A 55,678-nucleotide genomic window follows, 5' to 3' on the forward strand; every position below is an offset into this window, starting at 1 on the left:
GTGGTTGAAGTCGCACGCCTGGAAAGCGTGTTCAGGGTAATACCCTGACGGGGGTTCGAATCCCCCTCTCTCCGCCAGATTTCCATCGTGCCGCTGTCGCGGTCCGATATTGCAGTACACCTCACGGAGAGGTGGATGAGTGGTTGAAGTCGCACGCCTGGAAAGCGTGTTCAGGGTAATACCCTGACGGGGGTTCGAATCCCCCTCTCTCCGCCAGTATTGAAAAAGCCAGCTGCCTGCAGCTGGCTTTTTTGCGTTTGCGCTACTGCCCCGGCAGCTGCCAGTCGCCCTTGCTGCGGAACGGCATGTCCCCTAGCCCGCCGACGCCGAACACGGTGCCGTCAATCTCGTAGCGCAGCGCCGTATGGTTGCCCGCCAGTTTGCCCAGCTGCTTCAGCCAGCCGGAGAGCGAGGTGTGCAGCAGCACCTTGACGGTATCGTTGCCCAGCGGCGGGATGCTGAACGGCTGGCTGCTGGCGCCGCGGGCAAAATTGTCGCCGTCGAGGCTGACATTGAAACGCAACCCCTGCGCGCTGAGCGGCTGCTGGTTCGGGTTGCTGATGCGCAGCGTGACCTCGAACTCCTGCTCGAACAGCGTGGCCTTGCCGGTGGGCTGGATGTCGGCCAGTTGCACTTCCGGCTGTGGTCGCGACAGGCTGGCGCAGCCGCTGAGCAGTGCCGCCAGCAGTAGCGGGGTCAGATATTTCAGCATCGGTGCCTCCATTAATGGCGTGGTGGACAATACTCAGTGTATCTGCCCGCTTGTGACCGTGCGTTGCTGTTTTATCGATATCTGTTGCGTCAAGGTTGCAAGCGCTGACGCTTTGTTTCATATTGATGTGCTATTCGTTCAGGATAAATGACGGTTCATATTATGCCAGTGTGGCTGGCGCGGACGGTCATGGTGGTGGCGAGGAGCAAGATGAACGCAGCAAAGAAAATCCGTTTGTACCTGCAGTCCGGGCAGGATGCAGCCCAGGTCGAAATCCTGCTGCAGCTGGCATTCAGCCTGCAGACCGGCAAGCCGTTCCAGTTGCAGCCGCTGCATGACCTGGACGAGCCGTATTTCGATACCGCGCTGCAGCTGATCCGCGAGTGGCATCTGGATCACCACATCGCCTCGCGCAGCAAGTTGCTGGAAATGATCTACGCCCGCGGCCAACGTGTGGCCGCGCGCAATGCGCCGCTGCCGGTTGTCACGGAACATTAACCTTGCGGGACTAAGCTTGCCTTGTTGCATCCTGTTTCGCTGATAGTCCCTGCAATCCTGTCGCAATTTGGCCCGCCACTGCGGGCCGTTTTCTTTTCAGTCCGCGCCCGGCCACTGCAGCTGGCCGTGGCAGGCCTCGTTGAGGCTGGCGATCAGTGCTGCGCCCTGTGACTCGGCAATACTGAAGCTGAGCAACACTGCCGCGCCATGCTCCACCGCCAGCAGTTGCACGTCAGCCGCCTGCAGCAGGCGGCGCAGCCTGCCTTCCAGCGGGTAGGGCGCGAGGCACTGCAGCTGCTGCTGGCGGATCAGTGGCAGCCGCACCGCCTGTTCCAGCGCGCTGGCAACGCTGTCGGTGTAGGCGCGCACCAGGCCGCCGGCGCCGAGTTTCACGCCGCCGTAGTAGCGCACCACGCTGGCCAGCACGCCCTCCAGCTGCTGGTGGCGCAGCACCTCCAGCATCGGGCGACCGGCGGTGCCGGACGGTTCGCCGTCGTCGTTGGCCGCAGAGTGGCCGCCGGCCATCAGCGCCCAGCAGACATGCGCCGCCGCCGGGTGTGCCGCTTTCAGCGCCGCGATGCGTGCCAGTGCGGCTTCTCGATCCGCCATCGGTTCGACACAGCCGAGGAAGCGGCTTTTTTTGATCTCGATCTCGCTATGGACCGCGTGTTGCAGGGTGAAGGGCATGCTGGTTCGGCAGGTAAGGATCGGATGGTTGCGGCCAACCTTGATGCGCTGGCGGCAAGGTTGGCCGCAAGTGGAGAGCTTGCTTTAGTTGCAGAACATGAAATCGTTCGGCTGGTCATGCAGTAGCCGGCCCGGGCAGGGCGCCACTTGCATGGCTACTCCATATATAGGGTGGCAAACGCTGTGAGCAGTGACAGCGAGGTCGCCTGCGGGATGGCTGCAGTTGCGCCACGCGCATCACGCCAAGGCCGATGCGCTTGACGGACGGGCACGGCCACGATTGTCGCAGTTTTGCCGGCTGTGGACGAGGGCGGCTAGCGGTTCAGCGCCAGACGCAGGCCGAAGCCGACGAAGGCGAGGCCGAGCACGCGGTCGAGCAGGCGCTGCAGTCGCGGCGAGCGTAGCCAGGCACCGGCACGCGCCGCCACCAGCGCCAGCATGCCGAACCACAGTATCCCCATCAATGCGTGGATCAGTGCCATCAGTACGCTGAGGGTAAACACGTCCTCGCCGGGGGCGATGAACTGCGGCAGAAAGGTAACGTAGAACAGCCCGACCTTGGGGTTGAGCTGGTTGGTCAGCACGCCGCGCCACAGCCATTGCCAGCCGCTGGCCGCCGTGCGCTGCGCGTCCGGCTCGCCCAGTGAGGAGGTGCGGCCGCGCAGCAGTTGCCAGCCCAGCCACAGTAGCCACAGCGCGCCGCCAATGCGTAGCGCGGTATAGGCGGTTTCCGATGCTGCCAGCAGTGCACCGAGGCCAATGGCCACCAGCAGCCCCCACAACAGCACGCCGCCGCAGATGCCGATGCCGGCCAGCCAGGCGGTGCGACGCCCTTCGTTGATCGCGGTGCGCAACACCAGTGCGGTATCGAGGCCGGGGGTGATGGTGAGGACGGCGGCGGCGAGGCTGAATAGCAGCAGGGCATTGCTCATGGCGGGGTTTTCCGGGCGGGTGCGGGATGATGATCTTGCCATGAATGGGTAAGGGCAGGGAGGGGCAGTGTTGCGTTGCTGTTGCGGTCGCCGAAGGGTGGGCTATATTTTTGTTGCGTTTCGATCGCAGGCGAAAACGTTCTTGCGTTATATTTTATATTGTCCAACAAGTTGATTTTAGATTGTATACAATAGGCAAGTTGGCAAATAAAATTGATAGAGGTGAGTTCTCATGCAGTTTCAGGCATTCGCGCGCAAACAAACCGCACTCCGTGACGCCATTACGGCAGCCTATCGCCGTGACGAGCAGGCTTGCGTCAAGACACTGACCGCCGAGGCGCAGATGTCGTCCGAGCAGGTGACCTCGGTCAAGGCCCTGGCCGCCAAACTGGTTTCGAAAGTGCGCAGCGAGCGCACCAAATCCAGCGGTGTTGACGCGCTGATGCATGAGTTCTCTCTCTCCAGCCAGGAAGGCGTGGCGCTGATGTGCCTGGCCGAAGCGCTGCTGCGCATCCCGGACCGCGTTACCGCCGATCGCCTGATCCGCGACAAGATTTCCGGCGGCGACTGGAAGTCCCATCTGGGCAACAGTTCTTCGCTGTTCGTCAACGCCGCTGCCTGGGGCCTGCTGGTCACCGGCAAGCTGGTGTCGTCGCACAGTGCGCACGGCCTGTCTTCGGCCCTGACCCGCCTGATCGCCAAGGGTGGCGAGCCGCTGATCCGCAAGGGTGTCGATCTGGCGATGCGCATGCTGGGCAAGCAGTTCGTGACCGGCGAAACCATCGACGAGGCACTGGTCAACGGCCGCGAGCGCGAAGCCAAAGGCTACCGCTTCAGCTACGACATGCTGGGCGAAGCGGCGATGACCGAGGCCGACGCACAGCGTTACCTGCGTGACTACGAAATCGCCATCCACGCCATCGGCAAGGAATCCAACGGTCGCGGCATTTACCAGGGGCCCGGCATCTCGGTGAAGCTGTCGGCGATCCACCCGCGTTACGCGCGCATGAAGCACGAGCGGATGATGGCAGAACTGCTGCCACGTCTGAAACAGCTGTTCCTGCTGGCCAAGCAGTACGACATCGGCCTTAACATCGACGCCGAAGAGGCCGATCGTCTGGAGATCTCGCTCGACCTGATCGAAGCGCTGGCCAATGATCCGGATCTGGATGGTTTCGAAGGTATCGGCATCGTGGTGCAGGCCTACCAGAAGCGCTGCCCGTACGTGATCGACTACCTGATCGACCTCGCCCGCCGCAGCAAGCACCGCTTCATGGTGCGGCTGGTGAAGGGCGCCTACTGGGATGCCGAGATCAAGCGCGCCCAGGTCGACGGCCTCGACGGCTACCCGGTGTACACCCGCAAGGTCTACACCGACGTGTCCTACCTCGCCTGCGCCAAGCGCCTGCTGGCGGCACAGGACGCGATCTATCCGCAGTTCGCCTCGCACAACGCCTACACCCTGTCCGCGGTGTACCACCTTGCCGCCGGCAAGGACTACGAATTCCAGTGCCTGCACGGCATGGGCGAGAGCCTGTACGACCAGGTGGTCGGTGCCGACAACCTCGACAAGCCGTGCCGCATCTACGCGCCGGTCGGTTCGCACGAAACCCTGCTCGCTTACTTGGTGCGCCGCCTGCTGGAGAACGGGGCCAACTCCTCGTTCGTGAACCGCATCGTTGACGAGAGCGTGTCCATCGACGAGCTGGTAGAAGACCCGGTCGCCGAAGCACTGCGTCAGGGCGGCGAGCCGCATCGCAAGATCACCCTGCCACGTACCCTGTACGGTACCGAGCGTCTCAACTCGCTGGGCATGGACCTGTCCAACGAGCATGTGCTGCAGCAGTTGAACGACGCGCTGAATGCCGGTGCCGCGCAGAGCCTGCACCTGAAGCCGATGTTGGCCGCAGGCCCGCTGAGCGAAGGCGTGGCGCAGAACGTGCTGAACCCGGCCAACCTGCAGGACGTGGTCGGCACCATTCAGGAAGCCAGCGCCGCCGATGTCGAGCTGGCCTTGCAGCAGGCTGTACTCGCCGCACCGCAATGGGCCGCCACCGCGCCGGCCGAGCGTGCCGCCTGCCTGGAGCGCATGGCTGACCTGATGGAACAGCACATGGCCACCCTGATGGGGCTGGCCGTGCGCGAAGCGGGTAAGACCTTTGCCAACGCCATCGCCGAAGTGCGCGAGGCGGTCGACTTCTGCCGTTACTACGCGGCACAGGTGCGTCGTGAGTTCGACAACCAGACTCACCCGGCACTGGGCCCGGTGGTGTGCATCAGCCCGTGGAACTTCCCGCTGGCGATCTTCATCGGCGAAGTGGTGGCCTCGCTGGCCGCCGGCAACGTGGTACTGGCCAAACCGGCCGAGCAGACCGCGCTGATCGCCGGTTTTGCCGTGCAGCTGCTGCATCAGGCTGGCGTGCCGGCCGGTGCGCTGCAGTTCCTGCCGGGCCGTGGCGAAGTGGTCGGCGCCGCGCTGACCCGCGACGAGCGCGTCAAGGGCGTGATCTTTACCGGCTCCACCGAGGTGGCGCAGCTGATCAACCGTACCCTGGCCAAGCGCAGCGGCGAAGTGCCGCTGGTAGCCGAAACCGGCGGCCAGAATGCGATGATCGTCGACAGCTCGGCGCTGCCGGAACAGGTGGTGGCCGACGTGATGTCGTCCGCCTTCGACTCCGCCGGCCAGCGCTGCTCGGCACTGCGCGTGCTGTACCTTCAACAGGACATCGCCGACAAGGTCATCACCATGATCAAGGGCGCGATGGACGAGCTGCGTGTCGGCAACCCGGCGCTGCTGGAAACCGATATCGGCCCGGTGATCGACGCCGAAGCGCAGCAGGGCCTGCTGCGTCACATCGACAGCATGAAAACCAAGGCGCGCGACTGCTACCAGGCGAGGCTGACGCCGGAGTGTGCCGACGGCACCTTCGTGGCGCCGACCCTGTTCGAGATCGACAGCGTCAGCCTGCTGCAGCGCGAGGTGTTCGGCCCGGTGCTGCACGTGATCCGCTTCTCGGCGCAGGATATCGACCGCGTGGTGGATGAAATCAATGCCACCGGCTACGGCCTGACCCACGGCATCCACAGCCGCATCGACGAGTCCATCGACAACATCGTCGCCCGCATCAAGGTCGGCAACGTCTACGTCAACCGCAACATCGTTGGCGCCGTGGTCGGTGTGCAGCCGTTCGGTGGCGAAGGCAAGTCCGGTACCGGTCCGAAGGCCGGCGGCCCGTTCTATGTCTACCGCCTCAGCGGCGCCAGCTGGAATCCGGAACTGGCGGCCAACCCGGTGGTGCCGGCGCTGTCCGAACTGGATCGCCTGCAGGGCGTGCTGGCGCAGGTGCTGCCTGACGCAACCGCCCAGACCCGTTTGCGCGAAGCCATCGCCTATGCCCGTCGCCACACGCCGCTGGCGAACATGGTGGCGCTGCCAGGTCCGACCGGCGAGCGCAACAGCCTGCACTTCGCTGCCCGCGGTCGCGTCGGTTGCCTGGCGTTGACGCTGGAAGGCCTGCTGCAGCAACTGGTGGCGGTGTTTGCCACCGGCAACAGCGCGGTGCTGCTGGACGGCGCGCTGACCGCCGCCTTGCCGGCGACGCTGGCCGGCTTCTTCGTGGCCAAGGGCGGCGATGTCGCCAGCGCCGACGTGACGGCCGTGCTGTACGAGGGCGATGCCGCCGACCGCCTGCGCCAGACCCTGGCGCAGCGTGACGGTGCGCTGATTCCGCTGCTGACCGCGGATGAGGACGGCTACAACCTGCATCGCCTGGTTGTGGAGCGCGCAGTGAGCGTAAACACCACAGCTGCAGGCGGTAATGCCAGCCTGATGAGCATTGGTGACTAATCAGACTTGCCTGAGGTTGGCCGCATTGGAATAATGCGGCCAACCTTGGCATTTTGCCTTGGAGCGGCACAATCGTTCCGATGTCTTTCCCTGACATAACTAGAGAAGAGAAACATGCAACTGACCAAAATGACCCGCCTTTCCCTCGCTGTTGCTGCTGCGCTGACTTTGGCTGCGTGCGGCAATAAAGAAGAAGCCCCGGCCGACGCATCTGCCGCTCAATCCGGCGCCGCTGCTGGTGAAGTCGTGAAGCTCGGCTTTGCCGCGCCACTGACCGGCCCACAGTCGCACTACGGTGAAGAGTACAAAAACGGCGTGACCCTGGCGATCGAAGATGCCAACGCCGAGAAGCCAACCATCGGCGGCAAGCCGGTGACCTTCGAACTGGTGGCAGAAGACGACCAGGCCGACCCGAAAACTGCGACCCAGCTGGCGCAGAAATTCGTCGACAACCAGGTAAGCGGCATTGTTGGTCACTTCAACTCCGGCACCTCGATCCCGGCTTCGAAGATCTACTCCGACGCAGGCCTGCCACAAGTGGCCATGGCGACTGCCCCGGCTTTCACCCAGCAAGGTTACAAGACCACTTTCCGCTCCATGACCTCCGATACCCAGCAAGGTTCGGTAATGGGCAAGTTCGTGGTTGAGAAGCTGGCCGCCAAGAAGATCGTCATCGTTGACGACCGTACCGCTTACGGCCAGGGTCTGGCTGACGAATTCGAGAAGGCAGTCAAGGCCGCTGGTGGCGAAGTCGTGAAGCGCGAGTTCACCAACGACAAGGCAACCGACTTTGCCGCCATCATCACCTCGATCAAGGGCACTGCACCTGACGTGGTGTTCTTCGGTGGCGCCGATGCGCAGTCCGCCCCGATGGCCAAGCAGATGAAGCGTCTGGGCCTGAAGGCACCGCTGGTATCCGGCGAAATGACCAAGACCCCGACCTTCCTGAAGCTGGCTGGCAAGGAAGCCGAAGGCACCATCGCCTCGCTGGCTGGCCTGCCGCTGGAAAAAATGCCTAAAGGTGGTGACTACGCCACCCGTTACAAGGCTCGCTTCAACGCTGACGTGGCAACCTACTCGCCATACGGCTACGACGCGACTCGCGTGATCATCGCGGCGATGAAAGAAGCGGATTCGGTCAAGCCGGCTGACTACCTGCCGAAACTGGCCGCGATCAACTACTCCGGCGTGACTTCCGCAGCCTGGTCCTACGACCAGAACGGCGACCTGAAAGACGGCGGTATCACCGTGTACAAGGTTGAAGGCGGTGAGTGGAAGGTTATGGAAACTATTGGTGGTGCCGGCGCTGCCGCAGCCCCTGCTGCTTCCGCTGCCCAGTAAGTTTCAGGTGGCAGGACAAAAAACCGGCACAGGTTTCTGTGCCGGTTTTTTTTATGGCTGTTATTCAGCTGCTAGCGGCAGCTGCCGCCGCTGTTGTGTCGTTGCAAGGTGGGGGTGACTGAATGGCGTTGGCGGCAGGCACGGAGGCGAGAGCGGGTGCGGGCTGCGGCTGGTCCGCTGCCCGCCGGTGATGCTCCGCAGGCGTGTTGCTGTGGGTATTGCGAGGGCTGGCTGGATACGACAAGAGGCATCACTACCGGGGTAGTTGATGCCTCCTGTTTTTCGCGCGTGTCCTTGAAAAGCGTAATGCTCTGCAAGGCGGGGCGATGACGCTGCGCTGCTGCGACGCTCATCGCGCCATTGACTGCGATTTCATTGCCGGCGAGCAGTGCTGTAGCGCGCCGCCTGCCGGCGTCTGCTTATGCGTCCGGTACGTTCAGCGAGTTGATGCTGAAACCGCCATCGACATAGGTGATTTCACCGGTGATGCCCGACGCCAGGTCGGACAGCATGAAGGCGGCGGTGTTGCCGACTTCTTCGGTGGTCACGTTGCGGCGCAGGCAGGACTGGTTGGCCGCCATCGACAGCAGCTTGCCGAAGCCGGAGATGCCGGCTGCGGCCAGGGTCTTGATCGGACCGGCGGAAATGGCGTTCACGCGGATGCCGTCCTTGCCCAGGCTGGCTGCCATGAAGCGAACCGAAGCTTCCAGGCTGGCCTTGGCCAGACCCATCACGTTGTAGTTCGGGATCGCGCGCACCGCGCCGAGGTAGGACAAGGTCAGCAGCGCGCCGTTGCGGCCCTGCATCATCGGACGGGCGGCCTTGGCCAGCGCCGGGAAGCTGTAGGCCGACACGTCGTGTGCGGTCTGGAATGCTTCGCGGGTCAGTGCGTCGAGGAAATCGCCTTCCAGCGACTCGCGCGGGGCGAATGCAATGGCGTGTACCAGGCCGTCTAGGCCGTCCCATTCCTTGCCAAGGTCAGCAAACAGCTGCTCGATTTCCTGATCGTTCTGTACGTCGCAGCGGAATACCTGTGTGCTGCCGAAGTCGGCGGCCATTTCGCGGACGCGGTCTTCCAGTTTGTCTACGACATAAGTGAACGCCAGTTCCGCGCCCTCGCGGTGACAGGCCTGCGCGATACCGTAGGCAATCGACCGGTTAGAAATCATGCCGGTAATCAGGATCTTTTTACCCTGCAAGAAACCCATGTTGAATCCTTCGTTATTTTCAAGCAAGCGCGCATTATAACCGCCTATTGTCCGACAGTGTTTGTTCTCTCTGCGCTTGTCGTGCGCGGTGTGTTGAAACAGCCCCTGTCAAGGCTTGCTGCCCGTGCCGGGTATTGCTACCATCGCCCATCAAACCTGAAATTGACAGACTTCGAGAGGAAGACGATGAGCGACCTGATCCTGCATGTGACTGATGATTCTTTCGAACAAGAAGTACTTAAGTCCGAGCAGCCGGTGCTGGTGGATTACTGGGCCGAGTGGTGCGGTCCCTGCAAGATGATTGCACCGATCCTGGATGATGTTGCCAAGGAATATCAGGGCCGTCTGACCGTTGCCAAGCTGAATATCGACCAGAACGAAGCCACTCCGCCGAAGTTCGGCATCCGTGGCATCCCGACGCTGATGCTGTTCAAGGGCGGCGAAGTGGCCGCAACCAAGGTTGGCGCTTTGTCCAAAACGCAACTGGTTGAATTCCTGAACAATAACCTGGCCTGATTGAATTGACACGCCTGTACTGATCGGCTATCTTCAAGCCAGATCTTCAAAAGTCGAGCGACCTGACACGGTCGCTCGATTCTCATCTGATTTCCCCCGTACTCATTAGCAGCGCATCCCGTTTTTTGTCCCGTTACCGGTCGACGCCACACATACCATGCATTTATCCGATCTCAAGCATCAGCACGTCAGCGAACTCGTAGAAATGGCCATCGCCAACGAGATCGACGGTGCCAACCGCCTGCGCAAGCAGGATCTCATCTTTGCCATCCTGAAGCATCAGGCCAAAAAAGGCGAAAGCATCTTCGGTGAGGGCACCCTGGAAGTGCTGCCTGACGGTTTCGGCTTTCTGCGCAGCCCGGAAGCATCCTATCTGGCCGGTCCTGACGACATCTATGTCAGCCCGTCGCAGATCCGTCGCTTCAACCTGCATACCGGCGACACCATCGACGGCGAAATCCGCACGCCGAAAGAGGGCGAGCGTTACTTTGCCCTGGTCAAGGTGGACAAGGTCAATGGTGGCCCGCCGGAAGCGGCCAAGCACAAGATCCTGTTCGAAAACCTGACGCCGCTGTTTCCGACCGAACGTCTGGTGCTGGAACGCGACATCAAGGCCGAAGAAAACATCACCAGCCGCATCATCGACCTGATCGCGCCGATCGGTAAAGGCCAGCGTGCCTTGCTGGTGGCACCGCCAAAGTCGGGCAAGACGGTGATGCTGACCCACATCGCGCACGCGATCACCACCAACCATCCGGAAGTGGAAATGATCGTGCTGCTGATCGACGAGCGTCCGGAAGAAGTGACCGAGATGCAGCGTTCGGTGAAGGGCGAAGTGGTGTCCTCGACCTTCGACGAACCGGCCACCCGTCACGTGCAGGTTGCCGAGATGGTGATCGAGAAGGCGAAACGTCTGGTCGAACACAAGAAGGACGTCGTGATCCTGCTGGACTCCATTACCCGTCTGGCCCGCGCCTACAACACCGTGATCCCGTCCTCCGGCAAGGTGCTGACCGGTGGTGTCGACGCCAATGCGCTGCAGCGTCCGAAGCGTTTCTTCGGTGCGGCGCGTAATATCGAAGAAGGCGGCTCGCTGACCATCATCGCCACCGCGCTGGTCGATACCGGTTCGCGCATGGACGACGTGATCTTCGAGGAGTTCAAGGGTACCGGCAATATGGAACTGCACCTCGACCGCCGCATGGCGGAGAAGCGCACCTTCCCGGCGATCAACATCAACCGCTCCGGCACCCGCCGCGAAGAGCTGCTGATCCAGCAGGACCAGTTGCAGCGCATCTGGGTATTGCGCAAGTTGCTGTACCCGATGGACGATCTGGAGGCGATGGAGTTCTTGCTGGGCAAGATCAAGGCCACCAAGACCAACCTGGCTTTCTTTGATTCGATGCGTCGCTAAGACGCCAGGCATGACTGTTCAAACGCCAGGTTTCCCTGGCGTTTTTCTTTGCAGAAGCGAAATAATGAACTGGATGGACTTACTGCTGGATCTGGACGGCTATTCGATTATCGGCACGGTGGCGTTTGCGGTTTCCGGCTACCTGCTTGGGGTGCGCAAGCATCTCGACCTGCTGGGGGTGGTGATTGTCACGCTGCTGACCGCGATCGGCGGTGGCATCATCCGCGACATGCTGGTTGGCCGCATGCCGATGGTGTTCCTCGATAACACCAACCTGGTGGTGATCGCGCTGACGGTGCTGCTGGCGTGGCTGGTGCGGCTGCACAAGCGCGAGAACGAGGTGCTGACCACGCTGTTCATCATCGCCGACTCCATCGGCCTGGTGGCGTTCAGTCTGGCCGGGGCCAAGCTGGGAGTGGAGTTCCATCTCAATGCTTTCGGCGTGATCCTGCTTGGGTTTGTGACCGCGGTCGGCGGCGGCATCGTGCGCGACATGATGGTCAACGACGTGCCGTTTATCCTGCACAAGGATTTTTACGGTACGGTGTCGATCGTGGTGGCGGCACTGCTGTTCGTGCTTAGTCGCTTCGGCTGGGATCATCTGCTGGCGGTGCAACTGGTATTCGTCGCCGGCGTGGCGCTGCGCCTGCTGGCGCACTGGGGCGAGCTGTCGCTGCCCAAGCTGGCGGCGCAACGGAAAGGACGGGATAACTGATGTGGCCTGCCGAGTTCGAGCGTGCCCACGCCTGGTTTGCCGCGGCACTGGCGCAGATGCCGGCGGCGGCGGACGATGAGGGTCTGTTGCCGCGACCGCAGGCGCGCAGCCAGGCGGCGGTATTGCTGGCCATCGTCTGGCAGCAGGGTGAGCCCAGCGTGTTGCTGACGCGGCGTACCGCGCACCTGCGCAGTCATGGCGGTCAGATCAGCCTGCCCGGCGGCAAACTGGAGCCGCAGGACGCGGATGCGGCCAGTGCTGCCTTGCGCGAGGCGGAAGAGGAGGTCGGTCTGCCGCCGGCGCTGGTGCAGCTGGCCGGGGTGATGCCGCCCTACGTCACCATTACCGGCTACGAGGTGACGCCGGTGCTGGGCCTGCTGTCGCAACCGTTTCAGCCGGTGCCGGCACCGGACGAGGTCGACGAGGTGTTCTTCGTGCCGCTGGCGCACCTGATGGATGTCGCCGCCTACCAGCGCCACGCGGTGCAACGCGATGGCTTCAGCGGCCACTACTATGCGATCAGCTACGGTGACTACTTCATCTGGGGTGCCACGGCGGCGATGTTGCGGCGGCTGGCGCTGCACCTGGCGGCGTGGTCGCGCTGAGGCTGTCGGCAGTCGCGAAACGAAAAAAACCACCGCATTGCGGTGGTTTTTTGTTTGCGGCCAACCTTGGCGCTTAGCGCTTTGGCGGGCTGAACAGCGCCGAGGTCTGGCGCGGCTTGCCGCTGCCACCCTGGCGTGGCTTGCCGCCACCACCGGCCGGTTTGCCGCTGCCGCCGTTGCGCGGCTGGCCTGCCGGCTTGCGCAGCGGGGCATCCTCGGTCGGCGAAATGCCCAGTGCGTGCAGCGTCAGCGTTGGCTGGCGCGGGCCGTCGTCGTGGAAGTAGTTGCCGTTCGGCTCCTGCTGCGGATTGCGCTTGGGCGCGTTGTTGCGCGACTCGTTGCGACGCGGTTCGGCGGCGGCCTGTGGCTGGCGCGGCTTGCCGGCTGCCGGCTTGGCGCTGCCGTTGGCCGCTTTGGCGGCGGCGGGCTTGCCGTTGCTGCGTGCGGCGGCCGGACGGGCGGCGTCATCACGCGGCTCGTTGCGACGGCCGTTGCTGTCACCCTGGCGCGGTTTGGCTTGTGCTGCCGGCTGGCGGCGCTGGTTGCTGCCAGCACTGCCTTCGCGACGCTTGCTGCTGCCTTTTGGCGGCGTGGCGGTCGGGGTCAGCGCGCCGTGGATGTAGCGGCCAAGGCCGATCTCGATGGCCTGCGGTTCTTCGTTGGGGTTGGCCTCGAAGCCGGGCACGGTGAAGCGGTCCACGGTCTGCTTGGTCAGTTTTTCGATGTCACGCAGGAAGCCCAGCTCGTCCACGCAAACCAGCGAGATCGCCTCGCCGACGCAGCCGGCACGGCCGGTACGGCCGATGCGGTGCACGTAGTCTTCCGGTACGTTCGGCAGCTCGTAGTTGACCACGTGCGGCAGTTCTTCGATGTCCAGACCGCGGGCGGCGATGTCGGTGGCAACCAGTACCGGCAGGCTGCCGTCCTTGAAGCCGGCCAGCGCCTTGGTGCGCGCGCCCTGGCTCTTGTTGCCGTGGATCGCCATCGAGGCGATGCCGGCTTTTTCCAGTTTTTCCGCCAGACGATTGGCGCCGTGCTTGGTGCGGGTGAACACCAGTACCTGGTGCCAGTCACCGCCCTTGATCATCTCGATCAGCAGCTCTGTCTTGCGGTCGCGGTCGACCAGATGCACTTTCTGGGTGATCTGGGCGTTGGTCTGGTTCGGGCGCGCCACTTCCACCAGCTTAGGCTGGTTCAGCAGCTTGTCGGCCAGGGTCTTGATCTCGCTGGAGAAGGTGGCCGAGAACAGCAGCGTCTGGCGTTCCTTCGGCAGCATCGCCAGCACTTTCTTGATGTCGTGGATGAAGCCCATGTCCAGCATGCGGTCGGCTTCGTCCAGCACCAGGATCTCGACGCCGGACAGGTCGACGGTCTTCTGGCCGGCGTGGTCCAGCAGGCGGCCCGGTGTCGCCACCAGGATATCGACCGGCTTCTTCAGCTGGGCGATCTGCGGGTTGATGCCGACACCGCCGAACATCACCATCGATTTCAGTGGCAGGTATTTGCCGTACTCGCGCACGGATTCTTCCACCTGGGCGGCCAGTTCGCGGGTCGGGGTCAGCACCAGTGCGCGCGGACGGCCCTTCTGCTTGGACGGCTGGTCCATCAGGCGGTGCAGCAGCGGCAGGGTGAAACCGGCGGTTTTACCGGTACCGGTTTGCGCTGCGGCCAGCAGGTCGCCGCCTTGCAAGACTTGAGGAATGGCCTGCGCCTGGATAGGGGTAGGCTGGGTGTAGCCGGTATCGGCTACGGCACGCAACAGTGGCTCGGCAAGGCCCAGGGCGGCAAAAGTCAGTTCGGACATTTATTGTGCAATCAGGATGTCTGCCCATTGCAAAGACAATACCAATCCGGGCGGACAAAAATAGTGTTTTCAATGGACGACCCGGCGGGAGAGTGCGGGTCTGAAGAAAAGGTCGCGGTGATTGGTGGCACGCGATTCGCTAGTGTACTCCGATTGCCGCCGTTGTGCAGCGAATCATTGACAATAAATTGCGGGCATGCGCTTTGGGTGGATGGGGTGCTGCATTGCAACACCCCGTCCGGCGCCCTAGTGGCGGAAGTGGTTCACGATGCTGGAGAAATCCAGCTTGCCGTTGCCCTCGGCGACATGGCTTTCGTACAGGTTGCGCGCCAGCGCGCCCAGCGGGTTGGCGGCGTGGCTTTGCAGCGCGGTTTCCTCGGCGAGGCCGAGATCCTTCAGCATCAGCTCCGACATGAAGCCGCCGCTGTAGCCGCGACTGGCCGGGCTGTTCTCCATCACGCCCGGCCACGGGTTGTACAGCTCCAGCGCCCAGTTGCGGCCGGAGCTTTTGCTCATGATCTCGGACAGCACCGCCGGATCGAGTCCGTTTTTCACGCCCAGCGCCAGCGCCTCGGCGGTGCCGGCCATCAGGATGCCGAGCAGCATGTTGTTGCACACCTTGGCGGTCTGACCGGCGCCGATGTCGCCGGCGTGGAAGATGTTCTTGCCCATCGCCGCCAGCAGCGGCTGCGCCGCCTCAACGTTGGCCGCATCGCCGCCGACCATGAAGGTCAGCGTGCCGGCGGCGGCGCCGGCGGTGCCGCCGGACACCGGCGCGTCGAGGAAGCGGAGTCCGGCGTCGCTGGCGGCGCGGCCGACGCCGCGTGCGGTGTGCGCGGCGATGGTGCTGCAGTCGATCGCCAGCGTGCCGGCGGGCAGGCGGGCGATCAGGCCGTCGTCACCGAGGTAGAGCCCTTCGACATGACGCCCGGCCGGCAGCATCGAGATCACCGCATCGGCGCCCTGGATCGCCTCGGCGACGCTGGCGGCTGCCTTGCCGCCGTTTTCGCTGAAGTGTTGCAGCGCCTCGGCGGAGAGGTCGACCCCGCTGACGCTGAAACCGGCGCGCACCAGATTGATGGCCATCGGGCCGCCCATGTTTCCCAGGCCGATAAAGGCTATGTGTTGCATGTGTTGCTCCTCTTGCGTGTGTTCAGTGCAGGGCGGCCAGCGGGTGATCCTGCTCGCGCCACGGCGAGCGGAAGTGCTGCGCCACCCAGTGGTGGTCAACCGTAGTCAGGGTCGGGCGCGACCACTGCGGATTGCGGTCCTTGTCGACCAGCAGTGCGCGTACCCCCTCGCGGAAGTCCGGCGCGGCGCAGAAATTCAGCGACAGCACCAGCTCCATGCGCAAGGCCTCGGCCAGCGACAGGTGTTTGGCGCGGCGGAAAATCTCCCAGGTGACGGCGGCGCTGCTCGGGCTGCCGGCGGCGTAGCTTCTGGCGGCGGCGGCGAGCCAAGCGTCCTCGAAGGCGGTGTGACGCAGTGCCTGGTCCACCGCCGCCAGCGAGCCCTTGTTCATCAGCTGATGGATCAGCGGCAGGCAGCGCAAGACATGGCTGTCGGCCAGCGCATCGCCGTTGCCGGCCTCCAGCTCGCCCAGCAGCGCGGTGAGCTGGCCATGGTTGGCCGCACTGTCGGCGTGCCAGCCGCTGGCGGCGAGTCTCGCCAGCAGCGGAGGCCAGCCGTCCTGCGGCAGGATGTGGTCGGCGAGATTGCACAGCAGCGCGTCGCGCGCGTTCAGCGGCGCACCGGTGAGGCCGAGGAACAGGCCGGCCTTGGCCGGCATCCGTTGCAGGAACCAGCTGCCGGCGACGTCGGGATACAGGCCGATGCTGATCTCCGGCATCGCGATGCGGGTGCTGGCGGTGGCGACGCGGTGGCTGGCGCCGGCCATCAGGCCGAGGCCGCCGCCCATCACGATGCCGCTGCCCCACAGCAGGATAGGCTTGGAATAGGTGTGGATGCGGTAATCCAGCGTGTATTCGGCGGTGAAGAACGCCTCGGCCTGCGGGTTGGGCCACTGCTGCTCGGGGTCGCCCACCAGTGCCTCGCGCAGCGCGCGCACGTCGCCGCCGGCGCAGAACGCCTTGTCGCCGGCGCCACGCAACAGCACGGCAGCGATGCCGTCATCCTGATCCCAGATCGACAGCCGCGCGTCCAGCAGGCGGATCATGTCGCCGTTGAGTGCGTTGAGCGCCTTTTCCGCGTTCAGTGTCGCCACGCCGAGGCGGTGGCCGCTGGCGGTGGGGATTTCGTCAAACAGTACGACGTCGTTCATGGTTTTCCTTCTTTGTTGTCGCCACGCAATCCACGGAAAAACACAGGCCGGCTTGTCAAGAAAGCGTGCTGGTCCGGCTGGCTATCCGCTTTATTTCCGTGGCTAACAGTGCTTAGCGGTTTTGCCACTGCGGCGTGCGCTTCTGCAGGAAGGCCTGCACTCCCTCGCGCTGGTCTTCCGTATCGAACAGTTTGATGAACAGTTCGCGCTCGTGGATCAGGTTGGCCGCAGGCGGAGCGTGACGCGCGGCCTGTACCAGCGTCTTGCAGGCGGTGACCGCCACCGGGGACTGGCGGCCAACCTTTTCCGCCAGCGCCAGTGCGCTATCGCGCGCGCTGCCTTTGGCCACCACTTCTTCCACCAGCCCGATGCGCAGCGCGGTGGCGGCATCGACGCGTTCGCCGCACAGGATCATGCGCTTGGCCCAGCCTTCGCCGACCAGGTGCGGCAGGTTCTGCGTGCCGCCGGCGCAGGGCAGCAGGCCGACGGCGGCCTCCGGCAGCGCCATCACCACCTGTTCCTCGGCGATGCGGATGTCGCAGGCCAGCGCGCACTCCAGCCCGCCGCCCATCGCGTAGCCGTTGATGGCGGCGATGCTGACGCCGCGGAACGCCGACAGCGCCTCGAACGCCTCGCCGAACAGGATGGTCATGCTGGCGGCGACGCCCTTGTCGCCGTCGGCGAACAGCTTGAGGTCGGCGCCGGCGGAGAAGAATTTGTCGCCGTCGCCGGTGATCACCAGTGCGTAGATGTCGCGGTCGGCGTTGAGGTCGGCCACCAGCCGCTTCAGCGCCTGCAGGCTGTCGTAGGTCCAGGTGTTGGCCGGCGGGTTGGCGATGGTGATCAGGGCGGTGTGGCCGCGTTTTTCAACGATCAGGTTGGCGTAGTCTTGCATGTTCGGTTCCTGTGTTTGCCACCTCAGTCCAGGCGTGGCTGGCAACGGCGGCCTGGCGCGGTGGTGGCGGGTGGGGCTGGCAAAGTCTCTATTTCAATCGTGGTCAGCGCAGGTTTTCCAGCGCGCCTTCCTGCAGCAGCTTGCGCGCGATGATCACGCGCATGATCTCGTTGGTGCCTTCCAGGATCTGGTGCACGCGGTTGTCGCGCACGTAGCGCTCCAGCGGGTATTCCTTGATATAACCGTAGCCGCCAAACAGCTGCAGCGCCTCGTTGGCGACCTTGAAGCCGGTGTCACTGGCGAAGCGTTTCGCCATCGCGCAGTAGGCGCTGGCATCGGCGCTGCCCTTGTCCAGCTGCCATGCGGCCAACCTGACCATCTGCCGTGCGGCGACCAGCTCGGTGACCATGTCGGCGAGGCGGAACTGCACGCTCTGGAACTCGGCCAGGGGCTGGCCGAACTGCTGCCGCTCCTGTACGTAGCGGGTGGCGGCGTCCAACGCCGCCTGCGCGGTGCCGACCGAGCAGGTGGCGATATTGATGCGCCCGCCGTCCAGCCCTTTCATCGCGAAGCTGAAGCCCTGGCCTTCCTCGCCCAGCAGGTTGGCCGCCGGCACCACCACGTTATCAAAGGTGATGGCGCGCGTGGGCTGGCTGTTCCAGCCCATCTTCTTTTCCTTCTTGCCGTAGACGATGCCGGGCAGGTCGGCCGGTACCAGCAGTGCGGAGATGCCGCGTGCGCCGGCGCCGCCGGTGCGCGCCATCACCACCAGCACATCGCTGCTGCCGGCGCCGGAGATGAAGGCCTTGCTGCCGTTGAGGATGTAGTGCTCGCCGTCACGCTCGGCGCGGGTGCGCAGGTTGGCCGCATCGGAACCGGCGCCCGGCTCGGTCAGGCAGTAGCTGCCGAGCAGCTCGCCGCTGGCCAGTTGCGGCACCCACTGCGCCGCCACCTCCGGGCGGGCAAAGCTGCCGATCATCCAGCTGACCATGTTGTGGATGGTGAGGTAGGCGGTGGTGGAGGTGCAGCCGCCGGCCAGTGCCTCGAACACGATGGCGGCATCCTGGCGCGTCAGGCCCAGCCCGCCGTACTGCTCCGGCGTGTACAGGCCGCAGAAGCCCATCTCGCCGGCGCGGCGGATCACGTCAACCGGGAAGATTTCCGCCTCGTCCCAGTGCGCGGCATGCGGCGCCAGTTCGTTGTCGGCGAAAGCGCGCGCGCTGTCACGAAAGGCGATTTGTTCGTCGCTGAGTGCGAAGTCCATGTTTGATTCCTTTTCTGCTTCGCCGGCCGCCGCGCTTGTGGCGCGGGCTGGCCGGGATGGCCGCCGGCCACGCCGTGCAGCGGGCACGGGGTGGGGGAGGCCAACGTTACCCTTAGAGCCTGTCACGATCTGCTGCGCTTTGTGAAACGTTACACGGTGAGTACGCCTTCGGAATGCTCATTGACCCCATGTCAACTCCGCTTCCTCAGCCGTTTTCGCCTTGTCTCGCTCTGGCTCGCAAGATCGTGAACATGCCCTTACTTCAGCGCGATGGTGGTGTGCACCTTGCCGCTGCTGGCGTCGTCGTCGAACCAGCGGCTGGTGACGGTCTTGGTCTGGGTATAGAACAGCACCACCTGCTTGCCGTAGGGGCCGAGGTCGCCGAGCTTGGATGCGCGCGAGCCGGTGAACGAGAACAGCGGCACCGGCACCGGGATTGGCACGTTGATGCCGACCTGGCCGACGTCGATCTCCTCCTGGAAGTGGCGCGCCGCGGCGCCGCTCTGGGTGAAGATGGCGGTGCCGTTACCGTTGGGGTTGGCGTTGATGATGTCGATGGCCTCGTCGAGGCTGTCGGCGGCCATCAGGCACAGCACCGGGCCGAAGATTTCCTGGTCGTAGATCGCCATCCCCGGCTTGACGCCGCTGAAGATGGTGGGGCCGACGAAGTTGCCGTGCTCGAAGCCGGCCACGCTGACGCTGCGTCCATCCAGCTCCAGCGTGGCGCCTTGCTCGACGCCCTTGGCGATCAGCGTGGCGACGCGGTCCTTGGCGGCGCAGGAAATCAGCGGGCCGATGTCGGGGTTGGTATTGCCGGGGCCGACCTGCAGCGTCCTGGCCTTGGCCACCAGATCGGGGATCCACGCTTGCGCGTCGCCGACCAGTACCGCCACCGTCAGCGCCATGCAGCGCTGGCCGGCGGCACCAAAGGCGGCGCCGGTGAGCTGGTTCAGCGCCTGTTCCTTGTTGGCGTCCGGCAGCACGATGGCGTGGTTCTTGGCGCCCATCATGCACTGCACGCGCTTGCCGTTCAGGCTGGCGCGATTGTAGACGTGGGTGCCGACCTTGCTGGAGCCGACGAAGGAAATCGCCTTGATGTCGGGGTGGTCGCAGATGGCGTTCACCACTTCCGCGCCGCCGTGCACCACGTTTAGCACACCCGGCGGTACGCCGGCTTCCAGTGCCAGCTCGACCAGGCGCATGGTCACCATTGGGTCCTGCTCCGACGGCTTCAGCACGAAGGTGTTGCCGGTGGCGATGGCCATCGGGAACATCCACAGCGGGATCATCGCCGGGAAATTGAACGGGGTGATGCCGGCGCAGACGCCCAGCGGCTGCATCACGCTGTAGGTATCGACGCCGCCGGCGACGTTCTCGGCGTAGTCGCCCAGCTGCAGGCTGCCGATGTTGGCCGCATGCTCGACCACCTCCAGGCCGCGGAACACGTCGCCTTCGGCATCGGCCAGCGTCTTGCCCTGCTCGGCGGTGAGGATGGCGGCCAGCTCCTTCATGTGTTCGCGGATCAGCTGCTGCAGCTTGAGGAAGATGCGGGCGCGGGTGCCGATCGGGGTTTTCTTCCAGCTCTTGAACGCGGCCTTGCCGGCGGCGACGGCGGCGGCCACCTCGGCGGCGGTGGCCATCGGCACGCGCGCCAGCACTTGCTGGGTGGCCGGGTTGATCACGTCACGCCATTCGCTGGTGGTCGATTCGACGAATTCGCCGTTGATCAGCAGCTTGACGGTGGGCAGGTGCGACATGGTGTTTCTCCTTTGCGGGCGGCGTGGCGTGTGCGGCTGGTAGCCGTGGTGTTAGATAATTAGTGAACGTTGACGTAAACGTCAATTTAATCTCAATTTAGAGCAAGCGCTTGGTTTTTTGAAGGGCGCACTACAAGCAGCGCAAACCGTGCTGCCAGGCTGTTGCGTGGCGGGTACAGGCGGCGGTTGGTATTGCCTGTCGTCTGTCTCAATAGACCGCTGCCGGCGGCGAAAGTGCGGCCGCCGGCCCGGGCTGGTACGGCATTCAGGCCAGGCTGCGCTCGTCGGCGATGACCTTGCCGTCGGCGGGCAGGCTGCCGGGCGCGCACAGCACCACCTCGCCGCGCAGCTTGCACACCTCGCGCAGGGTGGCGGCAAGGTTGGCCGCAAGGTCGCTGTCGTGCTGATCGCCGACTTCGGCGTGCAGCGTCATCACATCAAGGTGCTGCTCCTGCGTGACCACCAGCCGTGCGCGCTGCACCGCCGGGTGGCGCTGCGTCACCGTGTGCACCTGCTCCGGGTGCACGAACATGCCCTTGACCTTGGTGCTCTGGTCGGCGCGGCCGAGCCAGCCCCGGATGCGCTGGTTGCTGCGGCCGCACGGCGACGGGGTGTCGATCAGCGCCGACAGGTCGCCGGTGGCAAAGCGCAGCAGCGGGTAGTCGCTGTTGAAGCTGGTGACCACCACCTCGCCGATCTCGCCGGCCGGCAGCGGCTCGCCGCTGCCGGGGCGTACGATTTCCAGCAGCACGCCCTCGTCGATGACCATGCCCTGGTCCGGCGCGGTTTCGTAGGCGATCAGGCCGAGGTCGGCGGTGGCGTAGCACTGCAGCACGGCGATGCCGCGCGCGGCGAACCAGGCGCGCAGGCTGGCCGGCAACGCCTCTCCGCTGACCAGCGCCTTGTTCAGGCACGGCAGTGCGATGCCGAGCTGGTCGGCCTTTTCCAGGATCAGCTTCAGGAACGAGGGCGTGCCGGTGTAGGCGCTGGCGCCGAGGTCGCGCAGCGCCGCCACCTGCAGCTCGGTCTGGCCGGGGCCGGCGGGAAACACCGCGCAGCCGAGCGCGCGGGCGCCGGCATCGAGCATGAAGCCGCCGGGGGTGAAGTGGTAGGAAAAGGCGTTGTGCACCAAGTCACCGGCGCGCACCCCGGCGGCGTACAGCGCGCGGCTGAGGCGCCAGAAGTCGTCGCCGTGGCCTTGCGGCTCATAGATCGGGCCGGGCGAGGCAAACAGCCGTGCCGCCTGTCCCGGTGCCAGCGCGGCGAAGCCGCCGAACGGTGGCGCCGCCTGTTGCGCGGCGATCAGCGCCGACTTGCGTGTCAGCGGCAGGGCGGCCAGCGCGGCCAGGCTGGTGATGCCGGCCGGCTCGATGTCGGCGAGCAGCGCGGCGTAGGCGGGGCTGTGCGCCTTGGCGTGGGCGATCTGCGCCGGCAGCGCGGCCAGCTGTGCGGCTAACCTTGCGGCAGGGGCGCGGGTTTCCAGTGTGTCGAGATAGGGCATGAGCGGTATTCCTGTGATGAGCCAGGTGTCTGTTTTCGCTACAAAAGGCAAAGAATTTTTTGCCACGGAAAACACGGAAGAAAACAAAAACGGTGAATCAAGTCGCAAGCATCGCGAGTGTTTGTCGCGTTCTGCAGGTATCGGGCCTAGTGTTTTTGTCTGTGTTCTTCAGTGGATTCCGTGGCAAAAAGGGTTTTAGCGTCTTGTCTTGGCAAAAACCTCACGCCAGCCAGCGTTTGCGGCGGCGGTAGTGTTTCACCTCGCGGAAGCTCTTGCGGCCTTCGCCGCCGAGGCCGAGGTAGAACTCCTTGACGTCCTCGTTGCTGCGCAGCTCGTCGGCACTGCCGTCCATCACCACGCGGCCGTTTTCCAGGATGTAGCCGTAGTGGGCGTAGCGCAGCGCGACGTTGGTGTTCTGTTCCGCCAGCAGGAAGCTGACGTTCTCCTGCTGGTTCAGTTCGCGCACGATCTCGAAGATCTCCTCGACGATCTGCGGTGCCAGTCCCATTGACGGCTCGTCGAGCAGGATCATCTTCGGGTCGGCCATCATCGCGCGGCCGATGGCCACCATCTGCTGCTCGCCGCCGCTGGTGTAGCCGGCCTGGCTCTGGCGCCGTGTCTTCAGCCGCGGGAAGTAGTGGTAGATGCGCTCCAGCGCCAGCTTGATCTCGCTGCGGCTGATGGCGCGGGTGTAGGCGCCGGTGAGCAGGTTCTCCTCGACGGTGAGGTGGCCGAAGCAGTGGCGGCCTTCCATCACCTGGATCACGCCCTGTTTCACCAGCTGGTCCGGGGTGCCGTGGTCGATGCGCTGGCCGCGGTATTCGATGGTGCCCTTGGTGATGTCGCCGCGCTCGGAGCGCAGCAGGCTGGAGATCGCCTTCAGCGTGGTGCTCTTGCCGGCGCCGTTGGCGCCGAGCAGGGCGACGATCTGGCCCTCCGGCACGTCCAGCGACACGCCCTTGAGCACCAGAATGACGTGGTTGTAGATCACTTCGATGTTGTTGACCGACAGCAGGTAAGGCGTTGCGGTGGCTTGCATGGGCGTAGGCTCCGTGAGGGCCGGGGCGGAACCCCGGCCGGGTCAGCAGTGAGGTCGGCAGGCGCCGGCGCGCGCCAGGGCGGCGCGGCCGGTGCCGGCGGCATTACTTCTCGGCGGCGCAGTCACGCAGCTTCATGCTCTTTTCCTGGCTGTACTTGTCGACCGAGGCCTTGATCAGCGGCAGGGTGACGCCGGTGTCGGCCTTGATCCAGCCGGAGACCGGCTTCCAGTCCTTGCCGTCCCACTGCATGAAGCGGGTGTAGCCGCTGCCTTCGTGGTTCTGGCAGCTGGTTTTCACCTGCGGGAACATGTCGGTCACGCCCAGTTCCTGCTGCCGTTTGGCGTCGATGTTGAGGTTTTCCATGCCCCAGCGGATCTGGTCGCCACCCAGCGTCTTGGCGCCGTATTTCTTCTGCGCCGCGCGGATCGCCTCCACCATCAGGATGCCGCTGACCACGCCGCGGTTGTAGTTGACGGTGCCGATGAAGCCCTTGTCGGAGAGATTGCCCTTGCCGGCGCCGTACACGGTTTTCTCAATGTTCTGGATCACCGGGAACTGCCTGCCGTCCAGCGCGAAGCTGCCGGCGATATAGCCCTTGGCGGCGTCGCCGGCGGCGATGGCGTCTTCTTCCGAGCCGCCCCACCAGTTGGCGACGATGTTTTCACGCGGGAAGCCGACCTTCTGCGCCGATTTCAGCGCCGCCGGCGTCATCACCCCCCAGCTGCGCAGCAGCACGAAGTCGGGACGCGCGCGGCGGATTTCCAGCCACTGCGACTGCTGCTCGGTGCCGGGCGCCGGCACTTCCACGTGCTGCAGTTCGAAACCGTACTTCTTCGCCATCGCGTCCAGCACCGGGATGGTTTCCTTGCCGTAGGCGGAGCCGTGATACAGGTTGACGATCTTCTTGCCCTTCAGGTTCTGCATGCCGCCGACGCGCTGGCCGAGGAACTGCACCTTGGCGGTGGCCTGGCTCCAGTAGCTGGTGATCAGCGGAAACACGTACTTGAAGGCGCGGCCGTCCTGCGCATCGGCGCGGCCGAAGCCCATGGTCATCAGCGGAATCTTGTCCTTCTCGGCGCGGTCCATGGTAGCGTAGGTGATGCCGGTGGACATGAAGTTGAACGCCGAGGCGCCGCCGTTTTTCGCCTTCAGGCGTTCGTAGCACTCCACGCCGCGGTCGTTCTTGTACTCGGTCTCGCACTCTTCGTAGGTGAGCTTGACGCCGCCGACGCCGCCTTCCTTCATGTTGACGTAGTTGAGGTAGTCGATCATGCCGCCGTAGAACTTGGCGCCGCCGGAGGCGTAGGCACCAACACGGTAGCTGGGGATCGGAATGAACTGGTCGGCGGCCTGGGCCACACCGGCAACGGTCAACAGGGCGAGCGATACGGCAACAGCGGTTTTGTTCATGGTGATGTCTCCTGGTCTTTCTCTGTTGTGGTGCTGCTTGGGGTCATGCATCGGTTGGCCGCAACCTTGCGGCCAACTTTCAGGTCGTTGCAGGCGCGTCAGTGCGGGAACGGCCATACGCGCAGTTTTTCCTTGGCGATCTGCCACAGCCGGGCGAGGCCGTGCGGCTCGACGATCAGGAAGAAGATGATCAGGCCGCCGAACAGCATCATTTCCAGGTTGGCGAGGAACTGGGTGCTGATGGTGTCGTGGAAGGCCTGACCCAGCAGGTTGAGGCAGATCGGCAGCAGCACGATGAAGGCGGCGCCGAGGAAGGAGCCGAGAATGCTGCCGACGCCACCGACGATGATCATGAACAGCACCTGGAAGGAGCGGTGCAGGTCGAAGGCCTGCGCATCGACGGTGCCCAGCAGCACGAAGGCGTACAGCGCGCCGGCGACGCCGCAGTAGAAGGAGCTGATGGCAAAGGCGAGCAGCTTGGTGCGCAGCATCGGGATGCCGATCACCTCGGCGGCGACGTCCATGTCGCGGATCGCCATCCAGGCGCGGCCGATGCTGGCGCGGGCCATGTTCTTCGCCGCCAGCGCCATCAACGCCACGATGGACAGCGTCAGCAGGTACTTGCTGGCCGGGGTGTCGATGGCGATGCCGAACACCTGCATCGGCGGTGCCGAGATCACGCCGGAACTGCTGTAGTTGGTGAACCAGCCGAACTTGGTGAACACCCACTCGATGAAGAACTGCGCCGCCAGCGTCGCCACCGCCAGGTAGAAGCCCTTGATGCGCAGGGACGGCAGGCCGAAGGCGACGCCGACCAGTGCCGCCATCAGGCCGCCGAGGAAGATGGCGAGCAGCAGCGGCATGCCCGGCATGCGCAGCATGAAGTTGTAGGTGGCGAACGCGCCCACCGCCATGAACGCCGCCGAGCCCAGCGACAGCTGCCCGGCGTAGCCGGTGAGGATGTTCAGCCCCAGCGCCGCCAGAGACAGGATCAGGAACGGGATCAGGATGCCGGACAGCAGGTAGTCGCTGCCAAGGCCCGGCAGCACCACGAAGGCGAGCGCGAGCAGGGCGGCGATGAACAGCCGGTCCTGGGCGATGGTGAGGATGGCGGAATCCGCCGCGTAGGAACTCTTGAACTGACCCGATTCACGGTAGAACATGGTTTACACCCTCTCGATATGTTTTTCGCCGAACAGGCCTTCCGGACGCACCAGCAGGAACAGCAGTGCCAGCATGTAGGGGAACCAGTTCTCGATGCCGCCACCGACGAACGGCCCCAGGTACACCTCGGCCAGCTTCTCGCCGGCGCCGATGATCAGGCCGCCGATGATGGCGCCCGGCACCGAGGTGAAGCCGCCGAGGATCAGCACCGGCAAGGCTTTCAGCACCACCAGTGTCAGCGCGAACTGCACGCCCAGACGCGAGCCCCACAGCAGGCCGGCGACCAGCGCCACGAAACCGGCGACGCCCCACACGATGGCCCAGATGTGCTTCAGCGGAATGCCGACCGACATCGCCGCCTGGTGGTCGTCGGCCACCGCGCGCAGCGCGCGCCCCAGCTTGGTCTTGCTGAAGAACAGCGCCAGCGCCGCCACCAGCGTGCCGCCGACCGCGGCGGCGAACAGGTCGAACTTGGAGATGAACACGCCGCCGACATCGAAGGGCTCGTCGGCGATGCCCAGCTCCAGGCCGTGCACGTCGGTGCCCCACACCATCTGCGCCAGCCCTTCGAGGAAGAAGGACAGGCCGATGGTGGCCATGAACAGCGTGATCGGCGGCTGGTTGACCAGCGGCCGCAGCACCACCCGCTCGATGCCGACGCCGAGCAGCACCATCAGTGCCAGCGTCAGCAGCAGCGCCAGCCAGAACGGCACGCCCATCGCCTGGATCGAGACAAAGGACAGCGCGGCAAACAGCACCATCGCGCCCTGCGCAAAGTTGAACACGCCGGAGGCCTTGTAGATCAGCACGAAACCCAGCGCCACCAGCGAATACATCACGCCGGCGAGCAGGCCGCCCACCAGCACCTCAAGGAAAAACTGCCATTCCATGTCTTGCTCCTTGCCTGATATTGCGGCCAACGTTGGCCGCACGCGGCGTTAACGGGTACCTCGAAAAACCTGCTGCGCCAGCCGATTGCTGCGTTGCATCGTCCTCGCTCCCTCGCTGTACGCCTTGTACTAACTCGGTCGCTGCGGGCGCTGCGCCTTGCACTCGACTGGCTCGCGACGGTTTTTCGAAGTGCCCTAACGGCGATTAGTGGGAGGTGCCGAGGTAGGCGGCGATCACGTCGGCGTTGCCGCGGATCTCGTCCGGGGTGCCGTCGCCGATCTTCTTGCCGTAGTCGAGCACCACCACGCGGTCGGAGATGTCCATCACCACCCCCATGTCGTGCTCGATCAGCACGATGGTGGTGCCGAACTCGTCGTTGACGTCGAGGATGAAGCGGCACATGTCCTGCTTTTCCTCCACGTTCATGCCGGCCATCGGCTCGTCCAGCAGCAGCAGCGTCGGCTCGGCGGCCAGCGCCCGCGCCAGCTCGACGCGCTTTTGCAGGCCGTAGGGCAGACGCCCGACCGGCGTCTTGCGGATGTGCTGGATCTCGAGGAAGTCGATGATCTTTTCCACCTGCTCGCGGTTGGCGATCTCCTCGCGCTGGGTGCGGCCCCAGTACAGCGCCTGCTGGATGAAGTTGGAACGCATCTTCAGGTTGCGGCCGGTCATGATGTTGTCCAGCACGCTCATGCCCTTGAACAGCGCGATGTTCTGGAAGGTGCGCGCGATGCCCTGGCGTGCCGCCTCGTGCGGCCGCATCTTGCTGCGGGCCTCGCCGCGGTAGATCACGCGGCCCTGCTGCGGGTGGTAGACGCCGTTGATCACGTTCAGCATCGAGCTCTTGCCGGCGCCGTTGGGGCCGATAATGGACAGCACTTCGTGCTCGCGCACTTCCAGGCTGATATTGGTCAGCGCCTTGACGCCACCGAACGACAGCGAGATGGCTTCGGCTTGCAGGATGACGTCGCCGATTTTGCGGTGCGGGTTCATGCAGCCTCCTTGGCGGTGGCGGGGAAGGTCTTGGCGTCGCGGATTTTCACCGTGGCGCGGATGTTGCCGCTGCGGCCGTCCTCGAACTTCACCTGTGCGTCGATGGTGCAGTCGCGCGCGTCGCTGTTGAGGGCCGCGATCAGCGGCGCGTAGCGTTCGGCGATGAACTTGCGGCGTACCTTGCGGGTGCGGGTCAGCTCGCCATCGTCGGCGTCCAGCTCCTTGTGCAGGATCAGGAAGCGCCTGATCTGGCTGCCGGCCAGCCGCGGGTCGGTGGCGAGGTCGGCGTTCATCTTCTCGATGCACTCGCGGATCAGCTCGTACACCGGCTCCTGGCCGGCGAGGTCGGTGTAGCCGGTGTAGGCGAGGCCGCGTTTTTCCGCCCAGTTGCCGACCGCGATCAGGTCGATGTTGATGAAGGCGGTGGCGTAGTCGCAGCCGTCGCCGAAGGCGACCACTTCCTTGATCTGCTGGAAGAATTTCAGCTTGTTTTCCAGGTATTTCGGCGCGAACAGGCTGCCGCAGTTCATGCGGCCAACGTCCTTGGCGCGGTCGATGATCTTGAGGTGGCCGTCCTCGTCGAAGAAGCCGGCGTCGCCGCTGTGCACCCAGCCTTCGCTGTTGCGCGTCTCGGCGGTGGCGTCGTCACGCTTCCAGTAGCTGTGGAAGGTGCCGGGGCCGCGGAACAGCACCTCGCCGCTGTCGGCGATCTTCACTTCCACCCCCGGTACCGGCACGCCGACGGTGTCGGGCTTGACCTTGTCGTTAGGGTGCACGCACACCATCACGTAGGCTTCGGTCTGGCCGTACAGCTGCTTGATGTTGACGCCGAGGGCGCGGTAGAAGTCGAACAGCTCGGGGCCGATGGCCTCGCCGGCGGTGTAGGCGAGCTTGAGGCGGGTGAAGCCGAGCACGTTCTTCACCGGGCCGTAGACCAGCAGTTCGCCCAGCTTGTAGCCGACGCGGTCCCAGAAGCCGACCGGCTTGCCTTCCAGGATGGCGGTGCCGACGCGGCGGGCGTGATCCATGAAGTAGTGAAACATCCGGTACTTGAGGCGGCCGGCGTCCTCCATGCGGATCATCACCTGGGTCAGCAGGTTCTCGTACACGCGTGGCGGGGCGAAGTAGTAGGTCGGCCCGATCTCGCGCATGTCGGTCATCACCGTGTCGCTGGACTCGGGGCAGGACACGCAGAAACCGGTGACCATCGATTGCGCGTAGGAGAACAGGTTGTCGCCCACCCACGCCATCGGCAGGTAGGCCAGTACTTCCTCGTGCTCGGTGAGACCCTCAAGGTTGGCCGCATTGCGCGCGGTGATGATCATGCTGTCGTTGGTGTGCAGCACGCCCTTGGGGTGGCCGGTGGTGCCGGAGGTGTACAGCATGATCGCCGGATCGCTGCCGCGGCCGAGGTCAACCATGTTCTGGAACAGCTGCGGGTGCTCGTCGTGCTGCACGCGGCCGGCGCCGAGGATTTCGGCGATGTCGTAGAGGCCGCTGTGCTGGTAGTGGCGCAGGCCGCGCGCGTCGTCGTAGACGATGGCCTGCAGCGTCGGCAGGCGGTCGCGGATTTCCAGCAGCTTGTCGACCTGTTCCTGGTCCTCGACCACCGCCATCACCACTTCGGCATCGGACAGCACGAACACCATCTCTTCCGCCGCCGAATCCTGGTACAGCGGTACCGGCACGCCACCCAGGCACTGCGCCGCCATGATCGCCATGTACAGGCGCGGGCGGTTGTCACCGATCACGGCCAGACGGTCGCCGCGCTTGAAGCCTTGGCTGGCAAGACCGAGCGCGAGGGCGCGGACTTCGGTCGCCACTTGCTGCCAGCTCCAGGTCTGCCAGATGCCGAGGTCTTTCTCACGCATTGCCGGGCGCGCGCCACGTTGCTGGGCATGCGCCAGCAGCAGCTTGGGGAACGTGTCTGCCGTGTGGCCATGCGCGATGGCGGGGCGGACAGTTTCAGGCTTGGCCATTCTCGTGTCTCCTCTTGTATTTTTGGGGCGGCAGCAGGCTGCCACGGGTGGTGCGTGGCCCGGGAACGGGCGGGGGTGATGCCGGGTAAAATCAGACAGGCTTGTGGCCAGTGGGAATGCGGAAGGCTTGTGGCCTTTGCGTTGACGTAAACGTCAACTTGGTGTGACTAAGCTAAAGCAAGCGCTCGGTTTTATGCAAAGGGTTTTTATGAAAGGCGGGTTTACTGCGTTGCGTCATGTTGTGCTTCCGTCACAGCGGCGGGCGCCGTGTGACGGAAGTGACTGATTTTGCAGGTGAAACGGCTCAGTAGGCGTAGAAGCCCTTGCCGGATTTGCGGCCGAGATGGCCGGCGGCGACCAGTTGCACCAGCAGCGGGCAGGCGCGGTATTTCGAGTCGCGGAACTCGCGGTGCAGGATGTCCATGATGGACAGGCAGGTGTCCAGCCCGATCAGGTCGGCCAGCGCCAGCGGGCCGATCGGGTGGTTCATGCCCAGCTTCATCACGGTGTCGATGTCCTCGGCGGTGGCCAGGTTTTCGTACAGCACGAAGGCGGCTTCGTTGATCATCGGCATCAGCACGCGGTTGGACACAAAGCCAGGGCCGTCCTTCACCGTCACCGGCGTCTTGCCCAGCTGCAGGCTCAGTGCGTGGATGGCGGCGTGGGTGGCGTCGTCGGTTTGTAGCGCGCGGATGATCTCCACCAGTTGCATCAGTGGCACCGGGTTCATGAAGTGCATGCCGATCACCCGTTGCGGCTGCGGCACCCAGGCGGCGATGGTGGTCAGCGAGATCGACGAGGTGTTGCTGGCGAGGATGGTGTCGGGGCCGACGATGCCGGCCAGTTCGCGGAAAATCTGTTCCTTGATGGTGGCGTTCTCGGTGGCGGCCTCGATCACCAGCTGGCAATCACCGAGCGCGGCGAGGCCGGTGCGGCCTTGGATGCGTGCCAGTACTTCGCTGGCGCCGGCTTCGGTCTGCACGCCTTTCTTCACCAGTCGCGCCAGGCTGCTACCGATGCTGGCGAGGCCGCGCGCCACGGCGGCATCGCTGACGTCGGCCATCACCACGCTAAAGCCGGCCTGGGCAAAGACCTGGGCAATGCCGTTGCCCATGGTGCCGGCGCCGATGACGCCAATCTGCTTGAATTCCATCGCTGTTCTCCTGGTTGGGGTGCTCTAAAATTATTTCCAGTTTACGTTAACGTCAACTAAAGTGATAGCAAGGGCACGGAATTGTGGCGCAGCCGGTGTGCTTTGTTGCCGGCGCAGGGCGTTGCCGGATGTCCGGCAGGGGCCGGCCGTATTACAATTGCGGGTGGCCGACAAGAGCCGATTATCTGGACAGTTAAGCAAGGGGGTTGCCGTGGTTGTCACTGCTGATCGTACATTCAGCATTTCCGAGTTGGCGCAGGAGTTCGATGTCACCACCCGGGCGATCCGATTTTACGAGGCCGAGGGCCTGCTGACGCCGGAGCGCAAGGGGCAGCGCCGCATCTATTCGCGGCGCGATCGGGTGCGGCTGATGCTGACGCTGCGCGGCAAGCGCATCGGCCTGTCGCTGCAGGAGATCCGCGAGTTGTTCGAGCTGTACGACGCGGCCAACACCGACGAGCCGCAGCTGATGAAATTCGTCGACATCCTGTCGCGGCGCGAGCGGCAGCTGTTGCAGCAGCTGGACGACATCCAGCTGGTGCTAAAGGAAATCGGCCAGCTGCGCGGCCAGTGCGAGCAGTGGATGGAAAAGCGCACCGGCGGGTTGCCCGATCTGTAGCCCGGCGCCGGCCGGTTTTTGTGTTTGTGCCACAGCCGCTGCGATGCGGCTTGTTTTTTGTGGTTAGTTTACGTTAACGTAAACGTATATTTCACCGCAGAGGAACCGGATGATGCAGAACGATGCAATTGTGATTGTCGGAATGGCGCGCACCGCGATGGGCGGTTTTCAGGGCAGCCTGTCCGGCCACAGCGCCAGCGAGCTGGGCGCGGTGGCGATCCGGGCCGCGGTGGCGCGCGCCGGTGTGGCGCCGGAAGCGGTGGAAGAAGTGATCATGGGCTGCGTGCTGCCGGCCGGCCAGGGCCAGGCCCCGGCGCGGCAGGCGGCGATCAAGGGCGGGCTGTCGCTGGCGGCGGGTGCCACCACCATCAACAAGATGTGCGGCTCCGGCATGAAGGCGCTGATGCTGGCGCACGACCTGCTCAAGGCGGGCAGCAACACGGTGATGGTGGCCGGCGGCATGGAAAGCATGAGCAACGCGCCCTACATCATCCCGAAAGCGCGCGGCGGCCTGCGTCTCGGCCATGGCGAGCTGAAGGACCACATGTTCCTCGACGGCCTGGAAGACGCCTACGACAAGGGCAAGCTGATGGGCGTGTTCGCCGAGTTGTGCGCGGAAAAATACGGTTTCAGTCGCGCGGCGCAGGATGAGTTCGCCATCGCGTCGCTGACCCGTGCCCAGCACGCGATCACCAGCGGTGCGTTCAGCAGCGAGATCGCGGCGGTGACCGTGCTTGGCCGCAAGGGCGAGGAAGTGGTGGCCGAGGACGAGCAGCCGCTGAAAGCCAATCTCGACAAGATCCCGACGCTGAAACCGGCGTTCAAGAAGGACGGCACGGTGACCCCGGCCAACGCCAGCTCCATTTCCGACGGCGCCGCCGCGCTGGTGCTGATGCGCGAGAGCGAAGCCGCCGCCCGCGGCCTGACGCCGCTGGCACGCATCGTCGGCCACAGCACCCACGCCCACGAGCCGGCGTGGTTCTCCACCGCGCCGGTGGGCGCGATGCAGAAGCTTCTGGCCAAGGCCGGCTGGACGGTGGACGACGTCGACCTGTTCGAAATCAACGAGGCGTTTGCAGTGGTGACCATGGCTGCGATGCATGATCTGGGCCTGCCGCACGCCAAGGTCAATGTCAACGGCGGCGCCTGCGCGCTGGGGCACCCGATCGGCGCCAGCGGTGCGCGTATCGTGGTGACGCTGATCGCGGCGCTGCAGGCGCGCGGGTTGAAGCGTGGCGTCGCCAGCCTGTGCATCGGCGGCGGCGAAGCCACCGCGCTGGCGCTGGAACTGGTGTAAGGGGCGGACCATGCTGCTGACGACAGAACAGGAACAGGTGGTCGATGCGGTGCGCGACTTTGTGCAGGGCGAAATCGCCCCGCACGCCGCCGCCTGGGACAAGGCGCACAGCTTTCCGCGCCAGGCACTGCAGGGCCTGGGCGAGCTGGGCTGCTTCGGCCTGACCGTGGCGCCGCAGTGGGACGGTGCCGGGCTGGGCTACGTGACGTTGGCCGCGGTGATCGAGGAGATCGCCGCCGGTGACGGCGCGCTGTCCACCATCATCTCGGTGATCAACTCGGTGGGCTGCGGGCCGATCGAGCGCTTCGGCAACGACTGGCAGAAGGACACCTTCCTGCGCCCGATCGCGCGCGGCGAGTGGATCTCGGCGTTCTGCCTCACCGAGCCGGATGCCGGCTCCGACGCCGCCGCGCTGCGCAGCCGCGCGGTGCGCGACGGCGACGACTACGTGATCAACGGCGTCAAGCAGTTCATCACCAACGGCAAGCATGCCGATGTCGCCATCGTGTTCGCGGTCACCGATCCGGCCGCCGGCAAGAAGGGCATCAGCGCCTTCCTGGTGCCGACCACGGCCGCCGGCTACACCGTGGCCAAGGTGGAAGACAAGCTAGGCCAGCATGCGTCCGACACCTGCCAGATCGTGTTCGACAACGTGCGCGTGCCGGCCAGTCATTTGCTGGGCAAGGAAGGCGAGGGCTACAGGATCGCGCTGGCCAATCTGGAGTCCGGCCGCATCGGCATCGCTGCACAGTGCCTGGGCATGGCGCGCGCGGCGCTGGAGTTTGCCACCCGCTACGCCACCGAGCGCCAGACGTTTGGCCAGGCCATCATCCGCCATCAGGCGGTCGGTTTCCGCCTGGCTGAAGCGGCGGCGCGGCTGGAAGCGGCGCGGCAGCTGGTGCGGCACGCGGCGGCGCTGAAGGATGCCGGCAAGCCCTGCCTGAAGGAATCGAGCATGGCCAAACTGGTGGCGTCCGAGATGGCCGAGGCGGTGTGCTCGGCGGCGATCCAGACGCTGGGTGGTTACGGTTACCTGTCCGACTACCCGCTGGAGCGCATCTACCGCGATGTACGCGTGGCGCAGATCTATGAAGGGACTTCCGACGTGCAGAAACTGGTGATCGCGCGTGCGCTGGAAGACGAAATACGCTGATTTTTTGAGTGGGTCGTTGTTAGGGTTGGCCGCAGCGCATGCTGCGGCCTTTTTTATTGCTCAGCCGCTTGCGGCCAACCTTGCGGCCGCCGCCGCGCGCCGCCGGGCTAAAGCGTGATCGGCAGGATGCCGGTTTCCTTCACTTCTTCCATCACCACATAGCTGCGCGATTCGTTGGCTTGCGGCAGCTTCAGCAGGATGTCGCCGAGGATGTTGCGGTACATCGACATGTCCGGCAGCCGTACCTTCAGCAGGTAGTCGTACTCGCCGGATACCAGATGGCACTCCAGCACGTCCGGCAGCTTCTGCACTTCGCGGCGGAAGGCGTCGAAAATGTCGCCGGACTTGGCCGACAGCTTGATCTCGACAAATACCAGCAGGCTGGCGCCCAGCGCTTGCGGGTTCAGTTTCGCGTGATAGCCTTCAATGACCCCTTCGCGCTCCAGCCGGCGCACGCGCTCGGTGCACGGGGTGGTGGAGAGGCCGACTTTTTCCGCCAGCTCGGTCATGGCGATGCGGCCGTTTTCCTGCAGGTGCAACAGGATCTTGCGGTCGATGCGGTCCAGCTGGCGGGACAGGTTCAAATTGCTGCGCTGCGTTTTCACTAAATAACCACCGATTAACAGGTAAGTTGACTGCCGTTTAGCTGTAACTAAGTTGAAAAAACTGTCTTGCAATCAATATACTACGCAAATTCACTGAAAGTGCAAATGCGCTTTTGGATCCCGGAAAAACAGGCTCCGGCCTGATGAGACAGCATAACTGGCAGGAGAGATCATGAAAGTAATCGTGCTTGGCGGCGGCGTTATCGGTATTTCGACCGCATGGTATTTGGCAAAGGCAGGCGTGGAGGTGACGGTGATCGAGCGTCAGCCCGGCCCGGCGCTGGAAACCAGCTTCGCCAACGCCGGCCAGATCTCTCCGGGCTATGCCGCACCGTGGGCGGCGCCGGGCATCCCGCTGAAGGCGGCCAAATGGCTGTTCCAGAAGCACGCGCCGCTGGCGATCCGCGTTGACGGCAGTACCTACCAGTGGGAGTGGATGGCGCGCATGTTCGCCAACTGCAACTATCAGGACTACAACATCAACAAGGGCCGCATGATGCGCCTGGCCGAGTACAGCCGCGACAAGATCCGCGAGCTTACGGCCGAGACCGGCCTCAACTTCGAAGGCCGTACCGGTGGCACGCTGCAGCTGTTCCGCAGCCAGCAGCAGGTGGACGCGATGGGCAAGGACATCGAGGTGCTGAAGGAGTGCGGCGTGGAGTACCAGGTGCTGGATGCCGACGGTTGCGCCCGTGTCGAGCCGGCGCTGAAAAAGACCAAGCACAAGCTGAAGGGCGGCCTGCGCCTGCCCAACGACGACACCGGCGATTGCCAGCTGTTCACCTCGCACCTGGCGGAGATGGCGGCGGCGATCGGCGTCAAGTTCCTGTGGGGCAAGAGCATCGAGGCCATCGAGCACTACGGTGACAAGGTCACCGCCGTGCGCGTCGACGGCGAGCGTCTGACCGCCGATCACTACGTGGTCGCCACCGGCAGCTACTCGCGCGAGATGGTGAAGGCGCTGGGCATCGACATCCCGGTGTACCCGGTGAAGGGCTACTCGCTGACGGTGCCGATCACCAACGCCAAGGGCGCACCGGTGTCCACCGTGCTGGACGAGACCTACAAGATCGCCATCACCCGCTTCGACGACCGCATCCGCGTCGGCGGCATGGCCGAGCTGGCCGGCTTCGACCTGAGCCTGAACCCGAAACGCCGCGCCACGCTGGAAATGGTGGTCACCGACCTGTATCCGGACGGCGGCGACGTGTCGCGTGCCGAATTCTGGACCGGCCTGCGTCCGATGACGCCGGACGGCACGCCGATCATCGGCGGCACCCGCTTTGCCAACCTGTCGCTGAACACCGGCCACGGCACGCTGGGCTGGACCATGAGCGCCGGCTCCGGCAAGGTGCTGGCCGACCTGATCACCGGCACGCAGCCGGAAATCCTGATCGACGGCCTGTCGATGCAGCGTTACGCCAAAGGCGGCGAGACGCTGGTGGTGCCGATGTCGCGCCCGCTTGCGGCCAACGTATAAGGAAGATCATGCGTCCGTTGATTGCAACTATCCGTCTCGATCATTTTCGTCACAATTACCTGCTGGCGCGCCAGCAGCACGGAGGCCGCGCGCTGGCGGTGGTGAAGGCCAATGCCTACGGTCACGGCGCGGTGCGCTGTGCGCAGGCGGTGGCCGATGTCGCCGACGGCTTTGCCGTGGCCTGCCTGGAAGAGGCACTGCAGCTGCGTGCAGGCGGCATTAGCGGCCCGATCCTGCTGCTGGAAGGCGTGTTCGAAGCGGCCGAGCTGGCCGAGGTGCAGGCGCACGGGCTGTGGCTGGTGGTGCAGAACCGCGAGCAGCTGGACATGCTGCTGGCGACGCCGGCCGAGCACCCGTACCGCGTGTGGCTGAAGATGGATTCCGGCATGCACCGCGCCGGTTTCTTCCCCGCCGATTACGCCGCCGCCTATCAAAGGTTGGCCGCAAGCGGCAAGGCCGACGCCATCGTCAAGATGACGCACTTTGCCCGTGCCGACGAGCCGGGCTGCGACGCCACCGCCCTGCAGCTGGCCGCCTTCGATGCCGCCACCGCCGGTTTGCCTGGCGACAGCAGCGTTGCCAACTCCGCCGGCATCATGATCCACCCGCACGCGCACCGCGACTGGGGCCGCCCCGGTATCATGCTGTACGGCTCGACGCCGCTGCCGGACGGCCATGCGGCCAACGTTGGCCTCAAGCCGGTAATGCGGCTCGCCAGCCGCGTGTTCGGCGTGCGCGAGCTGGCCGCCGGCGAGCCGGTCGGCTACGGCGCCAGTTTTGTCACCACGCGGCCGACCCGCGTCGGCCTGATCGCCGGCGGTTATGCCGACGGTTATCCGCGGCTGGCGTCCACCGGCAGCCCGGTGGCGGTCGATGGCCAGCACAGCCGCATCATCGGCCGTGTGTCGATGGACATGATCACCATCGATCTGACCGACCTGCCGCAGGCCGGTATCGGCAGCGAGGTGGAATTGTGGGGCGAGCAGGTCAGCGTCAATGCCGTGGCCGCCCATGCCGGCACCATCAGCTACGAGCTGCTGTGCAACGTGAAACGGGCACACTTGCAGTATCTGGACTGAGCGCGACCGACACGGTGCGTGCACTGAAAAATGCCCGGCTTCGTGCCGGGCATTTTTGCTGGCGACAATGTCGCGAAATGTAACGGAAATCTGGCGGCGGCTTGATATTTGGCAAACGAGTGCACCGCCTGTGTCATGATAATGGCTTCTCGACGTCTTCTGCCTGCTTGCGGAGCCCATGACCATTTTCCATTCCACGACCTGGGTCAAACTGCTGGGCTTGTTGCCCGGCGAGCTGAACCCGAACGAAGCCAGCTGGCTGGTGACGCCGCAGCATCACATGCCGCTGATGAGCAATCGTCGCGCGCAGATGATCCTGAACCGGGTGCGCCTGTTTGCCAGCCTGTTTGCGGTGCTGACCCCGCTGTGGATGTTCGTCGATCTGCTGGTGCTGCCCAATCCGCTGGCGTGGCAACTGGCGCTGCTGCGGCTGGGCGCCACCGGCTGTTTCGCCTTCATCGTCTACTGTTACCGGCCGGAGGTGACGCTGTTCAACGCCTGGCGCGGCATGGCGATGCTGTTTGCCATCCCCACGTTGTTCTACGTGGTGTCCTACGTGCTGCTGACGCACTACCAGCTCACCGGCGCCTCGGCCGCGGTCGGCACTGGTTATGCCTTCCTGCCGTTCATCCTGCTGGCCGGTTTCGCCATTTTCCCGCTGACGCTGCTGGAGAGCGTGATCTTTGCCGCGCCGATCCTGGTGGCGCACGTCACCGCCGGCTATTTCCAGTTCTCGGTGGTGGACTGGCCGTCGTTCTGGGGCGCGTTCTGGCTGCAGGGGCTGATCGCCGGCGTGGCGGCACTGGCCGGCGTCTGCCAGCTGGCGTTCATGATCGCGCTGGTGCAGCAGGCGGTGCGCGACCCGCTGACCGGTGCCTTTTCGCGCCGCAGCGGCGAGGAGGTGCTGGAATTGCAGTTCATCCTGGCCAGCCGCAGCGGCAGCCCATTTTCGGTAGCCTTCATCGACATCGACCATTTCAAGGCGATCAACGACCAGTTCGGCCACCAGCAGGGCGATGTCATGCTGAAGCAGTTTGCGCAGACGCTGACCCAGGGCCTGCGTAAGGGCGACGTGCTGGTGCGCTGGGGCGGCGAGGAATTCCTGCTGCTGCTGCCGAACATCGATTGCCGCCAGGCGATGCACGCTTTGCAGCGCCTGCGTCGCAACGGCTTCGGCCTGCGGCCGGACCAGACACCGCTGACCGCCAGCATCGGCGTTGCCGACATGCTGGAGGAGGGCTGCAACGACTGGCGCCAGCTGATCGAGATCGCTGACCAGCGCATGTACGCCGCCAAGCAGCAGGGCCGTAACCGCGTCATCACCGCCAGCGAACCGGCGCCGAACCTGCAGCCGGCCCTGGCCTGAGTCGCCGGCTGTCACGACAACGCCCCCGCATGCGGGGGCGTTTGCTTTGGGGCCGCCGTATCAGATCAGACCGGTGGCGGGAGCTGGGCGTCAAGCTGCTCGCCCCATTGCTGCAATTGTTCCAGAATCAGCAGCTGCTGCGCATCGGCGCCATCGCGCAGTGTGGCGATTTCCTGCTGGAAAGCGGCAAAGGTGCGCCCCGGCGGCGTGCCCAGGTGCAGCTTGCGCGCGCACCACAGCTGCCAGTGCTGGCGCTCTTCCGCGCTGAGGCTGTCGGGGAAGTTGCGCGCGCGATAGCGGTACAGCAGGCGTTGCAGCTGCGGGTCGTCGAAGCTTTCGCGCGCGGCGGCCAGCGCCGGTGCCGACAGACCGCGCAGGCGGTTGAGGGTGCGCCGGTCCTGGTTGGAGACAAAGCCGCCATACAGGTTTTCATCGACATCCGGTGTCTCGCCCGGCTCGCGGCGGAACACCTCGCGCCACAGCACCGCGAGGTCGGGCAGTGCCTGCGCATGGGCGGCATGGCGCTGCACGCTGTCCATGTCGATGCCCAGCTGCTGCGCCCGTTCCGCGCGCAGCACGCGCAGGTCGCTGATCACGAACGGCGACTTGTTGATGTGGATGCTCTTGATCGGCAGCCGGCTTTCCCCCTCCGCCAGTTCGCTGCTCTTGGTGAACAGCCGGCGGCGAACGTTGGCCGCATCCAGCGCCAGCAGTTCGCGCGGATCGTGCGCCAGATCCCAGACCAGCACCTCGTTCTTGTTGCTCGGGTGTTCCGCCAGCGGCCACACCAGCGCCAGATTGCCGCGCTCGCCGCCGAACATGCCGGAGACGTGAATCAGTGGCACCGGCTGATGCAGCTGCAGCTGGTGGCGCACCGCATCCTTTTGCCGCAGGCTGAGGCAGAACGCGAACAGCCGCGGCTGTTTGTCACGGATCAGTCGTGCCAGCGCGATGGTGGCGCGCACGTCGGACAGCGCATCGTGGGCGGCATCATGGATCAGGCCGTTGGCGGCGGTCAGGTGTTCCAGCTTGAAGCTGGGCAGGCCTGTCTCGTGGCGCGGCCAGTTGATGCCTTCCGGGCGCAGCGCGTAGGTGGCGCGTACCACGTCCAGCAGGTCCCAGCGGCCGCAGCGGTTTTGCCACTCGCGGGCGTAGGGGTCGATCAGGTTGCGCCAGAACAGGAAGCGGGTGACTTCGTCGTCGAAACGGATCGAGTTGTAGCCGACGCCGATGGTGCCGGGCTCGGCCAGCTCGCGTTCGATGGCGGCGGCAAACTGCTGCTCCGGGACCCCGAGCTCGGCACAGCGCTGCGGCGTGATGCCGGTGAGCAGGCAGGCTTCCGGCGCCGGCAGGTAGTCGCGGGCCGGCTGGCAGTACAGCATCACCGGCTCGCCGATTTCGTTGAGCTCGGCATCGGTGCGGATGCCGGCAAACTGCGCCGGGCGGTCACTGCGCGGCACCGCGCCAAAGGTTTCGTAGTCGTGCCAGAAGAAGGTCGGGGCTGACATGCTGGTTTCGCATCCACTAAAAGCGTGATTGTCGCACTGCGGCTGCTTGCGGCCAACCTTGCGCCGCTCGGGCGCATGGCACTATGACGATTTCCCTCCTATTCTGAATGGCGGCTCATGCTGCTGTGCAGTCATGGCCCGCGCCGATCAACCCCGCGCTGTCGGTGACCTATGACGCAGATACCGGACAAGTTGGCCACGGCGGACATCCAGTTGCTGTTGTCGCGGCAGCAGGGGCTGTTGTGGCTGGTGCAACAGCTGCCGGACATGGCCTGGCTGAAGGATGCCACCGGGCGTTACCTGGCCTGCAACCGCCGCTTCGAGGCCTTTGCCGGCGTCAGCCGCCAGGCCATCATCGGCCAGAGCGATACCATGGTGCTGGGGCCTCAACAGGCGGCGGCACTGAGCCAGGCCGACATCGCCGCACTGGCGGCGGAAGAACCGTTGTCCAGCCAGCAGTGGCTGGTGTCCGCGGAAGACGGACAGCGGATCCTGCTGGAGATCGTGACCACGCCGCTGCAGGCCGAGGACGGCGTGTTCGGCGTGCTCGGCACCGCGCGCGACATTACCCGCCAATACCTCAGCGATCTGGCCTTGCGCGCCAGCCAGGACCGTTTCCGTGCCATTTTCGAAAACACTGACGCACTGGCGATCCAGGGCTACGCGCCGGATGGCACCGTGCTGTACTGGAACCACGCCTCGGAAGCGTTGTACGGCTATAGCGCCGCCGAGGCGCTGGGGTGCACCCTGTTCGAGCTGATCATCCCGCCGCCGGCCAGGACGCACGTCGAGGCCGAGGTGGCGTGGATGTTCCGAGAGCGGCGCGGCGTGCCTGCCGCCCGCCTCGGGCTGCAGCACAAGGATGGCCATATCGTGCAGGTCTATTCCAGCCACGCCATGGTGGAGTCGCCGCAGAGCGGGCTGACCTTGTTCTGCCTCGATATCGACCTGACTGCACTGGTCCGCGCCGAGGCGGCGTGGCGCGACAGCGAGCGGCGCTACCGTGTGCTGTTCGACGCGTCCGGCGACGGTATTTTCGTGCTGCACGGGCAGATCATCGTTGACTGCAACCAGGCGGCGGCGGAGATCTTTCACTGCGAGCAGGCCGACCTGACCGGGCTGTCGCTGGAGGCGCTGTCGCCGCTGCGGCAGGATGGCGGTGTGTCGTCGCGGCAATTGCTGGGCAGCTATCTGCATCCCGACAGCGATAGTCCGGCGCGCCGTTTCGAGTGGCGCCACCTGCGCCGCGACGGCAGCGAGTTCGACGCCGAGTGGATCGTGACGGCGGTGGAAATCGCCGCGGTGCCGCATTGCCTGGTGTCGTTCCGCGATATCACCGAAAAGAAGAAGTCGGCGCAGCTGATCTGGGAGCAGGCCAACTTTGACTCGCTGACCGGCTTGCCCAACCGTCACCGCTTCCTCGACCGCTTCGCGCTGGAGCTGCGCAAGAGCGAGCGCAGCAATGGCCAGCTCGCCCTGCTGTTCATCGATCTGGACCACTTCAAGGAAGTCAACGATACCCTCGGCCATCGCGCCGGCGACCTGCTGCTGAAAGAGGCGGCACTGCGGCTGCTGGGCTGCCTGCGCGAGACCGACACCGTGGCCCGTCTCGGCGGCGACGAGTTCACCATCGTGATCAGCGACATGGACTCGGAGCAGTCGCTGGAGCGGGTGACGCAGCAGGTGCTGCAAAGGTTGGCCGCACCGTTTTGCCTTGGCGACGAGCAGGTGTACGTGTCGGCCAGCATCGGCATCACGCTGTTCCCGCAGGACGGCGACAATATCGACGTGTTGCAGCGCAATGCCGACCAGGCGATGTACGCGGCGAAGAAGGCGGGGCGCAACGGCTACTGCTATTACGCGGCGATGCCCAGGGCCTCGCTGGCCTGATCCACCGTGCGCGGGTCTGGCTGCGGCACCATGGCAAAATGCCCGTCACGGAAAGTGACGGGCGTTTTGTTGTCGGGTGCCGGCTGACGTTTCAGCTCAGATCTGGTCAAGTCAAGTCCTGACGCAGCGCCTCGGTAAAGCTGAGCCCGGCCAGCTCGCGCATGCCGCGCGAGATGTAGTACAGCACCGCCATCATCATCACCAGCGACGGGATGGCGATCATCGGGTAGCTCAGCAGTGTCATGCGCCCCAGTTCTTCGTTGAAGGCCTCGGTGCCGGACGGACTGGTGACGATCCACTTCGCCAGCACGTAGTTCATCACCGAGGAAAAGAAAAAGGTGGCGCTGAGCAGGTAGGTCGCCTTCAGCAGGCGCGCCTCGAACTGGCGGGTATTGCCGCGCTGCTCCAGGTGCTGCTGCACCTTGGCGACGTCGATCACCGCCGGGGTGTAGAGCACGGTCTTGATCAGCGGGTAGCGGGTGCGGGTCGAGGCCAGCACCGCGATGCCGATCAGGCCGGGAATGGCGGCTTCCTTCACCGCCAGCCACTGCGCATCCAGATGCAGCAGGCCGATGCCGCCGGTGAGCAGAATGCTGACCAGGCCGAGGATGGCAATGAAGTTGGTCTTGCGGTTGCGCAGCAGGTCGTACAGCCCCCAGCCCAACGGAAAGGCCAAGGCCAAGAGCAGCGCATTGGCGGTGCCAAGGTACTGTTCCGCGCTGAGCTTCATCAGGATCAGCGAGGGAATCACGATGTTGATGAGCAGCTCGAGGAACTGATTGTTTTTCTTTGCTGCGGCCATGGTCGTCCTGTGGCAATGGGCAAGCCTGCGACCGTTATTTGGGCGCAGGGCTGGGTTTATTCGGTTACAAGGAGGTTAGAGCGCGTGCGGTGGCGATGGTTCGCGCGGCCGCCGGGCACGGTGGCGACATTCTAGCGGTTGTTGATGGCGCGGGCCAAAAAAACAGGTCCTGCCAGCCACCGGTATCGGTGGCTGGCAGGGCCGTGGCGCGTCGTGCGATCAGCTGGCTTGCGATTGCAGGTAGTTGTTGATGCCCATGGCCTTGATCAGGCCCAGTTGCTGCTCCAGCCAGTGGGCGTGGTCGACTTCGGTGTCGTCCAGCAGCTTGGTCAGGATGCTGCGGGTGACGAAGTCGTGTTCCTTCTCGGCCAGCACGATGGCCTTTTTCAGGGCGGCGGCAACTTCGTATTCCGTTTCCAGATCGTTGGCCAGCATCGACGGTACGTCCTTGCCGATGCGCAGCTTGCCACGCGGGGCGATGTCCGGCACGCCGTCGAGGAACAGGATGCGCTCGATCAGCATCTTGGCGTGGCCCATTTCCTCGTCGCGCTCGTGGTGCAGGCGCTCGTACAGCTTGCTGTAGCCCCAGTTGCCGTACATTTCGCTGTGGATGAAGTACTGGTCAACCGAGGTCATTTCTGCGGTCAGCAGGGTGTTCAGGGCTTCGATGATTTTCTTGCTGCCTTGCATGGTGCCGCTCCTCAGTCTTCCATTTGTGATTGCAGGTAGTTGGCGAGGCCAACGTCCTTGATCAGGGTCTGCTGGGTTTCCAGCCAGTCCACGTATTCTTCTTCCGCTTCCAGCAGCTCGGTCAGCTCTTCGCGGGTAACGTAGTCTTCCGCTTTTTCGCTGAGGGTAATGCTCTTGCGCAGGTCGCCGATGTGGCCGCTGACCAGGGCGATGTCACAGGCCAGCATTTCCTCGACATTCTCGCCGATCATCAGCTTGCCCAGTTGCTGCAGGTTGGGCAGGCCTTCCAGGAACAGGATGCGCTCAATCAGCTCGTCGGCGCGTTTCATCGCCTTGATCGACTGCTGGTAGAAATGCTTGTTGAGGCCGTTCAGTCCCCAGTTCTTGCACATGCGGGCGTGCAGGAAGAACTGGTTGATGGCGGTCAGTTCGTTGCACAGCACGGTGTTGAGCGCCTTGATTACGGCTTTGTCGCCTTGCATGGGAGGGACTCCTTCATCATAAATCGTATTGATATATTTTAATTCAATATCTGATAAGGGCAAGGTATTAATCGTCTTTGAAAACGGCGGATTATTTTCTGACGGATATTTCTTTTAATAATCAAGCCTTGCCGTGGCTATTTATTTTCTGGGTTCAATTAACCATTTTACCGGTAGGTGCAAATCAACTGAAAATCAGTTTTATTTGGCTAACGTTAATGGCAAGTGTTAATCCGTCAGGGGCGGCAGCAAGCGCCAGCATGGCAGCCGGTCATGACATGCAGAAGTCGCAATTTCATGGCGCGGCGCCTATACCGGTAAAGCCATGTCCAATTCTTGCCGGGGAGTGACCAGATGAGTCTCAATGTGCTTGCCGTTTGCGGCAGTTTGCGCCAGAAATCCACCAACAAGGGCCTGATGCGTTATGCAGTGGCCAACGCACCGCAGGACATGCAGATCGTGGTCGCCGATCTGTCGGAGGTGCCGTTCTACAATGCCGACATCACGGTCAAGCCGGCGACGGTGGTGACGCTGTTGCAGCAGTTTGCCGCGGCCGATGCCTTGCTGCTGGTGTGCCCGGAGTACAACTACTCGATGGCGCCGGCGCTGAAAAACGCGCTGGACTGGGCATCGCGCGAGCCGGACAACGCGCTGCTCAGCGGCAAGCCGGCGGCGATCATGGGCGCGGCCGGCGGCATGGGCAGTTCGCGCGCGCAGCACCACCTGCGCCAGAGCGCCGTGTTCCTCAATCTGCATATCCTGAACCAGCCGGAGGTGTTCGCCAACGCGTTCAGCGCCTCCTTCGACGGCGACGGCAATCTGGTGGACGCCGCGATCCAGGAGAAGATCCGCAAACAGCTGGCGGCGTTGCAGGCCTGGCACCGGCAGCTGAAGGGTTGAGCCGGGCGACGGCCATAAGAGCCACTAACAAAACCTCGCAGCGCACCTGAGCCAAGGCGCGCCGACGCAGACAGTACAAGTCGTACGGCAAGGAGGCGCAACGCAGGATCAGGGATTTTGTTAGCGGCTCTAAAAGCAAAACACCCCGCCGCGGCGGGGTGTTGGCGTTGCGGCCAACGTTGGCCGCAGGCATGGGGGGTGTTAGTGGCGCTTACTGGATGATGCCGCCGCCGAGGCAGATATCGCCGTCGTACAGCACGGCGGACTGACCGGGGGTGACCGCCCACTGCTTGTCGCGGAAGGTCAGCGTGGCACGGCCGTCGACGATCGGCGACAGGCTGCACGGCGCGTCGGCCATGCGGTAGCGGTTCTTGGCGGCGTAGTCGCCGGCGGCCGGTGGCTGCGGCAGCGTCCACGACAGGTCGTCCATCGCCAGCGTCGACTTCAGCAGCAGCGGGTGGTCATGCCCTTGCACCACGATCAGCTTGTTGCCGGGAATGTCCTTGCCGGCGACGAACCACGGCTCGCCGTTGCCATCCTTGTTGCCGCCGATATTGAGGCCCTTGCGCTGGCCGAGGGTGTAGAACATCAGCCCGACGTGCTCGCCGACGGTCTTGCCGTCCGGGGTGATCATCTCGCCCGGCTTGGTCGGCAGGTAGCGCTGCAGGAATTCGCGGAACGGGCGCTCGCCGATGAAGCAGATGCCGGTGGAGTCCTTCTTGGCGGCGGTCGGCAGCCCGGCTTCCTCGGCCAGGCGGCGCACCTCGGTCTTGCGGATGTCGCCAAGCGGAAACAGCGCCTTCGCCAGCTGGTGCTGCTGCAGGCGGTACAGGAAGTAGCTCTGGTCCTTGGTGTGGTCGACGCCCTTCATCAGGTAGTGCACGCCGTCCTGTTCCAGCTTGCGCGCGTAATGGCCGGTGGCGATGCAGTCGGCACCCAGCTCCAGCGCGTAATCGAGAAAGGCCTTGAACTTGATCTCGGCATTGCACAGCACGTCCGGATTGGGGGTGCGGCCGGCGGAGTACTCCTTCAGGAAGTAGGAGAACACGCGGTCCTTGTACTCCTTGGCGAAGTTGACGATCTCCATGTCGATGCCGACGATGTCGGCCACGCTCATCGCGTCCAGCGCGTCCTGCTTGATGGAGCAGTATTCGTCGTCGTTGTCGTCTTCCCAGTTCTGCATGAACACGCCGATCACCTCATGCCCCTGCTGCTTCAGCAGCCAGGCGGTGACCGACGAATCCACGCCGCCGGACATGCCGACGACAATACGTTTTTTACCCGTCACGGAGAAAATCCTTCCTTCCAAATAGCAAGAGGCACCACCACCGGCGGTGCCCCGAAATCCCGGAACCAGCTGTCGATCACCCAATCCTGGCCTGATGTCACGTCGCGCACGGCCACCGCCGCGTGATGGTCGAACAACAGTGGCGCACGGTGCACCTGGCCCAGCAGCTGGTGGTGGCGCAGCCAGCCCTTGCCGGCCAGCAACTGCAGCAGCACCAGCACATTATGGCTGTGATCGAGACAATCCATGCGGCCAACGTTGGCCGCATCCTCGTGATTGCCGCCGCGGTCGCTGGCAATCGGCGCCTCGCGCGCCGCGCGCTGGTAATAGGACAACACAATGTCCTGTAGTGCTGCGCGCTCATCGGCGGCTTCGGCGGCCTCGTCCAGCCGCTGTTTAAACCAGATCAGGGCAGAGTCGTCCACTTCAATGCGCTGCGTGCGATCGCAGCCGTAATGGTAACAGAGCGTCAGCACCTCCGCATCGGCGGCCACGGCCGGCAGCGCCGCGAGCAGCGCAATCGACAGCCAGCGCATGAGGGGTGGCATCGGCTCAGCCTGGCAAGTGGTGGTGGATCAGATCGAGGCTGGCGCGCTGGCCGGCAAGGTAGTCCTGCAGGCAGCGTCCGACCAGCGGGCTGCGCCACAGCGCCGCGCTGGCCATGATCTCGTCCGCGCTCAGCCATTCGGCGGCGAGGATGCCGTCGTCCAGCCGCTGCGCCGGATCGTGCGCGCCGGCGTCACCGCAGAAGGCGAAGCGCAGATAGGTGATGTCGCTGCCGGTCTTGTCCGCCAGATAGATGCCGACCAGTGCCCGCGGCGTGAAGGCGTGGGCGGTTTCCTCGCGCGCTTCGCGCACCACCGCCTGCAGCAGGGTTTCGCCGTATTCCAGATGGCCGGCCGGCTGGTTGAGGCGGACGCCGTCGTCGGTCTGCTCGCGCACCATCAGGAAGCGGCCGTCGCGCTCGATGATGGCGGCGACTGTGGTATTCGGTTTCCATTGCGTGCTGCTCATCGCGGATTTGCCTTCCTCTTAATTGACAATCGTTATCATTGTCTTCTAGTATGGATATCAAGATCAATTCTTATTCAGGATTCATGCCATGTACGTCTGCCTTTGCCACGGAGTAACCGATCGCGATATCCGCGCCGCCGTTTGCAATGGTGCCACGCGCATGAGCGATCTGGCGCGCGAACTGAAGGTCGCCACCGAGTGCGGCAGCTGTGCCTGCCAGGCCAACCAGATCCGCAAGCAGACACTGCTGCAGATCAGCGAGCCGGAACTGGCCGCCGCCTGAACCCGGCAATCTCCCGCAGTCACCACAGCCCGTCAAGCACCTGACGGGCTTTTTGCTATCCTGAAAACAGCACGCCTGCTGCCAGTACCGGGGAACACGCGTACAATGCGCGCCAAACCTTACGGAGAACGAACATGACCGAATTCAACGAAGTAGATCTGGAGCGTCTGGAAACGCTGCTGACCCCGCTGTCGCAGGCCGGCACCACCATGCGCCCGGACGAAGTGCAGGGCTTCTTCTGCGCGCTGGCGTGCGGCCCGGACAAGCTCACCATCGACGACTGGCTGGAAGATGTGCTCGGCGATGCGCCGGCCTTTGAAAGCGCCGACAGCGAAGCCGAGATCAAGGCGCTGCTGCAGAAGTACTACGATGCCGCCGCCGAGGCGCTGGCCGACGGCGACCTGCCGGAACTGACGCTGTACAGCGAGGAAGAGGGCGAAGCGCCGGACTTCCGTCCGTGGTGCAATGCCTTCATGTACGCGCTGGACGTGGTGCCGACCGACTGGTTCGACGCCGCCGACGACGAAGGCTTCGAAGAGCTGCTGATGCCGGTGATGGCGCTGGGCGGCATGTTCGATGCCGACGGCGACGAGCCGGCGATGATGGAATTCACCGCCGCCGAGCTGGAAAGCTTCAAGAGCGAGCTGGACGAAGCGGTGCTGGCGGTCTACGGCTACTGGCGTGCCAAGGAGCAGGCTCCGGTGACCATGCGTCGCGAAGGCGACAAGGTTGGCCGCAATGATCCGTGCCCGTGCGGCAGCGGCAAGAAGTACAAGGCCTGCTGCGGCCAGAACTGATCGCGCCCGAACACGCCGCCTGACGGACTGCGCGCAGCCCGCAGGCGGTTTTTGTTTGCCGGCGGCGTATCGCCCCGCCCATGCCATCCGGCGCCATCCCGCGCTGTTTTCCCCCGACGGATACCCATGACCGAACCCACGATTGCCCCCGACACCGCGTCCGAAGACGCCATCGGCGCGCTGAACGCCTATCTGCAGCAATACCACGCCACGCTGGTGACCACCGAGGGCAGCTACGCCGTCTCGGTGCAGGGGCAGATCAAGGTCGGCAAGCGCACCGTGCCTTACCACCTGGTGCCGGACGCCGGCTTCCTCGGCAAAACCGGCAAGTGGCGCAAACTCGATGCCGCCGAACGGCTGGCGCTGGTCCAGCTGCGCTGGAACGACGAGGCGCGCGAACGGCTCGAAGCGCAGCTGCTGCGCTGCGCCGGCCAGGTGATGACGCTGGCGAACGAGCACCGCGTCGATCCGCAAAGCGCGCTCAACGCGCTGCAGGCCAAGTACGAGCTGGCGCGCCTGCGCTGCGAGCTGGCACTGGACCGTATCGCGGCACTGGTGGCGACCCGAGCCGCCGCCAGCCAGGCGGAGAAGACCCGCAACGCCATCAACCTGTCGCTGTACCCGGAATCGTTCACCCTCGCCGCCGGCATGCAGCGCCACTTCATCGCGGTGTTGGGGCCGACCAACTCCGGCAAGACCCACGCCGCGATGGAACACCTGGCGCAGGCGAAGACCGGCGTCTACCTCGCGCCGCTGCGGCTGCTGGCGATGGAAAACTACCAGCGCCTGCTGAATGCCAACGTCGCGGTCAGCCTGATCACTGGCGAGCAGCGCAAGCTGCACCCGCACGCCAGCCACGTGGCCAGTACCGTGGAAATGCTCAACCCCAACCGCGCGGTGGACGTGGCGGTGATCGACGAAATCCAGCTGCTGGACGACCCGGATCGCGGCGCGGCGTGGACGGCGGCGGTGTGCGGCGTGCCGGCGCAGACGGTGTACCTGCTCGGCGCGCTGGAAGCCAAGGAAGCGATCCAGTCGCTGGTCAAGCGCGTCGGCGGCACGCTGGAAATCCGCGAACTGCAGCGCAAGTCGCCGCTGGAAATGGAAAAGGCGCCGCTGGGCAGCCTGAAAAACCTGCGCGCCGGCGACGTGCTGATCGCGTTCTCGCGCCGCGAGGTGCTGAACTGGCGCGACCAGGCCATCGCGCAGGGCATGAGCGTGTCGGCGATCTACGGCAACCTGTCGCCGGAAGTGCGCCAGGCGCAGGCCGAGCGCTTCATCGACGGCGAGACGCAGGTGGTGGTCGGCACCGACGCCATCGGCATGGGGCTGAACACCCCGGCGCGGCGGGTGATCTTCACCACCTCCAGCAAGTGGGACGGCTACGCCGAAGGCACCATCGCCGCCGCGCTGGCCAAGCAGATCGCCGGCCGTGCCGGCCGTTTCGGCCAGCACGAGACCGGTTATGTTGCCGGCTTCGACGGCAAGACGCACAAGGTGATCGCCGCCTTGCTGCAGCAAAAGCTGGAGCCGCTGCCGAGCACCGGTTTCTACGTGGCGCCCAACCTGTCCTACCTGCAGCAGATCGCCGAAGCCAGCGGCCAGGAGCGGCTGCAGGCACTGCTGGAGCTGTTCGCCAAGCACATCAACGTGCACGACGAATTCTTCCTGCCGGCCAACCTCAGCGACCAGATCGAGAAGGCGAAGTGGCTGGACACGCTGAAGCTGCCGCTGGAAGACCGCTTCCTGTTCAGCCTGTGCCCGGTGTCGACCAAGATCGCGATGCTGGAACAGGCGCTGCAGGACTGGGCCGAGTGCCGCGCCAAGGGCAAGCAGGCGTCGCTGCTGCGCATGGAAGGCCGTGGCGGTCGCAACGAGCTGCAGTTCCTCGAGGACACCTGCAAGCTGTACTCCGCCTATGCCTGGCTCAGCTACCGCATGCCGGAAACCTTCCCGCACGGCGAGCTGGCGCAAAGCCTGATGCAGTCGACGTCGGAGAAGATCGACGCGCTGCTGCAGGTGCAGAACACCCGCCACCGCCAGCAGCGCAAGCCGGCGCACAAGCCGACCCACATCACGCCGCCACAGCGCAGCGGCCAGCCCAAGACTGGCCGCAAGCCGCGCACTTGACGTCTGCGCGTTGAAACGCCAAACGCCCGCCGGAGCAATCCGGCGGGCGTTTTGTCTTGTGGCGGAGACTTGCGGCCAACCTTGGCCGGCTGTGTCATGCCCGGCTGCGGCTGCGGCTGCGGCTGCGGCTGCGGCTCAGGCCGGCAAGGCCAAGATCAGGCGCCTGCCTTGCCCGACGCGATGGCGTGCAGAGGGGGCTGGCGTTTGATGTACATCATGGCGCATTGCGGATGGGGATCTAGGTTTAAGGGATCACGGCGTATGGCCGGCTGCTATGGGTGGCGGGCGAGGTGCCGTGAGCGAGGGAAACCGGCGGATGCGTGTTGCACGCGGCTGTGTTCTGACGGTTTTCTGCCGCCTTCATCGTTAATGATCTCGACGACACGGGTGTCAAACGCGCGGATTTGCTGCTGGCAGAGTCAGCGCTGATGGTGACGGGTCCGAGTTGCCTGCCTGAAGGAAATAACATGAAAACCATGAATCTGAAGCCTGCCACGCTGCTCATCGCCAGTCTGGCGGCCATGTCGTCCTTCGTCCAGGCGCAGACCCTGGACAAGATCCTTGAAACGAACAGGATCACCGTGTCCTACCGCGAAGCGGCCGTTCCATTCAGCTACCGGCCCGCCGAGCACAAGCCGATGGGCTTTGCGGTGGACCTGACCGAGGCCATTGTCGGCGACGTGCGAACAAGGCTGAACAAGCCGGGCCTCGTGGTGGTCTATATGCCGGTCAGCGCCCAGGACCGCATTCCCTTGCTGGTGAACGGCAGCTATGACCTGGAATGCGGTTCCACCACCAATAACGCCGCCCGCGGCAAGGTCGTCGCGTTCGCGGTCAGCCATTTTTATGCCGGGACCCGCTTGCTGGTGAAAACGGGCAGCAAGGTCAAGAATTACGCCGACCTGGCCGGGCAAACGGTCGCCACCACTGCAGGCAGTACCAACGAGAAAGTCGTTCGCAAGTACAGCGCCGACCACAATCTGGGCATGCAGTTCGTGCTGGGCAAGGATTACGGCGAGTCGCTGGCCTTGCTGGAAAACAATAGCGCGGCCGCGCTGGCACTCGACGATATCCTGCTGTTCGGCCTGCGCGCCAACGCCAAGGATCCGGCCGCGCTGAGCGTCGTCGGCGACACCTTGCAGGTCGAGCCCTACGGCTGCATGCTGCGCAAGGATGATCCCGAGTTCAAGAAACTGGTGGATGGCACCATCGCGCGGCTGATGCAGTCCGGCGAGTTTGAGCGGCTGTACCAGAAGTGGTTCGAGTCGCCGATTCCCCCGAATGGCATGGTGCTGAACATGCCGATGAGTGATCGCCTCAGGGCCAATCTCAAGGCGCTCAGTGACCAGCCGGAGCAGTAAGGCGCGGCGGGATCTGGCCGCAGCCGTGCGCTGGCTGGCCATGCGGTGACCGTGTTTGCAGCCTGGCAACGGCTCGGCCGGCGGCCATGGTGTTGCCGTGGCACGGCGCGACGGTTCTCCCCGCGGATGGTTGGCCGCAAGCCACGCTGTTGATGCCGGTGCGCTGACTGGCAGAACGCCCGCCGGAGCCACCCGGCGGGCGTTCTGTCTTGCGGCGGTGGCTTGCGGCCAACCTTGTGGTTGCGCCGGTTCGTCTGCGCCAGCGTTTACATCCGGGCATGCAATAGGCCAAATCATGCAAATGCGCTGTCTATAATGGTTCAACGCTCGTCACCCTCTTCGTTACGGCATGCGACGCAGCGTCTTCTGCTTCTTAATCCTGCACGAGGAACACATCATGAAACGCTTTCAGCGCACGCTCGCTCTTGTTGTCTGCTGCTCCATGCTCAACGTCAGCCTGCTGCAATCCGCCCAGGCTGCCATGGTGAGCACCGAAGAAGTGGCCCGCCTGGCCGCGACCGCCACCCCTGATTCCGGCCACGCCCGCCTGGCTGCGGTACTGGCCCGTGACAACGTGCGTGGCGAAATGGAACGCCTTGGCATCGACCCGGCCAGCGCCCACGAGCGCGTCGCCGCGCTGACCGACGAGGAAGCGGCCAATCTGGCCGACCAGATCGACAAGGCGCCCGCCGGCGGCATCATCGGTGCCATCCTGTTTGTGTTCTTCGTGCTGGTGGTCACCGATATCCTCGGCTTTACCAAGGTGTTCCCGTTCACCCGCTCCGTGCGCTGAGCGGCAAGCCGATGCTGACAACGCTGATCCGGCAGTTGGGGGCGCTGCGGCTGGCGCTCCCGGCTGTGCTGTGCGCGCTGCTGCTGGCCGCCTGCGCCAGCACGCCGCTGCAGCCGGTCGCGCTCGCGCCCGGGGCGCCGACCCGCGCCGAACTGGTCGATACCCCGTTCTTTCCCGACGACAGCCATTTCTGCGGCCCGGCGGCGCTGGCGACCAGCCTGTCCGCTGTCGGGCTGGCAACCACGCCGGCGCAGCTGGTGGGGCAGGTGTTCCTGCCGGGGCGGGAAGGCTCGCTGCAGATCGAGATGCTGAGCGGCGCGCGGCGGCAGGGCGCGGTGGCGATGGTGATCCCCGGCACGCTGACGGCGCTGAAACAGGAAATCGATGCCGGCCATCCGGTGGTGGTGCTGCAGAACCTGGGTCTGTCGTGGGCGCCGTCCTGGCACTATGCGGTGGTGGTCGGCTACGACCTTGAGCGCGGCCAGCTGCTGCTGCGCTCGGGGCCGATGCGGCGGCAGGTGATGACGCTGCGCACCTTCGGTCATACCTGGCAGCGCAGCCAGTACTGGGCGTTCGTCGCGCTACCACCGGGGCGTTTGCCGGCGAGTGTCACGGAACAGGACGCGACGCGGGCGTTGGTGGCCTTCGAGCGCAACGCCAAGCCGGCAGTGGCGGTCACCGCCTATCGCGCGGCGCGGCAACGTTGGCCGCAAAATACCACGCTGGCGATGGGGCTGGGCAATGCGCTGTACGCCAGCGGTGATTTGCCGGCCGCGGCACAGGTGTTCCGCGACACCGCCGCAACGCACCAGCTGGCGGCTGCCTACAACAACCTGGCGCGCATCCTGCTGCAACAGGGCCATGTCGCCGAGGCCAGGCAGGCGGCGGAGGGCGGGCTGGCGCTGGCCGGCCCGCTGCGTGCGACGCTGCTGGACACGCTGCGCGACATCGAGCAGGCCGGCACGCCGCAGTTCGGCTCCTGACACGGTGCGGTTCCCGCTTCCACCCAACACGGCAAGCTGAATCGCTGGCCTGCTCGCGACCAGCGGCCGCGGTGCGTGGCCGGATCACACTGCGACCAACCTTGCCGTCACCGCTTGTGCTTAGCCCTGCTGCCGGAATGGCAGATGCTCCGCCATCTCATCCTGGTACTGCGCCACCGCCTGCTGTTCGCGCTGCAGAAAGTCCGCAATCATGCCGCGCAGGCGTGGGTCGGCGATGTGGAACGCCGACCACGTCGCCTGCGGCACAAAGCCGCGGCTGACCTTGTGCTCGCCTTGGGCGCCGGGTTCGAAGTGCTGCAGCCTTTCGCGGATGCAGTAATCGATGCCTTCGTAGAAGCACAGCGCAAAGTGCAGGCTGTGGTAGTCCGCCGCCGCGCCCCAGTGGCGGCCGTACAGGGTGTCGTTGCTGCGGTAGCAGATGGCGGCGGCGACCACCGCATCGCTGGCGTCGCGCGCCAGGAACACCACCAGCTGCCGCGCCAGCGTGCGGCCAAGCTCGCGGAAGAAGCCAAGGCTGAACGCCGGGTGGTTGCCGAAGCGGCGGAAGGTCGACACGTAGTGCGGGTAGATCTGCTGCCACAGCGCGGCGTCGATGTCGTCGCCGTGGCGAATCTCGATGCGCAGGCCGGCCTCGGCGACGCGGCGCCGTTCACGCTTCACCTTCTTGCGCTTGTCGGCGGAGAAGGTGGCGAGGAAGTCGTCGAAGTCGTGATAGCCCGCGTTGTGCCAGTGGAACTGGCAACCGCGGCGCAGCAGGAAGCCCTGGCTCGCCAGCGCCGCGCGCAGCGCGGCATCGTCGTCCAGATACAGGTATTGCAGCGAGGACGCCTGTTCGCCGGCGGCCAGCTGCAGGCTGGCGTGCAGCAGTGCGCGGCTGACACTGGCACGGTCGGCGTCGCGGTGGATCAGCTGGCGCGCGCCGCTGGCCGGGGTGTAGGGGATGCCGCACACCAGTTTCGGGTAGTAGCGCCGGCCGAGGCGCTGGTAGGCGTCGGCCCACGCCCAGTCGTGCGAGAAATCGCCGAACGAGTGCGTGCGCAGGTACAGCGGCTGCGCGCCGAGCAGGCTGCCGTCGTCGGCGTGTAGCGTGACGTGTGCCGGCTGCCAGCCCAGTGCCGGCGTCACCGCGCCGTGGCGCTCCGCCGCCGCCAGGAAGGCGTGGCTGAGGAAGGGCGAGCCGGTGACGTTGAGCGCGTCCCAAAGGTTGGCCGCAATGTCGTCGATGGCGGTGTGGAAGCGGCAATGCATCGCGGGCCTCAGGGGCGGCGCCACACGCTGGCCAGCCACGGTTGCTGCTCGCGTGGCAGGCCCGGCGGGCGGTAGTAGTGTTCCAGCTCGGCAAAGCCGGCGGCCTGCAGCAGCGCCTGCCATTGCGGCCAACTGTGCCAGCAGCCATAGCGCTCGCCCTGCCAGCCTTCCTCGCCGTTGCCACGCGGGTTGGAGCAGAACAGTACGCCGCCGGGCTTGAGGGTGGCGAACAGCTGCGCCAGCACCCGCGGCAGCTCGGCACCGGGAATGTGGAACAGCGCAGCATTGGCGAACACGCCGTCGAAGTGCGCCGCCGGCAGTTGCAGCTGCAGGAAGTCCTGTTGCCACACCTCGCAGCCGCTGTACTCGCGCGCCATCGCGACAAAGCGCGCCGCGCCATCCAGCCCGATCGGCTGGTGGCCGAGCTCGCGCAGGGTCTTCAGGTCGCGGCCCGGGCCGCAGCCGAAGTCGAGAATGGTCTGTGGCGCAGGCTGCAGGTGGCGCAGCAGGCTGGCGATGTTCTGGCTGACGTCGTGGTCGCGGGTACCTTGCCAGAAGTCGTCGGCATTGCGCTGGTAGTGTTCCAGCGTACGCTGGCTGATGCGCGGATCGGTAGGCATGGTGGGCTAACGGGGTGAGGGTGATGGCCAATTGTAAGCGCTGCCGCGGCGGCAGTGGGCAGGCGTGGCGCGCCTGTTCTGCTAAACTAGCGCGATTTCCACCTTGCCGGACGTAATCGTCATGCATGTCAGCTTTCAACACCGCCGCCAGCGCCTGCTGGCGCAACTGGGCGACGCCATCGCCATCCTGCCCACCGCGCCGGAAGTGATCCGCAACGCCGATGCCCACTATCCCTACCGTGGCGACAGCCATTTCCTGTACCTGACCGGCTTTAGTGAGCCGGAAGCGGTGCTGGTGCTGGACGGCAAGGCCGGTAAGGCGCTGCTGTTCTGTCGTGACAAGAATCCGGACAGCGAGATCTGGGACGGCTTCCGCTACGGCCCGGCCGCGGCGGCGGAAGCGTTCGGCTTTGACGAGGCCTACAGCATCGGCGAGCTGGATCAGCGCCTGCCGCCGCTGTTGGCCGAGCACGCGGCGCTGTACTGGGCGGTGGGGCGCGACAAGGGCTGGGATACGCGCATCGCCGGCTATCTGCAGCAGGCACGGCAGCAGGCGCGCGTCGGCAAGGACGCGCCGCAGCAGTACGGCGACCTGCTGGCACTGATCGACGAGATGCGCCTGATCAAAGACGAGCGCGAAATCGCCGTGTTACAACAGGCCG

Annotated in this window: 52 protein-coding genes and 2 tRNA genes (2 of these 54 running past the window's edge); 26 read left to right on the forward strand and 28 right to left on the reverse strand. The window is 64.8% G+C overall.

Features of this window, described 5'->3' with window-relative positions; all coding sequences use genetic code 11:
- Positions 1–77, forward strand: a tRNA-Ser gene (locus NOM55_RS10005) (it extends 114 nt beyond the left edge of the window).
- Positions 78–125: 48 nt separating this feature from the next.
- Positions 126–216 (forward strand) — tRNA-Ser (locus tag NOM55_RS10010).
- Between the two features lie 46 nt (positions 217–262).
- On the opposite strand, the gene NOM55_RS10015 is transcribed toward NOM55_RS10010, so the two are convergent.
- Positions 263–712 (reverse strand): LEA type 2 family protein, encoded by a 450-nt coding sequence (locus NOM55_RS10015; RefSeq protein WP_255908461.1) that lies wholly within the window; start codon positions 710–712, stop codon positions 263–265.
- 147 nt (positions 713–859) lie between these two features.
- Here NOM55_RS10015 and NOM55_RS10020 point away from each other — a divergent pair, with 147 nt between their 5' ends.
- Positions 860–1,210: a hypothetical protein gene (locus NOM55_RS10020; protein ID WP_255908462.1), complete on the forward strand. Its 351-nt coding sequence runs from the start codon at positions 860–862 to the stop codon at positions 1,208–1,210.
- Positions 1,211–1,306: 96 nt separating this feature from the next.
- Here the strand turns inward: NOM55_RS10020 and NOM55_RS10025 are convergent, their stop codons facing one another.
- Together NOM55_RS10025 and NOM55_RS10030 are read right to left on the reverse strand one after the other, a co-directional pair.
- Positions 1,307–1,897, reverse strand: a complete 591-nt coding sequence (locus NOM55_RS10025; protein ID WP_255908463.1) for a YigZ family protein — start codon at positions 1,895–1,897, stop codon at positions 1,307–1,309.
- Positions 1,898–2,211: 314 nt separating this feature from the next.
- Positions 2,212–2,829, reverse strand: a complete 618-nt coding sequence (locus NOM55_RS10030) for a LysE family translocator (RefSeq protein WP_255908464.1) — start codon at positions 2,827–2,829, stop codon at positions 2,212–2,214.
- A 232-nt stretch (positions 2,830–3,061) separates the two neighbouring features.
- Between NOM55_RS10030 and putA the strand changes: the two genes are divergently transcribed.
- Positions 3,062–6,676: a trifunctional transcriptional regulator/proline dehydrogenase/L-glutamate gamma-semialdehyde dehydrogenase gene (gene putA / locus NOM55_RS10035; protein ID WP_255908465.1), complete on the forward strand. Its 3,615-nt coding sequence runs from the start codon at positions 3,062–3,064 to the stop codon at positions 6,674–6,676.
- Positions 6,677–6,790: 114 nt separating this feature from the next.
- Positions 6,791–8,017, forward strand: coding sequence for a branched-chain amino acid ABC transporter substrate-binding protein (locus NOM55_RS10040; RefSeq protein WP_120811159.1), 1,227 nt, complete (start codon positions 6,791–6,793; stop codon positions 8,015–8,017).
- Positions 8,018–8,436: 419 nt separating this feature from the next.
- Here the strand turns inward: NOM55_RS10040 and fabI are convergent, their stop codons facing one another.
- A complete protein-coding gene (gene fabI / locus NOM55_RS10045) occupies positions 8,437–9,225 on the reverse strand; it encodes an enoyl-ACP reductase FabI (RefSeq protein WP_047967083.1) in 789 nt (262 codons plus the stop codon).
- A gap of 186 nt (positions 9,226–9,411) precedes the next feature.
- Here fabI and trxA point away from each other — a divergent pair, with 186 nt between their 5' ends.
- From trxA to NOM55_RS10065, 4 genes are all read left to right on the forward strand, one after another.
- Positions 9,412–9,741, forward strand: coding sequence for a thioredoxin TrxA (trxA, locus tag NOM55_RS10050; RefSeq protein ID WP_047967082.1), 330 nt, complete (start codon positions 9,412–9,414; stop codon positions 9,739–9,741).
- Between the two features lie 157 nt (positions 9,742–9,898).
- On the forward strand, positions 9,899–11,155 hold the full coding sequence (rho, locus tag NOM55_RS10055; protein ID WP_047967081.1) for a transcription termination factor Rho: 1,257 nt from the start codon (positions 9,899–9,901) through the stop codon (positions 11,153–11,155).
- A gap of 64 nt (positions 11,156–11,219) precedes the next feature.
- On the forward strand, positions 11,220–11,870 hold the full coding sequence (locus NOM55_RS10060; protein WP_202902734.1) for a trimeric intracellular cation channel family protein: 651 nt from the start codon (positions 11,220–11,222) through the stop codon (positions 11,868–11,870).
- Complete coding sequence (locus tag NOM55_RS10065; RefSeq protein WP_255908466.1) at positions 11,870–12,475, forward strand: CoA pyrophosphatase; 606 nt, start codon at positions 11,870–11,872, stop codon at positions 12,473–12,475. The genes NOM55_RS10060 and NOM55_RS10065 overlap by 1 nt, the downstream gene beginning before the upstream one ends.
- Before the next feature lie 73 nt (positions 12,476–12,548).
- Here NOM55_RS10065 and NOM55_RS10070 read toward each other — a convergent pair whose 3' ends face one another.
- The 7 genes from NOM55_RS10070 to NOM55_RS10100 form a co-directional block, all read right to left on the reverse strand.
- The gene (locus NOM55_RS10070; RefSeq protein WP_255908467.1) at positions 12,549–14,279 is read right to left on the reverse strand and encodes a DEAD/DEAH box helicase; all 1,731 of its coding nucleotides are present in this window, start codon (positions 14,277–14,279) and stop codon (positions 12,549–12,551) included.
- Positions 14,280–14,525: 246 nt separating this feature from the next.
- Positions 14,526–15,410 carry a 3-hydroxyisobutyrate dehydrogenase gene (gene mmsB / locus NOM55_RS10075; RefSeq protein ID WP_255908468.1) on the reverse strand — a complete coding sequence of 295 codons (885 nt, stop codon included), beginning with the start codon at positions 15,408–15,410 and terminating at the stop codon, positions 14,526–14,528.
- A 22-nt stretch (positions 15,411–15,432) separates the two neighbouring features.
- Positions 15,433–16,560, reverse strand: coding sequence for an enoyl-CoA hydratase/isomerase family protein (locus NOM55_RS10080; protein ID WP_255908469.1), 1,128 nt, complete (start codon positions 16,558–16,560; stop codon positions 15,433–15,435).
- Positions 16,561–16,672: 112 nt separating this feature from the next.
- Positions 16,673–17,455 (reverse strand): enoyl-CoA hydratase, encoded by a 783-nt coding sequence (locus NOM55_RS10085; RefSeq protein ID WP_120811169.1) that lies wholly within the window; start codon positions 17,453–17,455, stop codon positions 16,673–16,675.
- Between the two features lie 103 nt (positions 17,456–17,558).
- Positions 17,559–18,719 (reverse strand): acyl-CoA dehydrogenase family protein, encoded by a 1,161-nt coding sequence (locus tag NOM55_RS10090; protein WP_255908470.1) that lies wholly within the window; start codon positions 18,717–18,719, stop codon positions 17,559–17,561.
- A 257-nt stretch (positions 18,720–18,976) separates the two neighbouring features.
- Positions 18,977–20,476: a CoA-acylating methylmalonate-semialdehyde dehydrogenase gene (locus NOM55_RS10095; protein ID WP_255908471.1), complete on the reverse strand. Its 1,500-nt coding sequence runs from the start codon at positions 20,474–20,476 to the stop codon at positions 18,977–18,979.
- A 265-nt stretch (positions 20,477–20,741) separates the two neighbouring features.
- Positions 20,742–21,977 carry a phenylacetate--CoA ligase family protein gene (locus tag NOM55_RS10100; RefSeq protein WP_255908472.1) on the reverse strand — a complete coding sequence of 412 codons (1,236 nt, stop codon included), beginning with the start codon at positions 21,975–21,977 and terminating at the stop codon, positions 20,742–20,744.
- Between NOM55_RS10100 and NOM55_RS10105 the strand changes: the two genes are divergently transcribed.
- The gene (locus tag NOM55_RS10105) at positions 21,976–22,176 is read left to right on the forward strand and encodes a hypothetical protein (protein WP_255908473.1); all 201 of its coding nucleotides are present in this window, start codon (positions 21,976–21,978) and stop codon (positions 22,174–22,176) included. The genes NOM55_RS10100 and NOM55_RS10105 overlap by 2 nt on opposite strands.
- 21 nt (positions 22,177–22,197) lie before the next feature.
- Here the strand turns inward: NOM55_RS10105 and NOM55_RS10110 are convergent, their stop codons facing one another.
- From NOM55_RS10110 to NOM55_RS10140, 7 genes are all read right to left on the reverse strand, one after another.
- Positions 22,198–23,016 (reverse strand): ABC transporter ATP-binding protein, encoded by an 819-nt coding sequence (locus NOM55_RS10110; RefSeq protein ID WP_047965976.1) that lies wholly within the window; start codon positions 23,014–23,016, stop codon positions 22,198–22,200.
- A 103-nt stretch (positions 23,017–23,119) separates the two neighbouring features.
- Positions 23,120–24,427, reverse strand: a complete 1,308-nt coding sequence (locus tag NOM55_RS10115) for an ABC transporter substrate-binding protein (protein ID WP_047965977.1) — start codon at positions 24,425–24,427, stop codon at positions 23,120–23,122.
- Positions 24,428–24,525: 98 nt separating this feature from the next.
- A complete protein-coding gene (locus NOM55_RS10120) occupies positions 24,526–25,590 on the reverse strand; it encodes a branched-chain amino acid ABC transporter permease (RefSeq protein WP_047965978.1) in 1,065 nt (354 codons plus the stop codon).
- 3 nt (positions 25,591–25,593) lie between these two features.
- The gene (locus NOM55_RS10125) at positions 25,594–26,481 is read right to left on the reverse strand and encodes a branched-chain amino acid ABC transporter permease (RefSeq protein ID WP_047965979.1); all 888 of its coding nucleotides are present in this window, start codon (positions 26,479–26,481) and stop codon (positions 25,594–25,596) included.
- Between the two features lie 205 nt (positions 26,482–26,686).
- Positions 26,687–27,475, reverse strand: a complete 789-nt coding sequence (locus NOM55_RS10130) for an ABC transporter ATP-binding protein (protein ID WP_047965980.1) — start codon at positions 27,473–27,475, stop codon at positions 26,687–26,689.
- Positions 27,472–29,454, reverse strand: coding sequence for an AMP-binding protein (locus NOM55_RS10135; protein WP_255908474.1), 1,983 nt, complete (start codon positions 29,452–29,454; stop codon positions 27,472–27,474). The genes NOM55_RS10130 and NOM55_RS10135 overlap by 4 nt, the downstream gene beginning before the upstream one ends.
- Positions 29,455–29,758: 304 nt before the next feature.
- A complete protein-coding gene (locus NOM55_RS10140) occupies positions 29,759–30,607 on the reverse strand; it encodes a 3-hydroxybutyryl-CoA dehydrogenase (RefSeq protein WP_255908475.1) in 849 nt (282 codons plus the stop codon).
- 211 nt (positions 30,608–30,818) lie between these two features.
- Here NOM55_RS10140 and NOM55_RS10145 point away from each other — a divergent pair, with 211 nt between their 5' ends.
- The 3 genes from NOM55_RS10145 (at position 30,819) to NOM55_RS10155 (ending at position 33,676) form a co-directional block, all read left to right on the forward strand.
- Positions 30,819–31,226 (forward strand): MerR family DNA-binding transcriptional regulator, encoded by a 408-nt coding sequence (locus tag NOM55_RS10145; RefSeq protein WP_120811183.1) that lies wholly within the window; start codon positions 30,819–30,821, stop codon positions 31,224–31,226.
- 112 nt (positions 31,227–31,338) lie between these two features.
- Positions 31,339–32,523 (forward strand): acetyl-CoA C-acyltransferase, encoded by a 1,185-nt coding sequence (locus tag NOM55_RS10150; RefSeq protein ID WP_255908575.1) that lies wholly within the window; start codon positions 31,339–31,341, stop codon positions 32,521–32,523.
- A 10-nt stretch (positions 32,524–32,533) separates the two neighbouring features.
- Positions 32,534–33,676, forward strand: coding sequence for an acyl-CoA dehydrogenase family protein (locus NOM55_RS10155; RefSeq protein ID WP_255908476.1), 1,143 nt, complete (start codon positions 32,534–32,536; stop codon positions 33,674–33,676).
- 107 nt (positions 33,677–33,783) lie between these two features.
- On the opposite strand, the gene NOM55_RS10160 is transcribed toward NOM55_RS10155, so the two are convergent.
- Positions 33,784–34,260, reverse strand: a complete 477-nt coding sequence (locus NOM55_RS10160) for a winged helix-turn-helix transcriptional regulator (RefSeq protein ID WP_370687874.1) — start codon at positions 34,258–34,260, stop codon at positions 33,784–33,786.
- 193 nt (positions 34,261–34,453) lie between these two features.
- Here NOM55_RS10160 and NOM55_RS10165 point away from each other — a divergent pair, with 193 nt between their 5' ends.
- The 3 genes from NOM55_RS10165 to NOM55_RS10175 all read left to right on the forward strand — a co-directional run bounded on the left by NOM55_RS10165 (position 34,454) and on the right by NOM55_RS10175 (position 38,206).
- Positions 34,454–35,761 (forward strand): D-amino acid dehydrogenase, encoded by a 1,308-nt coding sequence (locus NOM55_RS10165; RefSeq protein WP_047965985.1) that lies wholly within the window; start codon positions 34,454–34,456, stop codon positions 35,759–35,761.
- A gap of 8 nt (positions 35,762–35,769) precedes the next feature.
- Positions 35,770–36,840 (forward strand): alanine racemase, encoded by a 1,071-nt coding sequence (alr, locus tag NOM55_RS10170; RefSeq protein WP_255908477.1) that lies wholly within the window; start codon positions 35,770–35,772, stop codon positions 36,838–36,840.
- A gap of 178 nt (positions 36,841–37,018) precedes the next feature.
- Positions 37,019–38,206 (forward strand): diguanylate cyclase, encoded by a 1,188-nt coding sequence (locus tag NOM55_RS10175; protein WP_255908478.1) that lies wholly within the window; start codon positions 37,019–37,021, stop codon positions 38,204–38,206.
- Positions 38,207–38,271: 65 nt separating this feature from the next.
- Here NOM55_RS10175 and sbcB read toward each other — a convergent pair whose 3' ends face one another.
- Positions 38,272–39,714 (reverse strand): exodeoxyribonuclease I, encoded by a 1,443-nt coding sequence (sbcB, locus tag NOM55_RS10180; protein ID WP_255908479.1) that lies wholly within the window; start codon positions 39,712–39,714, stop codon positions 38,272–38,274.
- Positions 39,715–39,885: 171 nt separating this feature from the next.
- On the opposite strand from sbcB, the gene NOM55_RS10185 reads away from it, so the two are divergent.
- The gene (locus tag NOM55_RS10185) at positions 39,886–41,604 is read left to right on the forward strand and encodes a bifunctional diguanylate cyclase/phosphodiesterase (RefSeq protein WP_255908480.1); all 1,719 of its coding nucleotides are present in this window, start codon (positions 39,886–39,888) and stop codon (positions 41,602–41,604) included.
- 106 nt (positions 41,605–41,710) lie between these two features.
- Here the strand turns inward: NOM55_RS10185 and NOM55_RS10190 are convergent, their stop codons facing one another.
- From NOM55_RS10190 to bfr (NOM55_RS10200), 3 genes are all read right to left on the reverse strand, one after another.
- Positions 41,711–42,406, reverse strand: coding sequence for a VC0807 family protein (locus tag NOM55_RS10190; protein ID WP_255908481.1), 696 nt, complete (start codon positions 42,404–42,406; stop codon positions 41,711–41,713).
- A gap of 219 nt (positions 42,407–42,625) precedes the next feature.
- Positions 42,626–43,096 carry a bacterioferritin gene (bfr, locus tag NOM55_RS10195; protein WP_255908483.1) on the reverse strand — a complete coding sequence of 157 codons (471 nt, stop codon included), beginning with the start codon at positions 43,094–43,096 and terminating at the stop codon, positions 42,626–42,628.
- 11 nt (positions 43,097–43,107) lie between these two features.
- The gene (gene bfr / locus NOM55_RS10200; protein ID WP_047965991.1) at positions 43,108–43,578 is read right to left on the reverse strand and encodes a bacterioferritin; all 471 of its coding nucleotides are present in this window, start codon (positions 43,576–43,578) and stop codon (positions 43,108–43,110) included.
- A 77-nt stretch (positions 43,579–43,655) separates the two neighbouring features.
- Here bfr (NOM55_RS10200) and NOM55_RS10205 point away from each other — a divergent pair, with 77 nt between their 5' ends.
- Both NOM55_RS10205 and NOM55_RS10210 read left to right on the forward strand, forming a co-directional pair.
- Positions 43,656–43,928, forward strand: coding sequence for a hypothetical protein (locus NOM55_RS10205; protein ID WP_255908484.1), 273 nt, complete (start codon positions 43,656–43,658; stop codon positions 43,926–43,928).
- 4 nt (positions 43,929–43,932) lie between these two features.
- Positions 43,933–44,478, forward strand: a complete 546-nt coding sequence (locus NOM55_RS10210; RefSeq protein WP_047965992.1) for an NADPH-dependent FMN reductase — start codon at positions 43,933–43,935, stop codon at positions 44,476–44,478.
- A 211-nt stretch (positions 44,479–44,689) separates the two neighbouring features.
- Here the strand turns inward: NOM55_RS10210 and mnmA are convergent, their stop codons facing one another.
- Genes mnmA through NOM55_RS10225 form a run of 3 tightly spaced genes read right to left on the reverse strand, consistent with a single transcriptional unit; the run spans position 44,690 to position 46,780 of the window.
- Positions 44,690–45,766, reverse strand: a complete 1,077-nt coding sequence (gene mnmA, locus NOM55_RS10215; protein ID WP_120811200.1) for a tRNA 2-thiouridine(34) synthase MnmA — start codon at positions 45,764–45,766, stop codon at positions 44,690–44,692.
- Positions 45,763–46,302, reverse strand: coding sequence for a hypothetical protein (locus tag NOM55_RS10220; protein WP_120811202.1), 540 nt, complete (start codon positions 46,300–46,302; stop codon positions 45,763–45,765). The genes mnmA and NOM55_RS10220 overlap by 4 nt, the downstream gene beginning before the upstream one ends.
- 16 nt (positions 46,303–46,318) lie before the next feature.
- Positions 46,319–46,780: an NUDIX hydrolase gene (locus NOM55_RS10225; RefSeq protein ID WP_120811204.1), complete on the reverse strand. Its 462-nt coding sequence runs from the start codon at positions 46,778–46,780 to the stop codon at positions 46,319–46,321.
- Between the two features lie 88 nt (positions 46,781–46,868).
- On the opposite strand from NOM55_RS10225, the gene NOM55_RS10230 reads away from it, so the two are divergent.
- From NOM55_RS10230 to NOM55_RS10255, 6 genes are all read left to right on the forward strand, one after another.
- Positions 46,869–47,063, forward strand: a complete 195-nt coding sequence (locus NOM55_RS10230; protein ID WP_047965996.1) for a (2Fe-2S)-binding protein — start codon at positions 46,869–46,871, stop codon at positions 47,061–47,063.
- Positions 47,064–47,197: 134 nt separating this feature from the next.
- The gene (locus tag NOM55_RS10235) at positions 47,198–47,860 is read left to right on the forward strand and encodes a YecA family protein (protein ID WP_047965997.1); all 663 of its coding nucleotides are present in this window, start codon (positions 47,198–47,200) and stop codon (positions 47,858–47,860) included.
- Between the two features lie 126 nt (positions 47,861–47,986).
- Positions 47,987–49,990, forward strand: coding sequence for a helicase-related protein (locus NOM55_RS10240; protein ID WP_255908485.1), 2,004 nt, complete (start codon positions 47,987–47,989; stop codon positions 49,988–49,990).
- A 404-nt stretch (positions 49,991–50,394) separates the two neighbouring features.
- On the forward strand, positions 50,395–51,351 hold the full coding sequence (locus tag NOM55_RS10245; RefSeq protein ID WP_255908486.1) for an amino acid ABC transporter substrate-binding protein: 957 nt from the start codon (positions 50,395–50,397) through the stop codon (positions 51,349–51,351).
- A gap of 397 nt (positions 51,352–51,748) precedes the next feature.
- Positions 51,749–52,144, forward strand: a complete 396-nt coding sequence (locus NOM55_RS10250) for a PA2779 family protein (protein WP_255908487.1) — start codon at positions 51,749–51,751, stop codon at positions 52,142–52,144.
- Positions 52,145–52,155: 11 nt separating this feature from the next.
- Positions 52,156–53,127 carry a PA2778 family cysteine peptidase gene (locus NOM55_RS10255; protein WP_255908488.1) on the forward strand — a complete coding sequence of 324 codons (972 nt, stop codon included), beginning with the start codon at positions 52,156–52,158 and terminating at the stop codon, positions 53,125–53,127.
- Between the two features lie 120 nt (positions 53,128–53,247).
- Here NOM55_RS10255 and NOM55_RS10260 read toward each other — a convergent pair whose 3' ends face one another.
- Together NOM55_RS10260 and NOM55_RS10265 are read right to left on the reverse strand one after the other, a co-directional pair.
- Positions 53,248–54,396, reverse strand: a complete 1,149-nt coding sequence (locus NOM55_RS10260) for a GNAT family N-acetyltransferase (RefSeq protein WP_255908489.1) — start codon at positions 54,394–54,396, stop codon at positions 53,248–53,250.
- Positions 54,397–54,404: 8 nt separating this feature from the next.
- Positions 54,405–55,016 (reverse strand): bifunctional 2-polyprenyl-6-hydroxyphenol methylase/3-demethylubiquinol 3-O-methyltransferase UbiG, encoded by a 612-nt coding sequence (locus NOM55_RS10265; RefSeq protein WP_255908490.1) that lies wholly within the window; start codon positions 55,014–55,016, stop codon positions 54,405–54,407.
- Positions 55,017–55,137: 121 nt separating this feature from the next.
- On the opposite strand from NOM55_RS10265, the gene pepP reads away from it, so the two are divergent.
- A protein-coding gene (gene pepP / locus NOM55_RS10270; RefSeq protein ID WP_255908491.1) for a Xaa-Pro aminopeptidase crosses the window boundary here: on the forward strand, positions 55,138–55,678 show its 5' portion. 755 nt of this gene lie beyond the right edge of the window; the window shows 541 of its 1,296 coding nt (coding positions 1–541); it begins with the start codon at positions 55,138–55,140; its stop codon lies beyond the right edge, outside the window.

Origin of the sequence: Vogesella sp. AC12 (assembly GCF_024437575.1) — a bacterium.
In the GTDB taxonomy this organism is placed as follows: domain Bacteria; phylum Pseudomonadota; class Gammaproteobacteria; order Burkholderiales; family Chromobacteriaceae; genus Vogesella; species Vogesella indigofera.

Excerpts from the sequence above, each read along its gene's own strand:
- NOM55_RS10025 (WP_255908463.1), bottom strand. The coding sequence starts at position 1,897 with ATGCCCTTCACCCTGCAACACGCGGTCCATAGCGAGATCGAGATCAAA.
- NOM55_RS10135 (WP_255908474.1), bottom strand. The coding sequence starts at position 29,454 with ATGGCCAAGCCTGAAACTGTCCGCCCCGCCATCGCGCATGGCCACACG.
- rho (WP_047967081.1), top strand. The coding sequence starts at position 9,899 with ATGCATTTATCCGATCTCAAGCATCAGCACGTCAGCGAACTCGTAGAA.
- NOM55_RS10070 (WP_255908467.1), bottom strand. The coding sequence starts at position 14,279 with ATGTCCGAACTGACTTTTGCCGCCCTGGGCCTTGCCGAGCCACTGTTG.
- NOM55_RS10090 (WP_255908470.1), bottom strand. The coding sequence starts at position 18,719 with ATGGACTTCGCACTCAGCGACGAACAAATCGCCTTTCGTGACAGCGCG.
- NOM55_RS10085 (WP_120811169.1), bottom strand. The coding sequence starts at position 17,455 with ATGCAAGACTACGCCAACCTGATCGTTGAAAAACGCGGCCACACCGCC.
- NOM55_RS10080 (WP_255908469.1), bottom strand. The coding sequence starts at position 16,560 with ATGAACGACGTCGTACTGTTTGACGAAATCCCCACCGCCAGCGGCCAC.
- NOM55_RS10240 (WP_255908485.1), top strand. The coding sequence starts at position 47,987 with ATGACCGAACCCACGATTGCCCCCGACACCGCGTCCGAAGACGCCATC.
- NOM55_RS10250 (WP_255908487.1), top strand. The coding sequence starts at position 51,749 with ATGAAACGCTTTCAGCGCACGCTCGCTCTTGTTGTCTGCTGCTCCATG.
- NOM55_RS10210 (WP_047965992.1), top strand. The coding sequence starts at position 43,933 with ATGAGTCTCAATGTGCTTGCCGTTTGCGGCAGTTTGCGCCAGAAATCC.
- NOM55_RS10150 (WP_255908575.1), top strand. The coding sequence starts at position 31,339 with ATGCAGAACGATGCAATTGTGATTGTCGGAATGGCGCGCACCGCGATG.
- NOM55_RS10115 (WP_047965977.1), bottom strand. The coding sequence starts at position 24,427 with ATGAACAAAACCGCTGTTGCCGTATCGCTCGCCCTGTTGACCGTTGCC.
- trxA (WP_047967082.1), top strand. The coding sequence starts at position 9,412 with ATGAGCGACCTGATCCTGCATGTGACTGATGATTCTTTCGAACAAGAA.
- NOM55_RS10100 (WP_255908472.1), bottom strand. The coding sequence starts at position 21,977 with ATGCCCTATCTCGACACACTGGAAACCCGCGCCCCTGCCGCAAGGTTA.
- NOM55_RS10255 (WP_255908488.1), top strand. The coding sequence starts at position 52,156 with ATGCTGACAACGCTGATCCGGCAGTTGGGGGCGCTGCGGCTGGCGCTC.
- NOM55_RS10140 (WP_255908475.1), bottom strand. The coding sequence starts at position 30,607 with ATGGAATTCAAGCAGATTGGCGTCATCGGCGCCGGCACCATGGGCAAC.
- bfr (WP_255908483.1), bottom strand. The coding sequence starts at position 43,096 with ATGCAAGGCAGCAAGAAAATCATCGAAGCCCTGAACACCCTGCTGACC.
- NOM55_RS10060 (WP_202902734.1), top strand. The coding sequence starts at position 11,220 with ATGAACTGGATGGACTTACTGCTGGATCTGGACGGCTATTCGATTATC.
- NOM55_RS10110 (WP_047965976.1), bottom strand. The coding sequence starts at position 23,016 with ATGCAAGCCACCGCAACGCCTTACCTGCTGTCGGTCAACAACATCGAA.
- NOM55_RS10260 (WP_255908489.1), bottom strand. The coding sequence starts at position 54,396 with ATGCATTGCCGCTTCCACACCGCCATCGACGACATTGCGGCCAACCTT.
- NOM55_RS10185 (WP_255908480.1), top strand. The coding sequence starts at position 39,886 with ATGACGCAGATACCGGACAAGTTGGCCACGGCGGACATCCAGTTGCTG.
- NOM55_RS10120 (WP_047965978.1), bottom strand. The coding sequence starts at position 25,590 with ATGTTCTACCGTGAATCGGGTCAGTTCAAGAGTTCCTACGCGGCGGAT.
- NOM55_RS10065 (WP_255908466.1), top strand. The coding sequence starts at position 11,870 with ATGTGGCCTGCCGAGTTCGAGCGTGCCCACGCCTGGTTTGCCGCGGCA.
- NOM55_RS10220 (WP_120811202.1), bottom strand. The coding sequence starts at position 46,302 with ATGCGCTGGCTGTCGATTGCGCTGCTCGCGGCGCTGCCGGCCGTGGCC.
- NOM55_RS10265 (WP_255908490.1), bottom strand. The coding sequence starts at position 55,016 with ATGCCTACCGATCCGCGCATCAGCCAGCGTACGCTGGAACACTACCAG.
- NOM55_RS10130 (WP_047965980.1), bottom strand. The coding sequence starts at position 27,475 with ATGAACCCGCACCGCAAAATCGGCGACGTCATCCTGCAAGCCGAAGCC.
- NOM55_RS10015 (WP_255908461.1), bottom strand. The coding sequence starts at position 712 with ATGCTGAAATATCTGACCCCGCTACTGCTGGCGGCACTGCTCAGCGGC.
- NOM55_RS10230 (WP_047965996.1), top strand. The coding sequence starts at position 46,869 with ATGTACGTCTGCCTTTGCCACGGAGTAACCGATCGCGATATCCGCGCC.
- NOM55_RS10225 (WP_120811204.1), bottom strand. The coding sequence starts at position 46,780 with ATGAGCAGCACGCAATGGAAACCGAATACCACAGTCGCCGCCATCATC.
- bfr (WP_047965991.1), bottom strand. The coding sequence starts at position 43,578 with ATGCAAGGCGACAAAGCCGTAATCAAGGCGCTCAACACCGTGCTGTGC.
- alr (WP_255908477.1), top strand. The coding sequence starts at position 35,770 with ATGCGTCCGTTGATTGCAACTATCCGTCTCGATCATTTTCGTCACAAT.
- mmsB (WP_255908468.1), bottom strand. The coding sequence starts at position 15,410 with ATGCAACACATAGCCTTTATCGGCCTGGGAAACATGGGCGGCCCGATG.
- NOM55_RS10020 (WP_255908462.1), top strand. The coding sequence starts at position 860 with ATGACGGTTCATATTATGCCAGTGTGGCTGGCGCGGACGGTCATGGTG.
- NOM55_RS10190 (WP_255908481.1), bottom strand. The coding sequence starts at position 42,406 with ATGGCCGCAGCAAAGAAAAACAATCAGTTCCTCGAGCTGCTCATCAAC.
- NOM55_RS10095 (WP_255908471.1), bottom strand. The coding sequence starts at position 20,476 with ATGTCGCACCTGCCCACCGTCAAGCTGCTGATCAACGGCGAATTCGTC.
- NOM55_RS10175 (WP_255908478.1), top strand. The coding sequence starts at position 37,019 with ATGACCATTTTCCATTCCACGACCTGGGTCAAACTGCTGGGCTTGTTG.
- NOM55_RS10165 (WP_047965985.1), top strand. The coding sequence starts at position 34,454 with ATGAAAGTAATCGTGCTTGGCGGCGGCGTTATCGGTATTTCGACCGCA.
- NOM55_RS10105 (WP_255908473.1), top strand. The coding sequence starts at position 21,976 with ATGAGCGGTATTCCTGTGATGAGCCAGGTGTCTGTTTTCGCTACAAAA.
- sbcB (WP_255908479.1), bottom strand. The coding sequence starts at position 39,714 with ATGTCAGCCCCGACCTTCTTCTGGCACGACTACGAAACCTTTGGCGCG.
- putA (WP_255908465.1), top strand. The coding sequence starts at position 3,062 with ATGCAGTTTCAGGCATTCGCGCGCAAACAAACCGCACTCCGTGACGCC.
- NOM55_RS10030 (WP_255908464.1), bottom strand. The coding sequence starts at position 2,829 with ATGAGCAATGCCCTGCTGCTATTCAGCCTCGCCGCCGCCGTCCTCACC.
- NOM55_RS10235 (WP_047965997.1), top strand. The coding sequence starts at position 47,198 with ATGACCGAATTCAACGAAGTAGATCTGGAGCGTCTGGAAACGCTGCTG.
- fabI (WP_047967083.1), bottom strand. The coding sequence starts at position 9,225 with ATGGGTTTCTTGCAGGGTAAAAAGATCCTGATTACCGGCATGATTTCT.
- NOM55_RS10155 (WP_255908476.1), top strand. The coding sequence starts at position 32,534 with ATGCTGCTGACGACAGAACAGGAACAGGTGGTCGATGCGGTGCGCGAC.
- NOM55_RS10040 (WP_120811159.1), top strand. The coding sequence starts at position 6,791 with ATGCAACTGACCAAAATGACCCGCCTTTCCCTCGCTGTTGCTGCTGCG.
- NOM55_RS10125 (WP_047965979.1), bottom strand. The coding sequence starts at position 26,481 with ATGGAATGGCAGTTTTTCCTTGAGGTGCTGGTGGGCGGCCTGCTCGCC.